Genomic DNA, 57,671 nt, shown 5'->3' with positions numbered 1-57,671 from the left:
ATCGCGGCGGCCTCCTTTGGCCGGCGGCGCATCACCGGCGCCCACAGCGTACCTGCGTCATAGCGACACGCCGTTGTCGGGACTCGGCCCCATCATCGCGGCGCGTGCTCGGCGCGTGTTCGACCGCGCGGGCCGGCGAATTACGCAGCGCACGCTGCGCATCGGCGTGTCCCGCGCGGAACTTCCGTCCGGAGCCCGGCGCGCCGGGGCAGCGCGCCAGGACGCTGCAATATCTGCAGGAATCGACACCCATTGGGTGATGTGGCGCGACGTGCTTGTGTTCATGATTCCGACCGTCGGGCATGAGGGTATGCTGCCTCTGAGCAACATCCGGCTGCTCGACTACGCAAAGCATCTCGATGGGCTGCTGCAGCAAGGCGGCGCGGACGTGTCACCGCAGACGTTCGTGGCATCGGACGCGTGCCCGGAATATCCGGGCGATCGCGTGTGTGACATGTTCGAGTTTCGAACCACATACAACGGCAGCTTGGGTGCAAGCATGACATTCGAGTCGCGCGAGATGACGTACCACGTCACGCTGTTCTAGGTTCTGTTCACATTCTCACCAGCGGTCCAAAGGCACAGGCAAGCGAAGCGAAGGCGAGATAGTTCCCTGCGAGCTTGTCATAGCGAGTGGCGACACGACGAAAATGTTTGATACGACTGAAAAAGCGTTCGACGATGTTCCGGGTCCGATACAGGACGCGGCTATAGCGACGCTTGGTCTTCCGGTTCGAACGCTGCGGGATTACGGCCTTCGCACGCGTAGTGCGGATACTCTTCACAAAGGCGTTCGAGTCGTAGCCCTTGTCAGCGATGACCGCCCCGGTGCGCAAATGCTCAACCAGTTCATTCGCGCACAAAATATCGGAAACTTGTCCCTCGGTGGCAATCAACAGCAGGGGGCGTCCGGCGCCATCGACGGCCAGGTGCAACTTGGTGGTCAGTCGACCTCGCGAGCGACCGAGTGCTTGCGGACCGCTTTTTTCGAGCTCCGGACGAATGCTGGTGTGCGCGCACGATGGTCGAATCGATCAACACATGCTTGATCTCGGTTTCGTCGGCCACGGCGTGAATCACGCGTTCCCACACACCCTTGCGACGCCACCTGGAGAAACGCATGTACACCGTATGCCATCGGCCGAACGCCTTCGGCAAATCGCGCCACGGGCAGCCGGTCCGGCCGATCCAGAGGACAGCTTCGACAAACCAACGATTGTCGGTCGCCGTTCGCCCTGGATCGCCTTCCTTGCCCGGCAAGACGGATTCGATTCGTGCCCATACTTCATCGCTCAATAACGTTCGAATCATCTTGGCCTGCTCGCGCAAAAGACAAGATGTATAGCGCCAGGATAAGTCTGGGAATGAGGGAAGTACCGCAGTATGGACAGAAACCATTCGCTGGATTCCAGAGGGTTCGACTCCCGCAAAGCCTAACCAGCAGCCGCGAAGCGAGCTTTGCATGCGAGTGCGGTAACGCACTACTTGAAGCGTAAGCAGCAGGTACTGAAGCCGTGTGATTGAGCCTCGATATGTCCAGCGCGAGGTGTCTTCATTCTTACATCGATGGGGACAGCACTGTCTGGTCGCCATGGTGAGACCAGACAGACCAGCCGGGGTCTGAGAGCAGGGCAAAGGTACGGGATGGAATCTCCAGAAACCTGGGAGATCCTGTAGTCGACCAATCCGGGAAGCCGATGGCACGAGGCTATAAACGGGCCGGGCCCTTGCAGGGGCTTGCACGGCAAGAGAGCGAACATGCAAGCGAGGATTGGGGCGGAGGAGCGAATAAATAAGTGACTCCGTATTCGCTACAGGAAGTCTTAGTGCCTTCGTAGTACCGTTGACGCCGGGGAACGCTGTTCGGGCGGACCCGGTCGAGGAAAGGGGGGCACCGTCGTCGTTGTTTACAGAACCGTTCACGGGAAACACGGGAGGTACATTGAAACCCGAAAGCGTGTCAACGAAACAGGAACGGATAGCCATGCTGGCAAGGAACAATCCGGCCATGGCACTCACGTCGGTAAATCAGTACCTCGACTACGAGTGGGTGAAATACGCCTACGACTGGACGCGCAAGGATGGTGCGGTTGGCGTGGATGGCCAGATTGGGGAAGAATATACTGCCAACCCGGAGCAAAATCTTCTCAGCCTGATCAACCGGCTCAAGTCGGGCAGTTACCGGGCACCACCAGTTCGTCGGCATTTCATAGAAAAAGCCGATGGAAGCCTGCGTGGACTTGGTATTCCTTTTTTTGAAGACAAGGTGGCCCAACGTGCCGTTGTGATGCTGATGGAGCCGATCTACGAGCAGGACTTCATGGACTGCTCGTTCGGGTTCCGATCGGGTCGTAGCGCGCATGGAGCACTGGTAGCGATAAGGGAGGCAATTGTGATGCGGGGTGGGCGATGGGTGCTCGACGTGGACGTACGAAAGTATTTCGACAGCATCGACCGGGTCAAACTGAGAGAATTTCTGGCCAGAAGAATCACGGATGGGGTGGTAAGGAAACTGATTGATAAGTGGCTAAAGGCGGGCGTGCTGGATCAGGAGCAACTGTCGTATCCCGAAGCCGGTACACCCCAGGGTGGTGTGATTTCACCAATGCTCAGTAACGTTTACCTGCACTACGTGCTGGACGAATGGTTTGTGGAGGTGGTGCGGCCAAGGCTGCGTGGTCCGGGCAATCTGGTGCGCTTTGCCGATGACTTTGTGATGCTGTTTGCACACAGGGACGATGCAGAGCGTGTTCTGGAGGTGCTTGGCAGGCGAATGGGGAAGTACGGATTGGAACTTCATCCGGACAAGACGCGAATGGTCGATTTCCGGTTCAAGCCAAAGTCAGTGGGCGATGATCGGGAAAAGGCATTAGCGACGACGTTCAAGTTCCTTGGGTTCGTTCATACATGGGTGAAGTCGCGGTTTGACAAACCTGTGGTGCGGCAACTGACCGCGAAAGACCGTGTCGCCCGCGCACACAAGGCATTCAATGAGCAGATACGAGCAATGCGGCATTGGCGGATACGCGAGCAGCACCAGCGGCTCTGCCGAATGCTAAATGGGCATTTCGCCTACTTTGGCATCAGTGGTAACTTTCAGCGACTCTCGACCCTGAAATTCAAGGTGGAGTTTCTCTGGCGCAAGTGGTTATCACGACGGTCGCGTGGCAACTACATCACCTGGAAAGCGTTCAGGGAAATCCTGAACAGGTTTCCACTGCCGAAGGCCCGAATCATTCACCCATATCGCCAGAAAGCAAGTCCGTGAGCGAACCTGGACGATGAAGAACCTAGTGCCTTAATTGGGCTCGCTGGGGTCTGTGAGGGATGCTGGCGGTAACGCCCGTGTCTACTCGGAAACACATTTCATCGAATGTAAACAGCCCCTAGGACAAGCACCTGTGGCGGGTGCTTGAGTCGCAGGACAAGTCGCGCGCGGAGATAATCTATACGGATTTCGTGCAGCAGACAGTGAAGCTTTCGGACGTCGAAATCCGTCGCACCGACCTCCATGTACGCAAAGCGTTTAACGAGCGCGTGATCGCGCTGTCGCAGGAGCATGCGCAGCGGCTGCATGCGGCCCTGAACATCGCCCCACGCGGCAGGAGGGAAGCGCGCAGCGGCACAAGGCTGCGCAGGACCAGACGCGAGCGCTGCAGATCGAGCCGCGTGCCGCGCTGGCGCAATTTCGCGCACACTGCAGCAGGTGCGACAGCTTCAGCGGTAAGCGGAGGCCGGACTGCCTGCGCGACAATGACGGTCTCGCGCCGCGCGCTGGCGCTTCGGCGGGCGTCACACGGGCGGCGCAGATGTCGTGAATATCGCGAAAGAGGAGAGTCCGACCGATCGGAAAGATCGGTCGGACTGGTTTTTAGTCCGCCGCGCGTTCCGCGGTGCCGCCGCAGTAGCGAATCGTGTGCTCGCCTGATCGTGGGTCATTCTGGTTTCTTGAGTGGGCACCAGCCCGCCATTCGCGTGATTGAAGAGGGTTAAGTCCAGCGTTCGTTCTGGTTCATTGGTGATCCGGCCAGTTGACGCTTGCTGAAGCCTAAGCACCTCCGCCGCGGCGCTGAGCGTGCGGAGCCATTGGGGCCGAAGGCTTCGCGTTGGCGGACGTTTTTAGCGGTTGGAGCTATTTGGTCTCGCTGTCGAGGGAGGACCGCCTCCATCCTTACGGGCAAAAGCGGCTCAGGGTAAAGTCTTCGGTGCCGACCTGCGGGCGATCGCCTGTCACCAGGTCGGCGAGCACGGCGCCTGCGGCCGGTCCAATGCCGAAGCCATGGCCTGAGAAGCCCGAACCGAGATAAAAACCCGGTATCCGCTCGACCTTCGAGATAACCGGCAGCGCATCGGGCGTGACGTCGATCATGCCGGCCCAATTGCGTACGATCGACGCATTGGCGAACGACGGAAAGGTCTGCTTCAGGCAATCCATTGCGTCGTTGAGCATTCCGTTGTTCGCCTCAGGATCCAGCACGCGGTACGTTTCGAATGGTGTCGGGCTGTCAAGGCTGAAGCGGCGTGGAATTTTAAGCTCATCGAAAAAGGGGCGTCCAAAACGCAGTCGCAGATACTTGCGCTCGTTGAGCCACGCGCGCAAGAATTTCGTGCTCAGGCGGATACTGTCGGGCGTGAGATCGGCGACCGAGGCGCCGAGTTTCGACACGGTGTACCCGCCGTCGGCGCGTTTGCGGCATGTGAAGTCGCCTCCGTTGATCGCGACGTCCAGTTTCGCGTCGATAGGAGCGGTTTGCAGCACGGACCCATGGACCTTGAGCTGCGGAAACTCAATTGCATGGTTGCCGCAGAAAAGCCGCGACCACGCACCGCCTGCCAGTACCACGTCGGCGCATTTCACGATGCCGTGCTCGGTCACGACACCCGACACGCGACCCGCGGACACGTCGATGCCGCGCACCGCGCAGTGCTCGAAGATGGATGCGCCGTTCGCGCGTGCAAGTTCTGCGATACCGCGTGTGGCCATTGCGGGCTCGGCGACGCCGTCGCTTGGGCTATACAATGCCCCGGCCCACGTGCGGCTCGACTGTGGGAGCATCTTCGCGAGTTCGGCCTTGGCGAGAAGGCCGACGCGGACGCCGCTAGCACCGGCCGCGTCGATCCATTTTTGATGCCCGGCCATCTCCGACTCGTCTTTCGCCAGATACGCGAGTCCCGTCGTCCGGTAGCCCACGTCGATTTGCGATTGGATTGACTGCCACAATTCGTTAGCGAGGATCGACAGTTGAAGTTCCTTAGTGTCACGTCCGATGGAGCGCACCCAGCCCCAGTTACGCGAAGACTGTTCGCAACCGATCGTGCCTTTTTCGAAAACCGCAACGTCGACACCTTTTCGCGCCAGACCGAGCGCGCAACTAATTCCAATGATTCCGCCGCCAATAATTGCGACGGAGACCTGCTTGGGCAATTCAGGTTGCAATGTGATTTCTTGAGTTGGCAGCATATTTGTTCCGGCATATGTCAGTTGACGCGCTTGCGGCTGGCGACTAGCGCCACGAGCGCGAGGGTCGAAATCACGATCAGGTAATACGCCGGCGACATGATGCTGCCTGTGAATTTCACGAGAAGGTTGGTCACGACCGGCGTGAATCCGCCGAACAGCGTCATCGCGATTACGTAGGCGAGCGACGAGCCGGTGGTACGGCAGGACGTCGGAAATAACTGCGAGAGCAACGAGCTGACCGGCGCATAGTAGAAGCTGTAGAACACCAGTGACAGGGTGCACTGGAATGCAATCAGCGTTGCCGGGCTCGGGGCACGCGTGAGCATGTAAAAGAGAGGCAGGATCAGCGCCATGCCACACAGGAGCGCGGCACGCATCACCCGGACGGTGCCGAGTCGGTCCGCTGCGATGCCGCCAATCATCGGGAATACGACGCATACGAGGCCGCTGAGGATCGACGATAGGAAGGCTGAATCCTTGCTGACTCCGAGATTATTGATTGCGAACGTCGGCATGTAGATGTTCATGAAGCTCGCGAGGCCGCCCGCGCCGGAAATGATCGCGCCCATGAGCACACCCGACATGTGCGATTGCGCCGTTTCGCGCAACGGCTTGTGCGGCACCACTTCGCTCGACTGCTCGAACGCGGCCGTCTCGTTCACTTTGCGGCGGATATAGAGGCCGATTGGGCCTATCAGGCAGCCAAAGGCGAATGGCAGACGCCAGCCCCAGGAATCGATCTGTTGCGGCGACAGATAACGATTCGCGCCGTAGGCGAATAGCGACGCCGCCAGTACGGCGAGACCTGACGTCGACCATTGCAAGCTACCAAAAAATCCCCTGCGGTTCGCATCCTGTTCGGTGAGGAAGGAATTGGCCGCTCCGAACTCGCCGCCCGCCGAAAAGCCTTGCAGCAGACGTCCCGCCACTAGAATCACCGGCGCGAGCACGCCGATCTTGTCGTATGTCGGAACGAGGGTAATCGACGCAGTGCCGCACAGCATCAGGAACGCCGTGAGGCTTAGTGTGAATCGCCGACCGTACTTATCTGCGACGACGCCGAGGATAATTGCACCGACCGGCCGGATGAGGAACGAGCTGGCGAAGGTGAGAAGGCTGAGCAACAGCGCCGATTGTTCGTCGCCGGTCGGAAAGAACAGCTTCGACACGGTGATTGCGAACATCGCGTATACGAGCAGGTCGAACCATTCGAAAAACGTGCCGAAGTTGGCGGCGATGACATCGCGGACCGAATTTTTTACGGGCGTCGCGCAGACACCGGCGTCAAGGGTGTTGGTTCTGTTCGGCATTTTATCTCCTGTGCAGTCGGCGCCGGTCGGATTGTTGCCGCCGGAGCCGTTATAGAGACGCGCCATGCGCGCGCCGCGATTTAAAACAACAAGCTTATGCAGGACAAGCGATATGGGGGATCGAATCGTTGCGCGCAGCAGGGCGAGCGGCCCGGTCTTTTAGTACACGGGGGACGTCGGCACAGTGCGGCGCAAGCTGCCGGCCTGCCCCGACGCGGCCGCCTGAACGATGTGTGCGCAATTCAGCGGGCCGCGCACCTGGATCGGCGCGGACCGACGAGTGCCGCCACGCGGCCATGATCGCCGAGATATCTCTTCGAGAGGCGGAGCCTCATTTTTCCGTCTTTCATCATTTCGGCACCTCATTGCGGATTACGCCACCCGACAATGCATGAGCGGCATGAGCAGGATGGTGTGCTGCCGGCGTGAACGACACAATGCCGTCAAAAGAGGTCCGGTATTCGAAATCCGTATAGGGGGTTTTCCCCCATGTGGCTCGGCTCTGCAATTCAGTGGCCTCGCTGAACGAACTTAATGCCAGCCGCGACTATGGCCCGAGCGGGCCTTGACTCGGCGAGCACGCGCCGGATGCCGGTGCGGTGCGGCGCACGGAGCAGGCCCACGGCCGTCGATAGGGCCGGCACCACCGTCGCGCTGCACCTGCCGAAGGCTGGCAATGATGTCGCCCCAACGGCGCGAAGTGCGGCAACGAGACAAGCGCCGCGCACACCGATGACGATGCAGGGTTTTTCGCATGGGCAGCACATCGGGCCAGTTTCAGCCTCGCCTGAACGAAGCAAGGGAATACCCTTATCCACTTTTCAAATAGACGGCCGCCTTTGGCGACATTGTTTATCGGACGGTGAAGCGCGAACATTCACCCATGCCGCCATGTTCCGGGCGGACCAGTCCAAGAATGGGAGCGCATGCAATGACTAAAGACGGAAAAATGAGGCTCGGCCTCTCGATGAGATATCTCGGCTATCACGTTGCCGCCTGGAGGCATCCGGATGTGCCGGCGGACGGAGCGCTGAGCTTTGCACATTTCCTGAACACGGCCCGCAAGGCGGAAGCGGCGCATCTCGACATGGTTTTCTTTGCTGACGGTCTTGGGATCCGCGCCAATGACAATCCGAAAGGATCTCTTGCGCGTGACATGCGGAATGCAGAGTTGGAACCGATCACGCTTCTCGCCGCACTGGGTGCGACGACGTCAAACATCGGGTTAGTGGCAACTGCCTCAACCACCTACAACGAACCGTTTCACGTCGCACGGAAATACGCTTCGATCGATCACATCAGCGGCGGCCGCGCCGGATGGAATGTCGTCACTTCGTGGTCAGATGAGGAAGCTCAAAACTTCAACAGGAACGAGAACCTTGCCTATGAAGAGCGGTACGAACGAGCCGACGAATTCGTCGACGTGGTCAGATCACTTTGGCGGAGTTGGGAGGAGGACGCATTCGTTCGAGACAAGGAAAGCGGACTTTTCTATCAGGAAGACAAGTTGCACGTGCCGAACCACAAGGGCAAGCATTTCCAGGTACGCGGCCCGTTGAATTCCGCGCGTACTCCGCAAGGAGAGCCGATCATCGTGCAGGCCGGAGCTTCCGAGGCCGGACGTGAGCTTGCCGCCAGATGCGCGGATGTGGTTTATAGCAATTCGCATGATCTGAAACATGCGCAAGATTACTACGGCGATCTGAAGGGGCGGCTCGCGAAGTATGGTCGCGAGCCAGGCGAGTTGTTGATCATGCCGGGCATTACACCGTTCGTCGGTAGAAGCAGGCAGGAGGCACAAGACAAGTTCGATCAGCTTCAGGAGCTTATCCACCCGCTGAGCGGCCTGGCCTCGCTCTATAACGCGCTCGGCGACCTATCCGGCCATCCGCTCGACGGGCCGGTGCCAGACATCGGTGGGCAGAAACTCAGGAGCATTGCATCAAACCTGTTGGAGATGGCTCGTGCCGAGAACCTCTCAATTAGACAACTCTATCAGCGCGTCGCATCGACTTTCTGGGTACGCCTGGTGATCGGAACCGCCAGCGACATCGTTGATGAAATGGAAGAGTGGTTCAAGAATGATGGCGCAGACGGCTTCAATTTTTGCCCGGCCATTCTTCCGGGCGGTATGGACGACGTTAGCGATTTCATCATCCCGGAACTGCGCCGCCGCGGGTTGTTCAGGGACCGATATGAAGGACGAACTCTGCGCGAGAACCTTGGCCTCAAACCTAGTATCTACAAGCGTGGGTGATCCGTCATAGTCTAGTCAGGTGACCGAAATGCAAACCATCGATTCCAAAGCTAACTTCCAGCAGGCGATGTCGTTGTTCGCTGCCGGTGTTACAGTTATTACCGCAATGCACGACGCAAAGCCGGTCGGCCTCATCGCGACATCGGTATGCAGTCTCTCCGACGACCCACCGTCGGTCATCGTCTGCGTGAACAAGTGCGCTTCGTCCCACGATGCAATCCTGGGCGCAGGTAGTTTTGCCGTGAATCTTCTTTCGACAGCGCACTGCGGGCTCGTTGATACATTTCGTAAGTTTAAAGGGAAAGACCGTTTTGCCGGCAACAAATGGTCATCTCTTGCGACCGGTGCACCGATCCTGCCTGATGCTACCGTCGCATTGGACTGCGAAATCAGCGATCGGCATGACGGATTCACTCACTCCATCATCGTTGGCGTAATCAGAGAGATTGCGTTCAATGAGACTGTCGATGCGGGATGCCTTCTGTGGCACGAACGTGGTTTTGCACGAAGCGCACCTCTAAGTATTTGACCGGCAGACGCTGGTGCGGTCATGTCACTGAGCATGCGTCCAGCATGATCGCAGATAAAACTGCAGATTTTTGGTCTAACGGACTGATATGGATGTCTTGATGCGAGGCGTCTTGATTGCCCGTTCAACTTGGCCGGTCGGTGTAATCGTTCGTCTTAAGCGCATCTTGATTGGGCGGCATCGACTTGGAAGGGCCAGCAATGCTCGATCATGCGAATACCATGGCCGACACGCTCTTGCGATGTCGGTCCGAACCATAGATGATGGTTGCTGAAAAGGGACAATTACTTGGGAAATCATGAACATCCGGCAACTTGACGCGTTCCGCACGACGATGATGGTGGGCACTGTAAATGGCGCAGCGGACTTACTGGGGCTGTCTCAGCCATCGGTGAGTCGCTTGATCACCGAGCTCGAAAAGGAGCTCGGCGTGACATTGTTTAACCGCGCTGCTGGCAGGCTCGTGCCGACGCCTGAAGGCAGGATGATCCACGAGCAAGTAGAGAACACATTCCGTGCGTATCAAAAGATCGGAGAACTTGCCGCTGATGTGAGGAAACTTCGCGTAGGTAGCATTTCGATCGCATGCATGCCTGCCCTCGGAATAACTTTTTTGCCGGCAGTCATAGCCCGGTTTTGCGAAGCTCACCCAGACGTTGATATCTCACTGGATGTTCAAAGCTCCACGAAGGTGGAAGACTGGATTGCCACGGAAAGAATCGATCTTGGTCTTGCAGAAGTACCTTACGACCGCGAGGATCTTTCGGTAGACGAATTCTGCAACGTTCCCTATTACGCGGTTATGAAGAAGGGGCACAATCTCGGTAAAAAGTCGGAGCTTTCACCTGAGGATTTCGAAGGTTGCACGTTTATCTCAACCACGGCGCACTATCAAGCCCGGCCGCATGTTGATCGTCTATTCGAATCGCGAGACGTAAGCCGTGTTATGCGTATCGATACGTCGTTCTCCCACTCGACATGCGAGTTGGCCGCACTAGGAATGGGTGTCGGTTTTATCGATCCTTTCAGTGTTCACGGATACCTTGACCGGGTCGATGTTCGACTCGTGGACCCGTGTATCACCTTCAGGGTTGGGCTGCTATATCCGAGGTGTCGCCCGTTGTCGAAAGTGGGGCGAACATTTGTTTCGTTTATGAAGGAGCATCGTGATCGATGGTTCGCTGAAGTCGCAGCAGCTTGCAAACTCCATGGATGACGCTGCCCAGACGCTTTTAATCCGGCAGTCGCGTAGACGGCCTAGATTGATCGCCTGAATTAGGTCCAGAATTGGCCGGAAATGGAGTAACTCTAGGAAAGTCCATCTCACATAATCCTCTGTTTTTGGTCTTGAATAGACTGTTATCAAATTCCGACTATGGCTATCCAAACAATTCGTACACCTCCTTATCCAATTGATGCGCAGTTCGTCGAGCGCTGGTCTCCTCGCGCTTTCACGTTAGATCCTATCGATGAGCGGACGCTTCTCACTATTCTCGAAGCTGCCCGTTGGGGTCCGTCGTCTCACAATGCGCAACCGTGGCGGTTCATGTACGCCCGCCGGGACACAGAATCCTGGGAAATGTTCCTGTCCTTTCTGAGCGACTTCAATCGCTCATGGGCCACCCGCGCAGCAGCAATCATTGTGGTCGCGTCAATGCGTACATTTCGGATGCCTGGTAAGGACGAAGAAGTACCTTTACTTACGCATTCGTTCGACGCAGGAGCGGCCTGGGCGTTCCTTGCGCTGCAAGCGAGCCTCTCGGGCTGGGGCGCTCATGCCCTTGCTGGGATCAACAGCGAAAAAATCCGCAGTGATCTGGATATTCCCGACAACTTCGCAGTGGAAGCGTGCGTAGCCTTGGGCCAAGCGGGGGATGCAACGTTGCTTCCGGATTCGCTCCGGGCAAGGGAAATGCCTAGTGACCGCAAACCACTGAGTGACATTGCGGCGGAAGGCCGCTTCATCGGCGGGTCTTAAGTGTTCTGGAGTGGCTATTTTAACTCTCCGCGCGGGTACGGCGCGAAATCGCGTCGGACGCGTGAGATCCCAACAGTGACCGGGGTGTTGACGAAGTAGAGCACAGCACATTGGAGTCCTGGCACCGGGTCGTCGCTGGTCGGCCGATACGAGCAGGGGATCGATGAGGCGCGCAATATGTTTTCTATCACGGAGTAATCATGGAACTATTCACGTTCAACAAGGTAGGCAAGGTCGACCCGACGCAGCTTCAGCAGAATTCAAGCCACCCAGCCGACGAGATGCTGGTAGCCGGCAAGCCGAAAAGGACCAGCAAGCCCTTGGTGGACTTTGAGCCGTGGCGTCCGGGCGTCGGCTTCTGGGAGGCGGAAGTTGGAGCTTGGAACTTCGTATATCCATCAAACCGAAACGAGATCTTTCACGTTCTGGAGGGCACCTTTTCGATCGAGAGCGAAACTACTCCACGAATCGAGTTCACGAAAGGCGATACCGGTATTATCCCTTCCGGCTTCTCGGGAACCCTCAGGGTGTATGAGGCCGTGCGAAAAATGTACGTTCTTCTAGCCTAAAGGGTGTTGAAAGCGCGAGAAAATATACATTGTTTGGACATTCCTCAAGAAGCGAGATTCATTGTCAGGCCATATGCGATGCTGGGCCGAGATCGCTGTTTCACTGATTGAAAGCATGATCCGGCTTCCTCATGAAAGAGTTCGATCACTCGTTATCTGCCGAAGAGATCTCGCCCATGTATACATTTGCGCAGAGTATCTCGGGATGGCAGCTTCTTGTTCGGACGCGGCGACGTATTTGAAGACTGAATCCAGCGAATCGGTAAGAGTGATGGTTGCCCTGTAACTCTGAAGAAGGGATAAGGCTGATTTGTCAGTCGGACCCGCCAGAAAGTCTTACCCGCCAATGGCCGGCTTAACGTCAATTTGATCTGAAAAGACAGAAGGTAGTTAAATGACCTATCCAAATACCAGGCTGTTTATCAACGGAACTTGGTGCGATGGACGCAATGGGACAACCATCAATGTAACTAGCCCTTCGACTGGTGAGAACATTGGGGTAGTCGCCCGCGCGACGAGGGAAGATCTTGCCCGGGCGGCTTGCGCTGCGGAGGCAGGCTTCGCCGAGTGGCGCAAAGTGCCAGCGATCGACAGGGCCAAAGTGATGAGGCGCGCGGCAACGCTTCTCCGGGAGCGTGCTGAAACGATTGCCCGTCTCCTAACACAAGAGCAGGGGAAACCTCTTGCTGAGGCGCGGTCGGAAGTCCTTTCGGCGTCGGAAATCATTGAGTGGTTTGCTGATGAAGGGCTGCGAATTTACGGAAGGGTCGTCCCGTCGCGCCACCATCAGGTGCAGCAAATTGTGCTAAAGGAACCGGTGGGCCCGGTGGCAGCATTCACGCCCTGGAATTTTCCGGTCAATCAAATTGTTCGCAAACTGTCGGCGGCGCTTACGACGGGTTGCTCTTTCATTGTGAAAGCGCCGGAAGAGACGCCCGCCTCTCCGGCGGCGCTGATCAGCGCGTTCGCAGACGCTGGAGTTCCCCCAGGCGTTTTGGGCCTCGTCTTCGGAGATCCCGCAGAGGTCTCCAGCATTCTTATTTCTCATGCAGCAGTCCGGAAAGTTACGTTTACCGGATCAACGGCTATCGGCAAGCAACTAGCAGGTCTAGCTGGTTGTCACATGAAACGGGCAACGATGGAACTCGGCGGTCATGCGCCAGTTATCGTTGCTGCGGACGCCAATGTTGAGGAAGTTGCGCGAATAATAAGCGCTGCGAAGTTTCGAAACGCTGGACAAGTCTGCGTTTCTCCAACTCGGTTTCTCGTGCATAATAGTTTGCGTAGAAAGTTTGAAGCGGCGATGGTGGAATATGCCGAGAATTTAAAAGTAGGCGATGGCCTTGATGAAAGCACGTCACTCGGTCCATTGGCCAATGAGCGGCGATTAGCGGCTATGAAGGATCTAGTGAGCAACGCACGCGACCTTGGAGCCAGGATAGCAACAGGAGGCCACCAGATCGGCGACCGGGGCAATTTTTTTGCCCCAACTGTGCTGACCGACGTGCCATTGGCCGCGACTATTTTTAATGACGAGCCTTTCGGCCCTGTTGCCGCCGTACGAGGATTTGACCATCTCGACGACGCAATCTCGGAAGCGAATAGGCTCCCGTATGGACTGGCTGGATATGCATTCACAAGCTGTGTGAAGAGCGTACATAAGCTGTCGCAGAGCTTGAACGTTGGAATGCTGTGGATTAACCAGGCGGCGACACCGTGGCCCGAAATGCCATTCGGCGGCGTAAGGGATTCTGGTTACGGATCAGAAGGGGGATCTGAGGCATTGGAACCGTATCTGGTTACTAAAGCCGTCTCGGTTAAATGCTGACCGCCGGTTTGCTTAGCTAGTCTCCGCCGCTTGGCGCGCTAGCGGCCGACCAATATTGGATGTCGTCAATTTTCGCAGTTTGTTCCTGACGCGCGTCAGGTAGCTAATCTACTTTGCGTAGGTATACGAAATTCTTGACACATATAAATGAGCAAAGCCCTGTGCGAAAAAACAGGCTGTCAGACGTCCACACCGCTCAGGGCGGTGACCAAAAGAGAGGTGATTTATGCGCAATCAGAACGTAGACCGGATGTTGACTAATACTCTTGGCGAAGAAAGGACTCGATTTATTTTTTCGACGCTCAATTTCCCGGCGATCCTCGATGACTTCGAAGAAGGCTCCGTCACACGCGCCGAGCTGGCTCAGGCGATGAACATGGCGCTCTTCGACGATCTGTTGCAACGCTCGCGAAACGGCCGGATCTACACGAACGATGCAATCGGGAACGGCGGCTCCGTATTCTTCGATCACGGCGCGTTACGCACCGTACGTTGGCCGCACAATGGCGCGCTACCGCCCGGCGAGGCGGCTTTTACCCGTATTCTTCGTCCACTCGGGTTCAAGCTCAATGGCCGTTATCCGCTCGACAAACTGGGCATGACGGGCCGTGCTTATGCGCACGAAGATGCACCCGACGAGATCGCCCAGTTCTTCGTGAGCGAACTGCATCCGGAGCGCTTCTCGACGGCGTTTCAGGAGGCGGTGACGAACGTTGTCGGGTCGTCGAAAGATCCGCTCACGCCCCTTGCTGTCTCGCTGCTTTCAGAACTGGAGCGCGACGGCTCGCTGGCCATCGAAGCCGCTGAGAACTTGCTGCCTGTAATCGTCGGTGCGTTCGCGCGTCAGCACGATATCCCGCACGAGACTGACTACGACGCGCTTCTGCTCGAATCGCCGGAAATGGCGTGGATCGCGACCGAGGGGAACGGGTTCAATCATGCGACGGATCGTGTCGAGGACGTGTTCGGGCTTTCCGACAACGAGAAGGCCAAAGGCCGCCCGATGAAATCCGAGGTCGAACGTTCGCGTTCCGGGCGCGTGTTTCAGACCGCTTATCGTGCTGATACGGTGCGCCGCTCGTTCCGTTCGTCCGATGGCAAGGAGGTGAGCCGGGATGTGCCAGGGTCGTTCTACGAGTTCATCACACGGAAGCGCACGTTCGATCAGGCAACCCGTCGCTGGCAGACCGATCTGCGTTTCGATGCGGGCAACGCGACCGGAATCTTCAAGATGACATCGAAAGCGGCGAAGTAACGTGAAATCAGCCACACCTTTCCAGGCGAGCGAGCGCCTTTTGCGAAACCTAGAAACCGACCTGCGTGCGAAGGTGCGTGGCGAAGTGCGTTTCGATGCAGGCTCCAAAGCGCTGTATTCATCCGATGCATCGAACTATCGTCAGATACCGCTCGGCGTTGTCGTGCCCGCCGATGTCGACGACCTTGTAGCAGCGCTCGACGTGTGTCGTCACAGCGATGTACCGTTCCTGACGCGCGGCGGCGGCACGTCGCAGAACGGGCAGTGTGTGAACGTGGCAGTGGTGGCGGACGCGAGCAAGTATGTGAACCGCGTGGTGTCGGTGGATGCGCAGACGCGCACGGCCATCGTCGAGCCGGGCGCGATCTGTGACATGCTGCGCGACGCCGCCGAAGCGCACGGCCTCACCTTCGCCCCCGACCCGGCCACGCACAGCCGTTGCACGCTCGGTGGCATGATCGCCAACAACTCATGCGGCGCGCATTCGGTGATGGCAGGCAAGACCGTCGAAAACGTTGAGGCGCTCGAGATCGCGACTTACGATGGCGCGCGCTTCTGGGTCGGCCCGACGAGCGACGCGGAACTCGACGCCATTATGGGCGAAGGCGGAAGGCGCGGTGAGATTTATCGGAGGCTACGTGATTTGCGCGACCGCTACGCACGTCACATCCGCGACGAGTTTCCACAAATCAAACGACGCGTCTCCGGTTTTAATCTCGACCAGTTGCTCCCGGAGAACGGCTTCAACGTGGCGCGCGCGCTCGTCGGCACGGAAGGCACGTGCGCGGTGACGCTTCGGGCCAAGGTTCGACTGGTGCATAGCCCGGCATGTCGCGTGCTGTTGGTGCTCGGCTTCAAGGACATTTACACAGCGGCGGATGCGGTACCGCATTTCAATCGCTTTTCACCCCTCGCAATCGAAGGGCTCGATCGCGGCATCATTCGTGGTCTGGAGGTGCGCGGACTGAAATCGGAAGAGATCGCGCTGCTGCCCGAAGGCGACGCTTGGGTCGTGCTCGAATTCGGCGCCGACACGGTTCACGACGCGCTTTCGCAAGCGCGGGAAGCGGATGGGTACTTCAAGACGGGCCTGGGTGGTGAGAACGTCACGAGTTTCGTCGTCGAGGAGAAGGTGAAGCAGCAGAAGATTTGGTCGATACGTGAGACGGGTGCATCCGCTGTTTCGCTGTCGATCGATCCGGCTACGCCAGACCCGATCGTCGGGTGGGAAGATGCTGCCGTCGACCCAATGCGTCTCGGCGATTATCTGCGTCAGTTCCAGACGCTGGTCGACCGCTACGGCTACGAGACGTGCCTTTACGGACACTTCGGCGACGGCTGCGTGCATGCGCGCATCACGTTCGATATTCGAACGCCGGAAGGCGTGCTCAGGTGGCGCGAATTCTTGCGCGATTCGGCGCAACTTGTTGTCGACTACGGCGGGTCACTGTCCGGCGAACATGGCGATGGACAAGCGAAGGCCGAGTTCCTTCCGATTATGTACGGGCCCGAAGTCATGCGGGCAATGGAGGAGTTCAAGGCCATCTGGGATCCTGCGAACCGGCTGAATCCAGGTAAGGTCGTGAACGCGTACCGCGCGGATGAGAATCTGCGCATGGGACCGTCGTACAAGCCCGTGAAGCTCACGACGAAACTGACGTTTGCCAGCCGCGAAGGCGATGGCTTGCAGCGCGCGGTGGAGCGTTGCATCGGCATGGGGAAGTGCCGTGCTCTTGATGGCGGCACCATGTGTCCGAGTTTTCGCGCGACGCGCGAAGAAAAGTATTCGACCCGTGGCCGCGCGCATCTGCTCTGGGAAATGCTGCAAGGAGAAGTTATCACCGACGGATGGAACAGCCGCGAGGTGAAGGAAGCGCTAGATGGCTGTCTCGCGTGCAAGGGCTGCAAGTCTGACTGTCCGACGCATACCGACATGGCGTCGTACAAGGCCGAGTTCTTGTCTCACTACTACCAGCGTCATCGCCGGCCCAGGCAGGCGATGTTCATGGGCAGGATCGGGCAATGGGCGCCGCTGGCGAGTCGTTTTCCGTGGCTCACGAATCTTATGACGTCGTCGCGTTTCATCGCGCCTATCAGCAAGTGGGTCGCGGGCGTCGCGCCGCAGCGCGATCTGCCGCTTTTCGCGTCGAAACCGTTCAGACAACTTGCGGATGGTCATCGCGTACGCGACAGGCATCCGAATGCGAGGCAGACGGGCAAGGTCATTCTGTGGGTTGATACCTTCAACGATCATTTCTCGCCTCAAATTGCAAGCGCCGCATTCGACGTCCTGACACTGCTCGGATACGACGTGGTGTTGCCTCACAAGCGTCTGTGTTGCGGGCGTCCGCTGTATGACTACGGGCTCATTGACCAGGCGAAGGCCTTGTTGCGACGCGCGGTCGACGACCTATCGGAAGACATCCTTCTCGGCGTTCCGGTCGTCGGGCTTGAGCCGGGTTGTCTGTCCGTGTTCAAGGACGAATTACTCAAGCAGTTGCCGCAGGATGACATTGCGCGAAAGCTCTCGGCGCAAACGCATCTCTTGTCGGACTTCCTCGCCGAAACGGATTTTCAGTGGCCAACGCTCGATGCCGATGTCATCGTGCACGGGCATTGTCATCAGAAATCGCTGTTCGGCATGCATGGCGAAACCGCGCTGCTCGACAAACTCGGTGTGCGCTGGAAGCTGCTCGATACAGGATGCTGCGGCATGGCTGGATCGTTCGGTTTCAACAACGAGCACTATGATCTGTCGATGAAAGTAGCGGAAGACAAGCTGCTGCCGCTCTTGCGCGCCGCGCCGCCGGATGCATTGATCATGACCAACGGCTTCAGTTGCCGTGAGCAGATCGAACAAGGTGTGAAGCGACCGGTCCTGCATATCGCCGAGCTCGCGCTTCGTGCGCTCAGGAGTGGGCATGGCGGCCGTCCGGTTTCTCGGGCCAGTATAGCGGGCAACCTGACTTCAGCTTCAGATAGTGCATCTTTTCGCCCAATGCAGAGAGATCAGGCCTGAGTTGCGCTCAGCACTCCTTGATTCGGTGGCCGTGTGGAAAAGATGTGAGCGCAACTGGCCTGGTGGACCGAATGCCTGTCTGCGAGGGATTTTGGAGCAGACGGGGGCGGAGCCCGCCTGCACATCGTCGTGGGCGGAGGTTTTGGTATGGCTGTTTTCGTGTGATCAGACACCGGTCTTGACGAGGCGGCGCGTGGGCGACCGCAGACATCAATGTCTTGCACACCCCCAGACTGCGGCCATTGGCGCCCCTTTCCACGTGGGGTAGCGAGTACTCGGAGGACCTGAGGTGCGATCTTCAAGGTCGCCGTACCGTAACCTTCATCAAGGATGAGAAAATTATGACGAGTGTGGGAATGTCGTTGAGGAGTATGGTCGAGGATTGGTTGGCGCCCGACCCGAACAGAGGGTTTCGGGTCAGCCACTACGGACGATCCAGCAGGGGGCGATATGTGTGCGTCGTCGCAGACAATGGAAGCGGGTCGAAGGCGATGTTCTTTTTTCGACACCGAAACGGAAAATGGTGCATCTTCCCACCCGATCCAGAGAGACCTGCCATGCGCATCGCTGAAGTTTCGTATGCCCGAGACTGACGGTGAAACTAAACGTTAGGCCGGACGCTCGGAGCATGCTGGGCGCCACCGACGATGCGCCAGGGACTTTCTTCGTGTGCTGTGGGTGAGCGTCGTTGATGGCGATCAGTTTTTCCACGTCTTGATTCGTGGTTGCGTGGCCGGTTCGCTCCGATCATCGAACACGTGCCGGCCGGGAACCGGTGAATGCGTGTTCCGCGCCACGCGTGGCTACGCGGCGTGCAGCGAAGGGTACTGTGGACGTTTAGCATACCGAGGTTGATTATGGCATCCAAAAATCCTGCTCACGAGCTGCTCAGAGCCGCACCGATCCGGCCTGCCGGGCAGGAGGGCGATGATAGTAAGTGCGACGCGGGGAACGAGAGTTTCGATGATCAGCGACAGACGGAAGATCGTCCACGTCCTTACCAGTGGTCGACGTCCACTCGAACCGACGCGCTGGCGGAGCCTGCCGGATCGGTCGGGGAGCTCTGCGTCGTCGCAACGATCGCAAATCTGCGCGAGATCGAGCAGGTGTATGGCGAGACGACTGCGCTTGCCGTGCGGCATGCCGTCTATGAGCGGGCCCGGGCGCTCTCACGATCAGGGAGGGCTACCGTTGCAACGACCGGTGCGCATATCGTTTTTATCTTCGACCTGTCCTGCCTGTCCTACAAGGGCAACGCATCGGAGGAGTTATGCGGGCCCATCGTCGAGCACCGGATAGTCAAGGTACTTGGCGCGCACGCCGTGCCACTGGGAGACGCGGCCATCATGCCTGTCGTACGCGCGTCAGCGATGCGCTCCGGGTATCAACCATTTCAGGATTTCATCGATGCGGCAAACCTGGCAACTGCGGGCCATCACTGGTGTGAGCGGTACAGGGCCGATATGGTGGTGGCTGCTGCCGTCTTCGCGGCACTGGAAGAGAAAAGGCTCGATTTCGATCGGGAACCCGTCTGCGCCGCCGGCGATTCGCAAGATGTAACATACTACGAGGTACTGCTTTGCGAGATAAGGAACGGCCAGCGCATCCGTATCGGTGGTCTCGTGGGGGCCGTTGAGCGCCTGGGAATGGTGAGGCGGCTCGACGAATGGGTCGTCGACTCGACGATTGCCGCATTGCGCCGCAATCCTGCGCTGCGACTCGGCTGTAATGTGTCCGCGCATAGCGCCACACTCGATGCGTGGTGGACACCCATCGCCTCCCAGTTGCATGCTGACAGACGCCTTGCTTCGAGGCTGACGATCGAGATTACGGAAACAGTCGCAATGACTTCGACGACAGAGGCACGGAACTTCGTCAGGACGTTCCAGGCGCTGGGCTGCCAGATCGCACTGGATGACCTGGGGAAAGGTTACAACAATCTGATCGCCCTGATCGGGCTTGGCGTCGATATCGTCAAGATCGATCTGCGTTGCCTCCGACAGGAAGGCGGCACCCGAAGTCCCCTGGGTCTGCGTCCGCTTATCCAGTTCGCGAAGGCTTACGCGGCGAGCGTCATCGTCGAAGGCATCGAGACTGAGGACGACGCGCAACAGGCGCGGGAGTGCGGGGCGACCTGCCTTCAGGGCTATCTCTATTCAGGTCCTTCGCCAAACGTTGGTGCGGAACGTGGATGAAAGGGTTTTCATGAAAGTGGGCGCGATGTTGAATATGGTTGAGCTGGAGACATTTGCCGCAGTGGTCGAACATCGCAGTTTCACACAGGCGGCGGTCGCGCTGAACATCTCCTCTGCTGCGGCGACGCGCCGCGTCAAGCGGCTCGAACAGGCGATCGGGGCGCTGCTCCTGGTCCGCGAGCCTACCGTGATGCCGACGAAAGCGGGCGAAGACGTGTTTCGTCATTTCATGACGGTCCGGCTTCAGGAGGATGATCTGCTCCGGCGTGTCACGCCGGGGAGGGCGTCGACAACAGCGCTGGCCCTTGCCGTCAACGCCGATTCGCTTGCCACCTGGTTTGAACCGGTCACGCGCGAACTGGCGCAACACCATGTGGCGCTCGAGATCGTCGTGGACGATCAGGACCATACGCTCGAGGCACTGGCGCGCGGCGACGTCAAAGGCTTTCTGTCCACGCAACCGGAACCGGTGGTCGATCGTTTCGTGGCGGAACCGGTCGGACAGATGCGCTACCAGTGTGTCGCCACACCGGAATTCGCCCGCGAACATTTCGCCGGTGGCCTGACCTTGCCGGGCGTGCTCGAGGCCACCGCCATCCTGTTTGACCGGAAGGATGCCCTGCACGATGTGTTTTTCGGGTTGCATTTCGGGGTGACGGTCGGCCGGTACCCCAGACACTATTTTCCTTCGCCGGCGGCATTGCTCAATGCGATCCTGGACGACCTCGGTTACGGGCTGGTCCCCGCCATGCAGGCCGGGCCGCTGATCAGTGGTGGCAGACTGGTTGCGCTCGCCCCCGGGCACGACTTGATGATCGATCTTTACTGGCATCACTGGGAGCAGGAGCCCGAGCCGCTCGCGACGATCAGTGAACTGGTCATGGAAGCGGCGCGGCGGAGCCTGGTTCAGCCGGTCCCGGGGCGAGAGTGCGCCACTTGACGGAGCGTTGCCACTCGCCGACGCGATGCTTTGCGTCGACCCTTCCGATCGCCGTTATGACGTCGCTCATCGTCGCCGGCGCTTTTTATGGACGAGCGTCATCGTCAAAGGCATCGAGACTAAAGGGCGGCGCGCAATAGGCGCGAGAAAGCGGCGCGACGCGCCTTCAAGGTTATCTCTATTCATCTACATCAAACGTTGTTGCGACTATAATGAAACGGGCTTCACCTTCCGGGGTTTCGGCACGCGTGTTGCCGCCGAGCGACTATTGATGGAATCGGCGGCTGAAGTATCCATACGCGCGTGGACTGGTACCAGGCTATAAAGATGGATTGCCGGAGGATTTGCGTCAGGCACGGCCGGAAGATCGCTGATTCGTTTTCGCCACAGACCCGGCGCGTCGAAGGTGATCAAGGGAAGTCCCGCCGATCGTGCGACATCCGGGCGGAATCTTCCTTCGTCGAGCCGAATCAATGAGGAAAGACTAAAAGACCATCGCCTCTACTTCGACCGATCTGTACATCATGAGCCTCACCCGCTCAGCCCAATTCATCGGTCACGAACCGCATGCATATCTGAAAGACATCCTGGCACGCTTGCCGATCCACACGGCGAGCGACATCGCCGCATTGCTGCGACATAACTGGCAGCCTCTCACAACTGTCGCCTAACTCGCCGCACTCGTCAAGGTGAGGTCGCCATGCGCTTGCTCGACCGCATACGGACGGCCAATGGCGCAAACGAGACCCATACTCAGCCGTCTGACGCTTGCTGCAAGCAGAGTCATGTCAGGAAAAACGACGCCGCGCTCGCGTTGAAGATGCCGCGCGCGACGGAAGAAAGCGAATGACATTGACCGGTGGACTTTCGCGGCGTGCGTTGTGATTATTGACCTTTCCATAAATCATGACATCACCACAAGGTTGCCTGAATCCAGCACGCGGCAATGATCGAAGGTCGGTGCTGCGCGCTTTTCAGCTTGTTGCGGGCGACGGTATGCAACTCGTCGACGTTGTCGGGGCAGAAGTTCGCAATCGCGTGACGTTTGAGCCATGCCCACAGATATTCGACGGGATTGAGTTCTGGACAGTACGGCGGCAGGAAGGTGATCTGAATGTGGCCCTCGAGAGAGTCCAGGTATTGCCGGACAATCGCCGCGTGGTGGGGCCTGGCACCGTCCCAGATGATCAGCAGCGGCTGCTTCAGATGCGCTTTGAGCGCCTTGAGAAACTCGACCACCTGTTCCTTCTGTAACCGTCCGACCGCGACCGTTCTCGACAGCATGTTGATATCGAACAGTTGAAGGCGGCGTGTTGAGTCAGGCGATGCCGTGCTGAAGCTGATCGGCAACGACCCATGGCAACAATTCGTCGACGCGATTGACGGGATGCTCGGCGATGCGAGCGATGACGTGGCGCAGGTAGACCTCGGGATCAAGGCCATTCAGTTTGGCGGTACCGACCAGGGTGTAGATTGCGGCCCCGCGTTCGCCGCCGCTGTCGGAACCGAAGTGCAGGAAGTTTTTCCGGCCGAGAGCGACGGCACGTAAAGCGCGTTCGGCTGCGTTGTTGTCGATTTCCACGGCGCCGTCATCGACGTACAGCGTGAGCGCCGCCCACTGATTCAGCGCGTAGTTGATGGCTTTGGCGGTATCGCCTTTCTGCGACACCGTACCCAATGTCGAGCGCAGCCAGATCTCGAACGCATCGAGTAGCGGACGCGCCTGCTCTTGCCTGACACGTCTTCGTTCGTCTGGTGGCTTGCCGCGAATCGCGGCCTCAATTGCGTACAGTTCACCGATCCGGCGCAACGCTTCAGTATTGACCTCGTTCCTGCGTGCGACGAACAGATCGTGGAATTTGCGGCGCGCGTGGGCCATGCATGCAGCCTCCCGCACATCACCACCTTCGTAGATCGCGTTGTACCCCGCGAACGCATCGGCCTGCAACGTACCCCTGAAGTCCTTAAGATGGGCCTGTGGATATTCACCAGCCCGCGTGGGACTGTATGCGAACCAGACCGCCGGCGCCTCCGTCGAACCAGCTGGCCGGTCATCACGAACATACGTCCAGAGCCGGGCGGTACGGGTCTTGCCGTTCCCCGGTTCTAGCACAGGTACTGGAGTGTCATCCGCGTGGATCTTGGAGGCGGGCATCACGTACCGGCGAACGACCTCTACGAGTGGCCGGAGCAACGCACTGCACTGGCCGACCCAGTCCGCGAGTGTCGAACGGCTGAGCTGCACGCCGTCGCGCGCATAAATCACTGACTGTCGATACAGGGGAAGGTGGTCACAGAATTTGGCGACCAGGACATGCGCGAGCAACCCCGGACCCGGCATGCCGCGATCGATTGGCCGGCTGGGCGCGGCGCCCTGCACGATGCAGTCACAACAGGTACAAGCCTTCTTGAGTCGCCGGTGACGAATCACTCGCCAATGCCCCGGTACATAGTCGAGTTGCTCGGAAACGTCCTCGCCGAGGTCGCCAAGCGCGCCGCCGCATTGCGGACAGCACGCGTCGTCGGGCTGATGAACAATGTCTTCGCGCGGCAGATGTTCCGGAAGTGGTTTGCGTCCCGTCGGCTTGCCGGCTTCTGGGCGGGGCCTTGTCGGTGCGTCGACCGTCGCCGCGCCATCGTCGGCCTGCAGATCTTCGAGACGCAATTCCAGTTGCTCGATCTGGCGATCAATCTTCTCCGACTTGCGCCCGAACTGCATGCGCTGGAGCTTCGCGATCCACAGCTTCAGGTGCTCGATCTCGAGCGCCCGGTCGGAGAGTGTCTTCTGGAGCGTCGTTACAGTGTCGCGCAGATCCGCGAGCTCGCCTTCGCGCTCACGTAACGCCGCCTCACGCGCGAGCAAACGAGCCTTCAAGGCCTCGATATCGTCCGGAAGCGTAGCGTCGCTGGATGCCATGAAGGCAGTTTACGCGCGTGCATTGCGCTACGCCCGCGTTGTCACATACGTTTACAAAGCACTGCAGGGGCGGGCTGCATCGACGGGTTGTCGCCAGTCAAATCCTTCGAGCAGAAGGCCGAGTTGAGCGCTGGTCAACGAAACAACACCGCCGTCAGCACGAGGCCACGCAAAGCGCCCACGCTCCAGGCGTTTGGCGAACAGGCATAGGCCGCCGTCGCGCCAGTACAGGCACTTGATGAGGTCGCCACGTTTGCCCCTGAACACGAAGATGTGGCCAGAGAATGGATCCTTCGCCAGCACGGTCTGCACCTTCGCGGCCAGGCCGTCGAAGCCGCAGCGCATATCCGTAAATCCGGCGGCAACCCAGATGCGCGTGTTTGCCAGCGGACCAATCATCGGATCAGGCACTGGATCACCACGCGCAGCGTGTCGGGATCGACGCTCCCTTCAACGTGTACCTCGCCCCGTGGCAACTGGATTCGGATCGTGCCGGGCGCCTGTGCCGCAGGCGTCGATGCATCCGGTTCGGCCGCGCCGCTGTCGCTGGCCTCATTCACGGTGACCGGCAGCAAGGCGCATTCGCGACCGTTCACGCCAAGGCGTCCATCCAGATACTGCTTGCGCCAGTCGAACAGCTGATTCGCGTTCACTTCGTGACTGCGTGCAATCTCCGCCACCGAACGTCCACTGGATAACGTCTCTTCGACGATCTGGCGTTTCTCGTCCACGGTACGCCGGCGATACTTCCGGGCGCCTTTGACTTCGGTGAATTCAGTCACTGTGTCCATGATTCCTTTGTGGACACAGTCACATTTGTGCCCCCGGAAAGCATGGCGTCGCCTTCATCAGGCGTCTATACGGTCAGGGTCGGACGGTTACTTCCTTCTTCACGCTGCCTTCGTACAACCGAAACAGGTAGTTCGTGCGACTGAGGCCCGCAATCGCGGACACATGGTTCCAGTTGAAATGAAACTGGATAACTGGCGTTTGCCCCTTCGGCGCCCAGGTGCGCACCCGCGTGGGGCGCTCGCTGATCCCAGTCTCGTCGATAAAGACAATCAATCGGCCTTCGCGCTGGGCTTTTTTTAAAGCGCGGGCCAGGTGTGTCGCTTCCAGTGGCGCACAGCTTCTTCGTCACGCTCGATTGCGCGCCGCTCAGGCTTTTGTGCGCTGAAACCGAGCGTCCCAAGAATACGCCAGATTTGCGTTAGTCCGAACTCGACGCCATACATGCGCTTGATGAGCATACCGACGCGCTTGAGCGTCCATAGCTCGGTGCCAAAGCCGTGTTCGGTCGGCTTCTGCAGCAATGCCTGACATAGCTCCGCCACTTGCTGCGCATCGAGCCGCGCCGGACGACCTCGACCCGGCACCGCACGCAGCGCATCGATTCCGCCTTCATCGAGCAATCCCTTCCATGTGTACACCGTTTGTCGGGCTACCACCACGGCCAGTGCCACCTCTGCCGGACCTTTGCCCGCCAAAAGCATGCGGGCGGCCCGCAAGCGCTTCTTGGTTGCCTCGTCCATCGGTTTCTTTGCCACAGCATGCATCTGCAATCAATCCGTTAGAGATACAACGCACCCGCATCGAATCGGTTGTCATCTTTTATGGCTCTTTTAAAAGTGGAGTGGGTAATGCGGCTCACGAGGCATGCTGATTGATGGCCGAGAAGTCGAGCTTGCCGGCGATTAGGAACAACACGGTTCGCATGGTTTTGAAGCTGGCATATCCCCGCGCCTTGCACTTGGCCGCTTGAAACAGGCCGTTGATCGCTTCAATGAAGCCATTGGTCTGGCGCGTCTGGGCCCAGGCGACGATGCCGTCGAAATGCCAGAGGATCATGCGTGCGACGTCCTTCATGGGTTCGACCTTGGAACGCATGACGCCGGTGCACCAGCGACGCAACATCTTGAAGACGACGTGGATCTGCTTGCGATCGAGAATCTCGCGCGACTGCTCGCGGTACATCCAGGCACGGGCGGTGCGGTTGGTGGTGTACTGGCTGATCAGCGCCTCGAGATCGGTTAGTTGCACGAGGTTCAGCTTGTCAGCATCCTTGAGCAACGACCAGCGCATGCCCTTGAGTGCGGGATCGGTCTTCTGCTGCTCGCGGCGCACTCCGTCGAGGGCTTTGGACGCGTGCGCAACCACATGAAACTTGTCGAACGTCACGCGTGCGTCGGGCAGATGCTCGTCCACGCCCTTGATGAAGGCGGGCGACATGTCGATGCTGACCGACTGGATCTGTGCAGGCGTTGCGTTGTGTTCCTCCAGGTGCCTGGCAAAGCGTTCGACGACGCCGGCATCCTTGCCTGGCGTGACGAAGACCACGCGCCGCTGATCCATGTCGGCGACCAGCGAGACATAGTCGTGGCCCCGTCGGCACGAGGTTTCGTCAATGGCCACTGCGCTCACGTCGGACAGGTCAGTCGCGGCCACGGCCAGATCGACATAACGGTCGCAAATGGCCTTCACGCGATGCCACGACAGGTTCACCAGGCGGGCCACCGCCGCAAATGTCATCTCCCGGCACAGCGTCAGCACAAGCGCTTCAAACAGCAGCGTAAAGCCATCCAGCTTGCCCATCCAGTCAGGCTGTGCGAGCCGCACCGAGCCGTCCGGCAAGCGCACACGCGGCACGCGGCACGCGCACCTCCAGATAACAGTCGAACTGGAAGAAATTCAGATGGCGCAACCGTTTGATAACCGTGTCGTGCACCGGGTGTTCGCCAGGCACCCCGGGGTAGGCAAACCGACTGCCCGCGACAAAGTCCACGGCAATAGTCAGTTCCGTGCCGAAATCGACACCTTACCACGGCGCCTTGATTCCAAGGGCGGCTTCAAACAGCTGAGTTTGGTTCATCATAGTTCGCTTGGTCTTGCAGGGCTGGTTGCCACATTCTGCCGCAACCAGCCGTGCACCAGCTTATTTGCACCACGCGCGTCAAGCGGTCGCTTCGCCGGGCTTGCGCCCGCGCTTGAACCGGCAGTCCACCCACTCGAGATTCGAAAGAAGCTCTTTTATCGAAATCTCAATAACCCCTTTATTTTCACACAGTTTGAGCGGATCTCGTGCGGAGCCTCAATCCCCGAACCACCACCGCTGATAGGCTCGCCCACCGTCAAGCTCCCAGGCGCTGGAAACTGCTTGGGCATGCTTCACGTTGCTTCTGCGTGCGCTCACTTTGTTCGCGAAGAAGGGGATCAGATAACCTCCGTCGTCGCTACAGATGGCTTGCATCTCTGCATACATCGCGGAACGCTTTTTCTGATCAAGCATTGACTTCGCCGCCAGAAGAAGCGACTGGAACCTGTCGTTGTGCCAGTTTGTGTCATTCCACGCCGCGCCGTCTTGGAAAAACTGCGAGAATACAATGTCCGGTGTTGGCCTCTGCCCGGCGTTAACGACGACGAAGGGCTTTTTTAGCCACACATTCGACCAATAACCATCAGCAGATTCCCGGACTACCCCCACGTCGATTCCCGACTTCGATGCACCCTGCTTGAATAAAACTGCCATATCTACGGCGTTAGCGCCTGCAGCTTCACTCGTGGAAAGTTGAACTTGGAGCGAATCGAGTCCTGCTTTTCTGAGGTAAAATCGAGCCTTGTCAGGATCGTAGTGGCGCTGTGAAATTTTCGCGGCATAGGGCATGATCGGACTTACTGGTTGATCATTTCCTACGGTCGCGTGTCCGTTCATAATCTTTGCGACGATTTCTTCGCGATTTAACGCGTATTTCATCGCGATTCGGACATTCGGATCATTGAACGGTGGAACCAGGCAATTCATCGGCATCCCGTTGTAGCTACCGCCAGGCACCTCGTCTATTTCGATAGAACGATTGCGACGCAGAAGCGGCAAAGTCCTAAGATCAAGATTTACGATGGCATCAACCTCGTTGTTGAGTAGCGCAGTCTGCCTCGCGTTGACGTCGTTCAGTACGAGTAGATGCAGGCCATCGAAATACGCCTGATTAGACCTATGATACATCGTATTACGTATCAATTCCGCACCTATACCCGGCTGGAAGCGAGTAATCTTGTACGGCCCAGCGCCCACGCCCGATCGCCAATCAACGCCACCACTGCCATCTGCGGGCATGATCGGAAGGTGGTAGTCGGCCAGGACGCAGGGTAGGTCTGCTACGCCAGAGCTCAAGGTGATGACGACAACATCAGGATCGTCGGCACGAATCTCAGCAACATCTTTTAAGAGTGTTTTGGCGCCGGAAGTAGAGTCCGGACGTCGATGGTAGTTAAGTGACGCAACGACGTCGCTGGCCCTTAATGCCTTGCCGTTATGGAACTCTTGGCCACGGAAGAGCTTAAACTTCCACACCTTCGCGTCCGGCGACGACTCCCATGTTTGGGCCGAGTCCGGACCCACCTGGTTGGACGGAGTAATCTCAGTAAGGTAAGTTCTGAAGGCATACCCCAACTGGATCATGTAAAGGCTGGCCGTCGTTGCGGGATCAAACGAATCTGTCGAACTTCCGTCGCTCAGCCCAGCTCGGAAGATTCCACCTTTTCTAGGTGCAATGCCCGCAGGTTGTGCCCACAAAGAAGAGGCACTCGCATCTAACCCGAGGGCCAGTGCAGTCTGCAGGAACTGTCTGCGGGAAATCAGGGATCTCGATGCATCGTGCGGGAGAAGTTTCAGATTATAGCCTCTTTCATTGCTCATCTTTCTCACCTTGCGTTGAAATGGAATGCAGCTTTTAATTGATGTTCCTACTAAATCGGCAACAAGCGGTAATGGGGCTTTGTCAAGGCGTCGGGTGTATTTCTGCTTCACTGTCGTGCGATCAAGCCTGTCCGCTTCAAAACTGATCACAGACCGTAGTCACGCTCCAGGATTCATCATGGGCACTTTGCAAGTTGCGTGGCGCCATCGATCGAACAAAGGCCGTTGCGTGGATGATCCGCAGCGGTCTATTTGATGAACTTCAATTGACCGTTTGCGTCGACCGTCTCTGCCGGATCGCCGTGTCGAGCCATCCGGGATCAGTTTGAGGGACGGATGAAAGTAGCGATTCGGTGTAGGCCGTATGGGGTGGTGACATAACGGCCTCCCTAGTTCCTTGATCAACTATTCGACCGTTTTGCATAACTACGACTTCGTCGCTGATGGCTTTTACGACTGCGAGATCATGGGTGATAAAGATATACGTGACGCCGAGTTCTCTTTGCAGCTTCATCAGCAACCTAAGTACACCCTCTTGGACGACCTGGTCGAGGGCGGATGTCACCTCGTCGCAGATGATGAGGTCAGGATTGGCCGCAAGAGCTCGGGCGATGCTCACACGCTGCCTCTGGCCACCAGAGAGCTCACGTGGACGACGAGCGGCAAAGCTATCATCGAGTTCAATCTTCTTGAGGAGATCAGAGACTCTGGCGGAAATCTCGTGTTTGCTTAGTTTTGAATAGAACTCGAGTGGACGAGCGACGATATCGCGCACCGTGTGACACGGATTAAGTGCGGTATCGGCCATTTGATAAATCATCTGCACCCGGCGTAGTTGTTCACGGGTTCGATCTACATAGGAATTGGGAAGAACCCGGTTTTCGAAAACGACCCGGCCACTACTTGGACTATGCAAGCCCGCGATCACACGAGCCATTGTACTTTTACCAGAACCGCTTTCCCCAACGACTGCAACAGTTCTACCCTTGTGGACGGTCATGGTTATTCGGTCAAGCACCTTGACGCTTCCATAGTGCGCTGAAATGCCTTCCAGTTTAAGACAGGCCTCGCTACCCTTGTTTGACACTGGCGGCTTTTGTAGCGAGCGCACAGCCCACAATGAGCGGGTGTACTCGTGTCTGGGCTCATCTATCATCTTCCTCGTCGGGCCTTCCTCTACGCATTTTCCCCTGCGCATGACCATAATGCGCGAAGCCAGTTGAGAGACTACAGCTAGGTCATGCGTGACGAAAAGAGCGGCCACGCTATTGCGTTCCACGACATGCTTAATTGCGGCTAAAACCTCGATCTGCGTCGTTACATCGAGAGCGGTCGTAGGCTCGTCAAAGATGATCAGATTTGGCCGTGATGACATCGCCATCGCCGTCATCACTCGCTGCAACTGTCCGCCGGATACCTGATGAGGATAGCGTCGACCAATCCGATCAGGTTCGGGAAGCAGTAGTGCGCGGAAGAGTCCCTTCGCATCGCGCTCAGCATCGCGGCGCGTTTTGATGCCGTGGATCACCGCGCCTTCTACGGTCTGTCGTATAAGTTTCTGGGATGGATTGAAAGAAGCTGCGGCGCTTTGCGCAACATAGGCGATCTGTGATCCACGGATGCTGCGTCGCTCAGACTCCGAGACGGTAAGAAGGTTTTTGTCGATGAACTCGATTTTTCCGCTCACGATTCGGCATCCCGGGCGTACGTATCCCATGGCGGCGAGAGCCAGCGTCGACTTTCCCGATCCGGATTCGCCTATCAGACCCACGACTTCGCCACGACGTACACGAAGGTCAATGTTGTCGATAATCGTATGCCATCGTCCGTCGCTGAAACCTTCAAGCACAAGGCCTTTAACGTCAAGAATCACATCGCTTTCATCCAGGCTTCTCATGATCATCGCGCTTCCTTCATGCCGCCGACAATTTGAAGTGTCCAGTCTATTATCAGATTCATGGAAATCGTTACGATGCCGATCGCGAACGCTGGAATCAGAGGCATTATCGCCAGCCTGGGATCGCTGTCAAGAAATCCGATCAGCGGAGCATTTTCTCGGACCATTGATCCCCAGTCTGCAGCTGGCGGCTGAATACCAACACCTAGAAACGAGAGCGCTGCGACAGTGAGAAAAACGTAGCAAAATCGAATACCGAATTCGGACAGCAACGTTGGCATGATGTTGGGGAGAACCTCTCGTCGCATTACCCCAAGCCAGCCCTCTCCGCGAAGTCGGGCTGCCTCAACAAATTCCATTGCTACAATGTTCGCTGAAACGGCTCGAGAAAGACGAAATACCCTCGTGGCATCGATAAATGCGATGATCAATACAAGATTGAGCACATTTGTACCAAACACAGACAGGAGCATCAGGGCAAAAATCAGACTTGGGATCGCCATCAGGGTATCGATGACGCGACTCATAACCTGGTCTAACCAGCCGCCCCTAATCGCAGAAAGGCCGCCGGCCGTAGCTCCCACAGAAAACGATACTGTTGTAGTTGCCACAGCGATCAGGATGCTGTTTCGTCCGCCGAAAAGAACGCGGCTGAAGACGTCTCTCCCCAACTGATCTGTGCCCAACCAGAACTGTCCGTTCCAAGGTGCCAGGACGGCGTCAAATGTTTCGGTTGGACTGTAGGGGGCGATTATCGGCGCGAGGGCGACTACAGAGAAAACGAGTAGCAGTATCGCAAGGGCGATTTTTACGTTAAACGGAGAGGAATTGATTATAAAAATAATCCAGCCACTACGAGATTCTTTCTCGCGGTAGCCCGTTGAATTCGTCTCGGTTGACGCGTGGGGGACAGTATTCATGACTTATCTCGAGTGCAGGAGTCTAGGATTGCTCAGGATAGAGGCGACGTCAGCGCACAGGTTTAGAACAATATAGATACCACCGAAAAGAAGCGCGCAAGCTTGGACCACCGGAACATCGCGGCTGGTCACGGAGTCCACCATTAACTGGCCCATGCCGGGGTACGCAAAGACTACTTCAATGATTACAACACCAACCACGAGGTAAGCAAGATTGAAGGCGATGACGTTCGCGATGGCGGCAGTCGAATTGGGAAGGATATGCAAAATAATGATTCGCGCCCGCCGCAGGCCCTTCAGATGAGCCATCTCGACGTACGGTTGCGTCAGAAGGGAAACAATTGCAGTGTGCGTCATCCTCATCATGTGAGCGGTCACAACGAGAGTCAACGTAAGCGCGGGAAGGAGGGTGGCATGAACCTTGTCTATGAAGGACGAATCGGGGCTAATGGATGCTATTGACGGAAAGATGCCAAGCTTTGAACTCAAGACAAGGATCATAAGATACGCGATGAAAAATTCAGGAAATGAGATGGCCCCCAGTGTTACCAAATTTGCAAATCTGTCGTACCACGAACCGCGATGGATTGCAGTTGTGATCCCAAGAACCAACGAAATTGGAACGGCTATGACGGCGGTGAGGGATGCCAGGAATAGTGTGTTCGTAAGCCGGGGAAGCACGATCTCGGAAACCGGTCGAGCGCCCGTTGGCGACCATCCGGAGAAGGAAAATCCGAGATCTCCGCGGCAGAGTTTCTCAATCCAATGCAGGTACCTCAATGGCGAGGGCTGATCGAGGCCAAGTTGCGCTCGCAGCGCTGACACTGTGGCATGAGTGGCTGATTGTCCGAGTATGGCAGTAGCGAAATCCCCCGGTAGCAATTGCACAGAAAAAAATATGACTATAGAAACTGCAAGTGCTGTCACTACACCTAGCACGATGCGTTGCAACAGCAAGATCGAGAGTTTTCTCACGTCATTGTCCTTTCATCCTGTTTCGACTTGTCCTCATGCCGACGCGCAATAGTCGGCAACCCGGTGTCAAGTGTCGTCGTTGCTTCTTGAGCGACATGCAGATCAACTATCTAGCATCCGAGGCGTTTCTGTCGGCCCACACTGGGGCGCTTGCTGCCTGGCGTGTCTTCGCGGTCCAAAGCGTTGTGGCGTTTTCTAGCCGGACACGTCCGCGGCCGCCATGCAGGCGGCAAGCAGAATCGGCGTCGCCCGAATCTGCGCACAATGAGCCGCGCGCGCTGGCTTCGACGGGGTGCGGCGACGACGGCATCATCCAGAATGATTTGTAGACGGCGGCTTGATGTTCGTTAGCGACGCAGGGCGAATGCTGCGAAAGTTTGTGGCCTTCTCAAATGCCGCCCCTAACCGGAAAAGTTTGTCTTCCATAAACGGCTTTGTGGCTATCTGCACCGACACCGGCATGTTCCCTAGTCCGAAGCCGGAGCAGAGTACGATACTGGGCCAACCCGTAACGTTGAAAGCATCGTAGAACCCCGGTTTTGCCAGATCACCCCACCGGTTCACATCCGCCATGAATGGAGCTTCGCTGGCTGCGCCGGCAGTGACAATCACATCAACATCGGCACATGCAGCAACCGTTGCCGCACACAACCGTCGGCGTTCTCTGACAGCGTTGATGTAATCAGCTGCAGTGAGTGTCGCCCCAAGCAATAGGCGAACCCTTAACTGTTCCCCAAAGTCTGTTGCATTGGATTGCAACGCTTTCTCGTGAATCGAGTAAGCCTCCGCAGTCATGATCACTAAGCAGGCCGACTGATATTCTTTGAGTCGCGGCATCGTCACCCGGTCCACATGTGCGCCCAGTGCTGTCCATACGGAGATTGCACGATCCAAGCCCTCTTTGACAGCGGGCGTCACAGGGTTTTCTGTTTCGTGCCAATCCGAGACAACGCCGATACGGAGTCCGCGCACGTTATCTTCCGCCCGCAAAACGAGATTTGCGGGCGCTCGCTCTACGCTGGCCGGATCATCGCGGTCATGGCCAACCATCTCCTGAAGAAGCAACGCACAGTCTTCGGTGGTCCAGCCCAAGGGACCAACATGATCCAAAGAAGGCGCTAGCGGCAGAATGCCCCGTTTGCTACAAAGACCGTATGTCGGCTTCAGCCCAACCACACCGCATAGCGCCGCTGGCGCCCTGATGGACCCCGCCGTATCGGTGCCTGTACCACCCAGAATGAACCCGGCCGCAACTGCAGCCGCGGTTCCACTCGATGAGCCAGACGTGAAACGCCGCGCATCCCACGGATTTCTGGCTGGCGGCCACGGCAGATCGAATGACGGTCCGCCTAGCGCGAATTCGTGCGTTGCGAGTTTGCCCAACGAGATCGCCCCTGCGTCCGCCAACGAGCGTACGACTCGAGCGTCAACTTTGGGCAACCAGCCCTTTAGGCGTTTCGAGTGTGCACTTGTTTGCACCCCCTTCGTGAAGACGATATCTTTGTGAGCGATCGGGATGCCGTCCAATCTTCCACGTAGCTCGCCTTTCATCATCCGATTTTCGGCCTCCATCGCTTCTCGGCGCGCTTTTTCCGCCGTTACCGTGATGAACGTATTCAAGCTAACGTCGACAGACTTGATTCTCGCTAGGCACATGTCAACAAGTTCGACTGGTGATAGCTTGCGCTTGCGTATCAGGTCGGACGCTTCAGCAATCGTTGGTATTTGTAGAGAAGGATCCATTGGCTGTCAGATTGTCGATGATCAATGAAAAAGGATCGGAATGCTCGCTTACTTCGTTCCGTCCCATTGCGCCGAGCTGTTCACAGATGCGCCGAACTTGAGGCAAACTTTCCCACAACGCCTCTAGGTCATGGTCTGCGAATTCGAGGCCTTGTTTCTCTAAGACGTCTCTCAAGTCGTTTAACGTTTCGCATCGCATCATGCTCTCGCCACTTCCCTTTTGTTATCGCTGCCAGCCCCCGGCTGAGTAGATCTCTCGGCGGTCGCTATTCGCCGTGATGTCTGGGCAGCCGCAAGGATCCTGTCGCTTCGTCGTCGCGTTCCGGCATGCGGTCCAGAACCGGATTCCGGAACTTCACTTCCGTTTTCACCCATGTCGTCAGATGCTTAAAGCCATCGACTGACAGCCCGACTTCACGCGCACACATGACTTTGCACTTTTTCGCTTTCGCGAAGGCCTTGCTGGTGCTACTCGTCACCGCAAGTTGGCCTTAAGGAGTTACGGATCGGATGGTAGATCGCGGGCACGTTAAAAACAATGTCGCCAATCATCGTTGGGTATTCGAACAGCGGATAAGAGTATTCCCTATCCGTATTCATCCCATGTGGATCCCTGAGATGGATTAACTCCGAACTTTCAACGGGACCCCGCGGTCGAGCTAGCGCCTATCGTGGGTGATCACGATGCGGCCCGGACGCCAAACTGAAGGTGATCGTGGCGGAAGAGATTTCCGTATGATGTAACGTCTTCAGTTGAGAGGCGCAACATCGAAGCTGCCCGCGAGCCGGGGCACTCCCTCATGAATTTGATCCACAGCTGTCGTAACAAATGAGAGATGCATTGGTGCCTGCGGACCGTCGCGGGGGAAAGCCGGATCCCGGTGCCAAGAGAACGCTTTCTTTGGCCGCCGCATTGAGCAGCCTCTGAACCGCCCCGGATTCCCGGGGCGGTTCACATCGTCGCCGGCGCTTTTTATGGAGGCAGTAGACGCGAACATGATGGTCCCGGCGCCGCCTGCGATCGCCTGATCCAGGCTGTGATCGCGTCGCTGCGACAACCGGATCACTAGCTACGTTGTGGGCCTCGGCGTGGCCGGCGTGTCAACCGTTTCAGTGCACGAACGGTCTTTCGAACGACTATCGGCATTGGTCGCAGTGTCACTGACGCGTGCAGCACAATCATGGCTGCACGCGTTCACGCCTGCCCGTTTCGTGCAAGGCAACGGCGGCGCGATGATGGTGCCAGTCGGTCGCGACATGGCTAACACGCGGGAGCACGATCGGGCGCGTTCGGGAGAGCGGCGATTCTATAACCGGACCCGGCCGAGAAACGGGGCAAACTGCCATGCGACCGGCACGCAGGCGGAGGCGAACAGCCCTGCCGGAAGCGGGAGCCAACCGGGCAGATTGCCGATACCGGTCCAGTTCATTGCCGAAACGAGCAGGGAAACGATGGCGCCAGACAGCAACATCGCTGATGCACAGCGCGGTGGGATCTGCCGATCACTCTCGTGGAAGAGGAACAGCAACCCGACGGCCGCAACATAGACGATGTTCAGTGAAACGATGGTCGACACAATCGCCTGACCATCAGTCGCGATTGCGCAACCGATGGCGACGATCAGCAGGCGCGACGCGTAGCCGTAGCGACCATCGCCGGCATGCAGGCCCTCAAGTGCCGATGACATCGCGCGCGTGATCGCGGTTCCTGATCCAAGAGCAGAAAGCAGGGTGACGCCGATGCAAACGGATCCCATCGCCCCACTCGTTTGCAGCATGATCCACGGGATCGCGCTCGCGGTGTCCGTCAGGCCGGACAGCTTGCCGGCATGAACCGCTGCGACGACTGTTGCGGCCGGGAGAAACCCGGTCACCATGAGGAAGAGGCTCGCAAGTACGCAGCCGAGCCACGCATCTCGTGGTCGGCGCGCTGCGACGACAAACTGTTGATAGTCCGATCCCGTGAACACCAGAAACCCGACTGCAGCGATGGTCACCAGTGTTTGAGCGCGTGGCGCGGCGCGTGTCTCATGGATGAAGGACGGCCACGCATGGAGGTACACAGTCAGGCCGTGCGATGCGACAAGCGCATGCAGAAGCGCGATGTTCATAGCCAGCAGGCAGCACGCGAAGAGCGTTGCGGCCATGCCGAGGTCGATGGAGGACATGACCAGCAGCGCCGCGGCGATCACCGCCAGTGCATGGGTTGCCGGCAGTCCCGTCGCGACAAGCACGGCGATACCGCCATGGATCTGGGCGGCCAGCACGCCGGACATCCAGACGAGCGAGAGGAGCGCAACGAGCTTGCGCACGACGGGACCGTAACGCTCACCCAACACGTCCCAGATGAGTTCGCGTCCCCGCCAGAGCGTTGGTGCGGCCAGCGCGAGCGCGAGCATGCCCAGTGCGGTGACGATCGCATACAGACTCCCCGCCATACCGGCATGGAGTGCCATTTCGCCGGAGCCGAGCAGGAATGCGACACCGTAGCTTGCCGAGACGAGCAGTGCGGCCACGTGAACCGCCCCGAGATTACGCTGCAACATTTTCGCCTCCATGGACTTCCCATTCACGCACGACTGCATCAGGGCCGCGAAAATACGCGTGGCAGACGCTGGCCGCGCCGGCGAAGGCAGGCAATGTCAGCAGCTCGCGCTGCGCGTGTGCGAGGCGGTGATAGGGAATCGACGGCATCAGGTGATGCGTGAGGTGGTAGCCGTTGTTGTGCGGATGAATGATCCGCCGCCATAGGCTGCGGGAAGAAACGTCGCGCGTGTAGCTGAAGATCCCGCCTCGCTCCAGACCAAAGTGGTCGCACAGCTCGCGAAACGCGGTGATCGCGTGAAAGATGCTGGCTCTCGCCAGCATCCATGTGCCGAAGAAAAGCGCTGCCGCGTGAATGCCCCATACAAGCGTCATGGCACCCAATACGGCGGCCCACCATGCGACCATGCCAAAGCGCTGCATCCAGCTAAGCCTCGACAGATGCAGGTGTCCGAACGTCGAGCTCAACCAGGTCGCTGGTGCGAGCAGAACCTTGAAAAACGGCTGCCACCAGCGGTCGCCGGGATTCGGACGAACGGCGATGTAGTCAGGATCGCGCGCCGGGTCGCCCAGCCACGCATGATGGCGGGCGTGGAGCTCACGATAGAGCGCAAGACTGTTGAAGAGCGCCGGTGCGATGAAGAGGTGCGCGAGAACATCATTGAGACGACATGAGCGGGCAAGATTGCGGTGAGCTGCATCGTGCAGCAGGTTGCCGAGCGCACGCTGCCGGTTACCCACCCATGCAACGATCGCGGGCGCCGACCACCATCCAAGGCGATGCAGGATCAGCATGGCGGCGGCGATGCTCGTCCAGTCGAATACGATATCGACGACGACATGGATTACGTCGGGCGATGTCATGGCATGGTGAATCGTGTCCCAATCTGGAAACGCGGAGCGGATCAGATCCTGGTCCTGGATCACGGCGCTACTATTCATGGATGCCTCGCATGGGTCAGTTCGCAAGGAAGACAATCGCGTCGCCCGCAGCGGATGCGAATTGCGCGGCAGGCGAACGGGCGATGACACAACTGAGTTTTGATCTTACGAAAGGAGGGGGCGGTCGATCACGCGTTGCGCAAATATTCATGCAGTTGCGTTCTGGGCAGCGGCACGCGCGATGAGTCTCCTTCCTTGCCGGCAGTTTCCGGTGGCAAGGAAATGAACGGCGCGGGTGTGATTGGGCCGACACAGTGCGTTACGCCTCCGGGGTATTGGGCGCGTGGGTTAATGCCTGGTAGAACTGGGTAACGTCACACGCGATATGACGCAGTGAGCCTTGAAGAAGCACTGAACAGACAGGCGGTCGGGTGGCGTTGTAGCGTCAATTTGCGTGCTGTGTCGTCACGTTCCCCGTATGAAATCCGCGGGTGACGCGGTGCTTCCCGGTGACGATGGTCGTAGGCAGTGTTACTGGCAACCGCTGTAATGATGTCAACGGGATTCCGTGATTGACTTCGCGAATCAAGGCCCCATGACGGGGGTGATGCCAGATCCCGCACGGAGAATTGATCAAGGGGCCGCAGGACTTTCACGAATCGGCGTGCTGACCGGGGCCAGGAACGGAACGTACGCCGCTATGATGGTCCGCCGTCATCGACCGGTCCCGTCGAGAGACGGATCTGAAACCCGATGGGCACCTGCTGTGCAATGACGAGTTCGAGACGGATATGTATGTCGGGTGCCGACGGGATTTTTGCGGCATGCTCGCCACGCGCAAGCAGGGCATCCTTCTCGATCTCGCTTGCCAGTTGATCGAGTTCCTTGCTGATTTCTTCCCGGCGTCCCATTCCATTCTCCTGACCGATGGCGATATCGCAGGCGTTTTCACGCATGCGCTAAAAGGCGTTACGTCGGAAGATTAATGTTCGCCCGACGTTGACGGGCGCCATTGCAGAATTGTTCCCGCTGCTGACCTGGGCGCAATCATCGCGTCAGGCGACCGATGCGTGAATCCTTCAGGATCTGCTCGGCGCTCTCACGCAGCAACTGGCATTGCTCGTAGAGCAGACCAATGAGTCTCGCCTTTTTCTTCGCATCGAGTGGCGCCTCAAGACGCTGTTCGATCCGTTCGACGGAGACGAGCACGCCGTCGAGCGTCTTCTGGTCGAGCCGGTACCGCACATCCCGGTCGAGAATCATGTTGCCGTCGCCTGACAGCAGCCAGACGGGATCGACTGAAAACTGCTCGTATAGCCCGCGCAGCAGTTCGATCGGGATCGCACGCTCTCCGCGCTCGTAATTGGCATAGGCGCGCAGAGACAGCCCGAGCTGCCGGGCCATCTTGTCCTGCGACAGGCCGAAATGCTCGCGCACCTGCGCAACCCGCTGATGAGAGTCTTCGTGGTCAGTGGTGCTTGACATGTCTGTCTCACATTCCTAGAGTGATCCTGTGCCTTGATTATAGGTACATTCGAGTAATAGACAATCCTGGACGTACCCGAACGAAATGAGCTCTCGCTGGACGGGTAGTGCGTCGAGGTGCCGTGGAGGGAAAGTGACGAGCAGGCGCTTCTACACGCTGGAAGAGATCGCGCGCGAGCTGCATATCGCGCCGGCGACAGCACGCAACCGCCTGACGCTCGGGCTGCCGATGCCGCCGTCAATCCGCGTGGGGCGTCGTCGTCTGTTCCCCGTCGACGAGTACGAAAGATGGATCGCGTCGCAACTGACGCACTCCGGTGGGAGTGGGTCCGCTGGGGACGCCACTGAAAACTCCGTCCGCGATCCTCATGGGCCGTCTCGCGACCCGACGTAGTTACGCAACCTCTGTTTCATTTATTGATTATCCGTTCAAGCAATGACGCTGTACTGGATCTCCCACCGTGCCGGTAGTTATCTCCTTCGTCTCCACCAAAGGCGGCGTCGGTAAGACGACCGTCGCCGCCAATCTTGGCGGCCTGCTCGCAGCCTTCGGCTTGAAGGTTCTCGCGATCGATGCAGATGTCCAGCCGAGTCTAAGCAAGTTCTTTCCCGTCCATTACCGTTCATCGCAAGGTCTGACAGCAGTCGTGACTTCGGGAGGCAATCCGTCGGCCGACTGTATCAGCCGCACGATTTTCTCGAATCTCGATCTGGTTTATTCCGATACGCCGGACGCTGCGCTGCAGGCGTGGCTCAATCGCCGTGAGGATCGCCTGATGATCCTGCGCCGGGCGATGCGCAGTCCGCTTGTCGCCCCTTATGACGTCGTGCTGATCGACACGCAAGGCGCGGTCGGCGAACTGCAGAAGTCAGCGGCGATGGCGGCAGACGTGATGGTGTCGCCCGTCAGGCCGGATGCGCTGAGCGCCAGCGAGTTCGCCACGGGCACGATCGGGATGCTCGACGAGCTGAACCGGCTGGCCGACTTCGGCGAATCCTTCCGTTCGGGCGACCTGCTTGCGCTGATCAACGCGCACGAGCGCACCACCAATGCGCGCGCGCTCGCGGCCGTGCTGCGTCAGCGGTTCGTCGGACATGCGAAGGTTAGGGTGCTCCACACCGTGATCCCGTCGGCGGCCGCCTATGCGGCCGCAGCGACGGCGCGCATTCCCGTGCATGACTTCGATCGTCGCCGACGGTTCGGGAATTCCGCGTGGAACGTCATGCACGGTCTCGCATGGGAATTGTTTCCGTCGCTCGCGAACGTTTATGCCGGTGCGCCGCAATGTTCGACGGGCGACACCGGGACCGGCGGCGTCCAGCAGGGGGCGGTCGCATGAACGTGTCGGACAAGCCGCTCAGTGAGGCGCGCGAAGCGCTCGCTGCCCAGCGCCTGGATGTGCCCCCGCCGGGCGCTCAGACGCCCGAACCGCAACTCACATCGGTGGTCCGGCTGAAGATCACCGATGTGATGGTCTATGAGCGCAATCCGCGGCGTGCGTCGCACGAGCGCATTGTCGAACTCAAGGAGTCGATCCGGGTGAACGGCATCGAGCAGATCGTGACGGTGACCCGCCGTCCAGGCGAGAAGCGCTACGTGGTGGCGAAGGGCGGCAATTCGCGCGTGACAGCAGCGACGGCCCTTCACGATGAAACCCGCGACGAACGCTTCCTTTACTACGACTTTATCTACGTGCCGTATCCCGGTGAGGCGAAGCTGCTGGCGGCGCACCTGCGCGAGAATGACCAGCGCGCCGACCTCTGCTTCTGGGACAAGGCGAATGGCTATCTAGCGCTTAAGACCGATCTCGAAGCCGAACGTAGCGAGACGCTGTCGTTACGTGAATTCTCCCGGCTGCTTGAACAGGAAGGGGCACCGGTGAGCCATGTGCTGCTCTCGCTCTTCGAGTTCGCGGTCGACCGTCTCTCCGCCCTCGGACCCGCCACCGGGTATCTGAGCCGGCGCGCGCTAGTCGATGTGATCCAGCCGGGTATTGGCATGCTGCTGCGCCTCACGAGGCGTCTCGGCTTCGACGATCAGTGGTTGCAGGTGCGGGTGATCGATCCGCAACTGACCGGCATCGCCGCCCGCTGCAATCCGGACAACCCGAACGCGGCCGGCACGCTGGCGCAGCCTGCGCCATTTGATGCTGCGCAATTGGTCGACGGATTGAAACAACGGTTGGCAGGCGAGCTCGGCGTGCCGCGCGACGCCATGGACCGGATGTGTCATCTGCTGGAGCACACACCGAACGCTGCCGGTGATGACCTGCGTGAAGTCGGTGGCATGCCGGGTGAGCGACGTGAATCTTCATCGATCGCATCCGATGTCGACGCGAATCGTGCAGCGGCCATACCAGATCCTTCGGCCTCGTCGGGACCCGTGAGGTTGACCCGGTTCGACGAACCGCCTCGCGCTATGCCGGGTACGGATGGAACCGTGCCGCGCCTGACCGGTGTCGGGCAACGGCGTGACGAGTCAGTGGTGTCGACGGATGATCCGCAACGCGCACCGGATGACCCATCCACGGTGGTGGCTGACGACGTTCACCGGGACAGCGCGCCGCACGCTGCGTCTTCTTCAAGCCAGGGTGAGCTTCTCCGGGAAGCGGTGCTGACTTTCGCGCGAACCTGCGGTCTCGATGGCTGCGTGCGCGATGCGCCCGCATTGCCCTACGGATTCATGGTCGAGCCACCATCGCTGGACAGACCGCGCTTCTCGCCCGGTGTCGACGCGCAGCGTGACGAAGAGATGCTCAACCGGTATCTCGGCTGGTGGTGGCTCGTGAGCCTGTCACGGCAAAACACCGCAACGGGCATCGCACGCGTTCCGTCCGGGAGTCTCTTCGCACAGATGGCCCGCGATGATGAGACTTGGAACCGCACCTGTGACGCGAGCGTCGGCGAGCCGTTGCTCGCCGACCGCATGGACGTGATGTTCGACGTGATGCTCAATCCGGATCACCCGATCGGTCAATGGTGGGACGAGGTCATTCGCGCGGCGCGCGCATTCCGGGCGGCGTACCCCGAGCGCTTTGCACCGGCGCGCTGGCCCGAACCGGGTGCAGACGAGCGGCTTCAGCGGGGAGGGGCGTGATGGACAATGCCTTCCTGCGGCTGGAGAGTGAAGCGCTCGAGCATTTCGTGCTTCTCGAGCTGATTGCGTGTGCTTGCATGACAGATCGGTACGTCATCACAGGACATGAGGATAACGAAGTTTCATGTGGAACAGCGTGGCCACGTCGGACATCGTTGACAGACCGGCTACCGGGCGCAATCAGGCGTGTGCTCAGTGACGCCCGTTCGCCGGCGCTCGTGCGCGATCTGCTGACCGCGGGTGCATTGCGTGTCTTTGTGGATGCCGGCGCGTTGGAGCGTCGCTGCGAGCTGATTGAGCGGCAGTGGCGCGATCAGGACCTGTTGCGCGCCTTTGTGGAGCGGCAGGCCAGTATTCCGATGATCCGAACGTTTTTCCGCACCACCACGCGCGCAACAATTGCACGGCTGCGCGCCGAACTCAATGTCGCCGCGCCGACGAAACCGCGTGCGCTGTCGCGCTCCGGAATGGATCTGCTGTTCAATGCGTGGGCCAGTCTGGAAGACATCGGCGACCTGCGCGAACGCTATCTGGCGCTGCATGAGCAATGCGATGCGCAATGGTCGCTCGCGACGCTTTTCGCGGCACTCGATGCGGACACCAGAGAGCTTGCCCCACCTTCTTCACACCAGGAGTCTGACCATGTATGACATGCGACTTGATCCGCAGGGCAACCTGCTGCCCGGCAAGACCTGGGACGATTCACCGGGACTGCCGCCTGCCGAAGCCGAAATGGTGCTCTCGATGCTCGACGTGCCGATCACGATAGACCGCTGTTTCGTGCAGATCTGTGGCGACCTCGCCGCGGCCGCCATGCTCACGGAATTGTCGACGGTTGAGAGTGAGACGGGACGTCACCACGACTGGCTTCAGGTTGCGCCCGACGAGTTCGCGCGCAGACTGGCGCTCACCCAGTCGCAGCAGCGCGCCGCGCGGCGACTGCTCCGGTCGAAAGGCCTGATCGCGCATCGTCGGCGCAAGACGCTGCTGGCGGATGAGTTCCGTATCCTCTGGCCGGCTGTGCTCGCGCTGCTTCAGCGCAAGGCGGAGGAGCGCACCGCGCATATTGTCTGGCCCCCCGTACGTCCCGGTCAGCCGCAACAGCTGAATCAGCTGCAGGAGGTCCAGTCATGATGCCCGGTTGCCATCCCTATATCACCGAGTTCGAAACGATGTGGGCTCTCCTCAGGCCGTATCGTCCCATCGCTTTCGGGACGCGCATGGCCCGCATCACCGGACATCCGAAGCAGGCGCTGCTGCTCTCGCAGTTGGTGTACTGGACGCGACGCGGACGCGATGTGGAGGTCAATGGCGGCTGGATCCACAAGACCCGCGAACACTGGCTGATCGAGACAGGCCTGTCGCGTGAAGAGCAGGAAAATGCGCGGCGGCGCATGCGGGACCTGAACCTGCTGGCCGAATGGCGTGGTGGTCAGCCTGCGTGCATGCATTACCGGCTGGAGGTGGAAGCCATATCGGCCGCCGTTCGCGCGACCTGTCCAATGGCCGTGCAGCTCCCAGCATCGATCGAAGCGATGCGGGCGGATCCGTTCGCGGGTGACGCGTTGCTGGGGCCGACTGTCGCGTACCGACGCGTTTTTGTTGATCTCGTCGGCAACGTGAATGCCGCGCTGCTGCTCTCGCGGATGGTGCAGTTGCAGCGCCGCGAGGCCGACCGGCAATGTACCTGGTTCACGCACACGGCCGGAGAGTGGCAACGCACGCTGGGACTTAACCGGCGTCAGCTCGATAACGCGAGAGCGCGGCTTGTGCGCCAGGGGCTGATTCGCGAGTTCATGCGCCAGTGCACCGGCCGCCGTGTTTTCACCCAGGTCAATGCGGGCGAACTGAAGCGCCAGCTCGAACGCCTGGTGTCGCGCGGCGATGTGCGCGAGCGGCTCGCGACGCGCAAGCGCCTGCTCGCGCAGAGTCTGCGCGAAGGAGACGCGCGTGCAGCCGTAGCGACGCTACCGGCTGTTACCCCGGGTAACACCCGGCCGTCCGCCATTGAAGTTCATGCGCCACACGTGCGTGCCTGGGCGGCGGAGCACCCGAAGTCGCCAACCGGAAGTCTCCGGCTGTATGTGGATCCGCCTGCGGTGCCACTGCAGTTGGCGGGTTTGATCCATTACCGATGGCGGGAAACGGGCGTTCCAGACGCGCGCGTATACGGAAGGATTACATACAGGACTACAACGACCGCCGGCCCAGCGATCTCGACCGGCAAGAGATCAAACGCGGTTGTGGTGGGAATCGACCTTGGCGCCGATTCTGGTTCGCCGATCTTGCCATTGCCTGCGGCAGACGACCCCAGCGTGCTCGTTTGGCCCACCATGCTGCCGGTCAACGATCGCGCACTCATCGCCTCGCACCTCGCACGGGTTCCTGCGACCGACCGCCAGATGTTGCTCGACGAGATGGCGGCAGGCCACCGGCGCCAGCCGGTGCAGTTGCCCGTCGCGTACATCGCAGGGCTCGTGCGCCGCTACATCGGCGGCGAGTTCCTCCCCGCCAGGGCGCACCTCGAGCGCGCGGCACGCAGGCGGGGGATCGGCGGGGCGGGCGGGAGCGCTGGATCAGTGCTTCCAGGTGATGCGATGGAGCCGGGCGCGTCGACGCCTGAGACGGCCCGCCGGAATCTCGCAGCCATTCGCGATGCACTGCGCGAACGGATCGCACATCGCCCTGCGCGTCATTCGGCACGCGGGGCGGCCAGTCAGGCGGGCACCCATGCGTGACCGGATCCATCGCCTTTGCAGAGCACATGCGTATACACCGGCCCGTGTTTTCCCTTCGCGCGCGCTGTCACCCGGTTAACACGCAGCTGTGCGGGGCTGCCTGCTGTTACCCGGGGTAACAGTGCTGGCGTTTCCCTCACTGTCCAACGAATACCTGTTTCAGGGAGTCTCTTATGGACACAACGTCCGCCCCTTCGCCTCACACCATTGATCCGTCTGTCGACGCCTTCGCGCACTCCACGTCGTCCCCGTTTGCCGACGGTTATGACGTTGATACTGAACGCGCCGTCCTTGCACACCTGATTGCCGACGGTGATCCCGACCCTGCCGATCCGCTGTTCGGCCGCTACCAGTTGCTTCTCGAACGCGAGGAAGCGCTGAATCGCATGCGCGAAACTCACACGCTGCGACAAGGCAGCGATCCACTGGTGCGCCCGCACGAGGCGCAGGAGATCAGCCGCATGGGTCAGCTCGGTAGCGACGGTGCGGACCGCATGCGGCTGCACACGCGCGACGCGATGCGGCTGTTTCTTGGCCGGGCTGTTGCGCCAGGGGAGTCGGGACATGCGATGGCGGGCGGCCGCCGCGTGGCTGCGTCGCTGCGCGCGTTGTGGTCGCTGTCGGGCAACGACAACCCTTATGCGGACTGGAAGCTCATCGAGATCGCGGATCGCATCTCCGGCATCCGGCGCGCGAACGAGCTCGAGCAGCAGCATGCCCGCGAGTTGCTCGATGCCGCGCAGGAAAAAGGCCTCGAGTATTCGGTGCTGCAATCACGCGAACCTGCGCACGTCTCGCTCGAGTTTGGCTCACCGTACGGTTACATGATCGTCATGCTGCTTGTCGAGCTCGACTATCTTGTGCGCCTCGTTCGTTCCGCGGTGTTGCGCGACCTGATGTCGTCGACAGAGGGCTTTCGGCGCATCGGCTCGGCCAGGCACCGGTGCCTGTCCGTGTTCCATTTCGCGGTGCGCTGCCAGCGCGTGCTGACGCGCGCCGAACTGCTGCCGCTTTCGCGCATCGACTTCCTACCGAATGCGGATGCTGCCGCACGCGAACGCATTGAAGCGGCGCGCGCGCTGCTCGGTGTATTGCCGCGGGACGTCTTCACCGGCGCGCGTGAGCCACGTCACAGCCGGCGGCGCGTGAGTCGCCTGTCGGATGTGGAACTGCGTCTGCTCGACAGTGTGCCGCTGTCCGGGGACGACGCGGTCGCGCAAGCCGCAGCAGACGCCTTGGTGCAGTGATGCGAGGACTGCGGCAATGACTGGCCGACCTTCGGATCTGGATCGACGTTCAAAGGCCTTTAAGGGTAAGGGAGCCGGCAGCCCTGAGCCAGCGATGGCGCTACCTGTATCACGGATCGCGGGCGACGCCGGGATACGCGTGCTGCTGCGCTCGTACGAGCACTGGCTCGAGGACACTGTGACGGAAATGCAGACGCTGGCCCTGGAGAGCACGACCACCGGGCTCGACGTGTCGCTGCGCTGCGTGCGCATTGCATTGGCGAGCGGCGCGACGCGCCATCGTCTCGACTGGTTCGTCCGCGGTGAGCCGCATGCTATCGCCTGGCCGCGCGCGAAGCAATGTTTCAATCGCATTCCGGCGCCGCTGCGCGCGTACCTGCAACAGTGCGACGCGCGCGCGAAGGAGCTCAACGCACTGGAGTCGGTTTTCCGGTATGCGGCGAGCCAGCTCACGATGTATCTGGAACACGGCACAGTCAAGGTTCGAAGGATCGACGGCACCTGAGACAGGTGCGTGGTCCCGTCGCGTTGCGACCGGCGGGGGCATCAGGCTAACGCAGAGCAGCCATCCAAAAAAGCAGGCAATGGACAGCGCGTTCGTATCACAGGGGGCAATCCTTGATGAACGGAGTCCGCAATGGGCATCTACGCAGAACTGGTCGGCAACGTGCTGGCGTCGCCGACGATGAAGCAGGTCAACACCGCCAGCGGCACGCGGCGCATCGTCGAACTGCGCGTCATGTCTGCCAGCTACCGGCGTCTTGACGACGGGACACTGGAGCAGCGCGAAGGTCGGACCTTTCCTGTCGACGTGACGGTGTGGAACGAGCGCCTGACCGAGCGCGTGATGCAGCATATCCGCACGGGCGCGAGCGTCGTCGTGCGCGGCGACTTCTACGTGAGTCCATGGATCAACCGCGAGAACGAGGCCGACGCGGGCGCCCATATTGACGCCGAATCCATTGCCCTGAACCTCGTGCGGATCGATCAGGTGGTGTACCGCCCGCGCCAGACGCGCGAGTCCGATGCCCCGGCACGGGACGAAGGCGCCGGCGAGCCAGCCGGTCCGGCCGATGGCGAAGCGGAAGAGTCCACGGGCGAGGAACCAGGAACGCCGCCGGATCACGCAGACTCCGATGCGGCTACCCCCGTCCAGCCTGCAGGCCGGCGTTCGCGTCGGGCGGCGCGAGCCACGGCCGAATAGCTTGCACCTTCGTCGATGTCATGCGCGAGCGCGCCGTTCGCCGTGCATGACTTCTACGCTGGAGTATGGCAGAGGACACGGAAATGATGGACGTCAGCTCGCCGGCCACGCCGGACGTTGAGGAACTGCGGATGTTACGGGCGCTGGTGTATGAGGGCGTAGCGCTAGCGCGCCACGGGCCGTATGTTGCGCGGTTTCACAGATGGACCGTCCAGGTCTCGCGCGAGGGCCGCTGCAGCGCGGGTTGCTTTGCGCCGGTCACTGTCGAGATCCGCCACCCCCATGGCGAATTACTCGAGCGCGCCTGTCTGGTAGTTGATGGACGCGCCGACCGCGAGACAGGAAGCTGAGGGTGCTTGTGTCATCGCTGGATCGATGTCTTTCACTCTGGATATTGCCGCGTTGAGGCACACGGCCGTGACCGTTCATATGCGACGCTGCGGCTATTGGCTTGCCATGGCGAGCCAGTCGAATCGGCAAGAGAGGGCTTGTGCGGTCAGCTGTCTTCGCGGTACGGTACGCGGATTCGTTTGCTGTAGTGGCCGTCCGCGTAGCCGACCATGCCATATTTTGCCGTCTTATTTTTGTATTGACAGAAGGAGAATTCATGAACAAGCAGGAACTGATTGATGCCGTCGCGTCAGCAACGGGCTCGAGCAAGGCCATCGCGGGCGAGTCCATCGATGCTTTTATCGGCGCGATTACGGAGGCGGTGGTCAAGGGTGAGACCGTGCAACTAATCGGATTTGGCTCGTTCAGTCAGGGCGAGCGTGCGGCGCGCACGGGCCGCAATCCGGCGACCGGTGAGGAGATCAGCATCGCTGCCGCGAAAACGGTGAAGTTCACCGCAGGCAAGGGGTTCAAGGACGCGGTCAACGGAGGCGCGCGGTAGGAGCGTTATCCCATACCGGGACGTGGACGGCGGTTGCTTCGGCGGGTGCTGCTACCTGATATGCGGCGCGAGCAGGTTGCCGACGAATGCGGAGGTGGCACCCGGCTCGAACTGTTCCCGAAGCCGCGCGTTGAGAGCATCGCGGGAAGCGCCACTCACGCAGGCTGCGTCGGTGAGCGCCGCATAGGCATCGAGCACGTCTGCCGCCGTGATCTCGTATCCGGCGCCGGCGTCGACCCAGCGCAGTGCGGCCATGCCGCAGGTCATCGCGAACGCGGGTTGTCGCTGCACGAACTCCCGTGCTGCCCGAATCAGGGTGCGTGGATCGGTCGGGCTGGTCTGAATGAGCGACGTCGCGAGATCCAAGAGTCCCGCGTCCTTCGCGGACGCAAACCATTTGCCTTCCGAGCCCGGCTCGCTCTCGATCAGGTCTTGCAGGATTGCTGCCTGCGATCGCCCAGGATACTTCCTCGCGATAGCACGGAAGGTCGCGAGGTACGTCCCTGAGCGGTTAGCCGCGATCGCATACCGCCGGTAGGCCTCGTCCGTCATGCCGCGGGCGAGCAGGATCGTCTCGCAGGCGAGGGCGATCGCACTTTCCGGCGCATGGGCGCCATGAGACTGCTCGGCGTAACGTAGCGCCTCTTCGGGCCGGCCGAGTGCCACGAGCGCCTTTACACCCCATTGCCGGTACCCCCACCATGTCATGCGCGCCGAGTTGACCAGCGCAAACAGTTCGTCGAACCGGTGCGCGACGTAAAGCGCACTCATGCACGCGGTAGTCCCGACAAAAAATCCACCCTGGCCGTCGGGGCCGATCACATGGGCCGTGATGGGCAGCAGCCTGTCCGCCCATGCGGATGCCATACCCGGTGTTACAGCAAGTTCTCCCCACACATCGGCGAGGCGTTCGATATACGGCATCTGGTCTTCCTGCAACGCCTCAAAGAGACGTTCCAGCCACGCCTGTCTGATTTTGGCATCAACTTTGGCTCCAGCAATCAGGGGAGCCAGTGCATCGATGGCCCGATTGACTGCGGTGCCCATCGCGCCGGACGAACTGTCGACCTGTTCCAGTGCCGGAGACAGTTTTTCGAGCAGGAGCACTGCGCCTTCGGCGGCAAGGATGCCATCGGAGCGCGCCACCTGCCGGATCTCGACGACCGCTTCTTTCAGCCGCTGGATCGGCAGCGCTGATTTCCAGCCGAAGGCGTTACGCCGGAAACGGGCGGCGAAGGTCCATCGATGTGAGCTCGTGTGTGACATCCCGGTTTTCAGCATTCAGCGCGGTTTCATGTAGTGCCGGTAGAGGGGATCGTGGAGGTCACGCAGATCGCGACGGCTCTCCATCAATTCGTGGTGACGGCCTTCGCGCTCGAGCGTGAGCAGCCGAAGCACGAGTCTTGCTGCCCGTTCGGGCTTGGTGTCACGGCAGGGTTGCGCCTGCTTCAGCAGTGGTGCGAGTCCGGTTTTCTGAATTAGCGCCCAAGCGGGAAACCACGTGAGGTCGGCGACATCGCCGCCTCCTTCAAAGGACGCATCGAATGTCCTGCGAAGCGTGTCCAGCGAACTGTCCTCGAGATGCCGGAGCAGGCCATCGAAACGGGTGGGAGCAAGCCATGCGAGTTCGGCCAGAAGCGGCCAGGCGGCCTCGAGACCATCGAGCCGGTATCGGCATTCGGCCATCCACATCAGCGGTGCGGGAATGCGTCGCCAGGATTCGATGCGCATGACGGCGGCTTCAGCGGCTTTCCAGTCGCCCGTATGCAGGTAGAGCGCGGCGCTGTGTGCATCGGGCTGGGCCGCACGGAACGCCAGACTCGCAGCGCGTTGCGCGAGTTCGTTCCAGAACGGCGCAAGCCAGGCGATGGCAGCCCGTTCGCCCATCAGTTGGTTCGCCGAGCGTCGGACGCGGGTCAGTAGCGTCTCCCGCGCGCCAAGCGCGGCGTCATGGTTCGCGAAGAGTAGGCTGCAACGTGCTTCGAGGGCGGTCACGAGCGTGTCAAGCGCCACGAGTGCCGCGTCGTCTCGATATTCATGTCCGAGGATCCGCAGCGCACGGAGGGCGCCGGAGGCATCGTGGTGTTGCAATGCCGACAGGACATCGTTGCGCAGCATCACATCACGGCTGTCGTCAAAAATATCGAGTTGCATGGGTCGGACTCAGAAGAGCTGGTCGCCAGGACTCACAAGGTTATGCCACTTCACTACGCTCCCCAACGGGCGTCCGTCTTCAAAGATGGACTCGATAACGGCGCGCTGGCCGCTCGCCTCGGCAACCACGCGCACCATCCTGTCCCGGTAGCGCATCAGCGCACCGATCGGCGGGCAAACGAGGCGCTTTCGTCTTCGGTCGGCTTTCAGCATCAGGACAGCAGGAGCGGGAACCTGGCGGATTATCCCACGCCTGCCCTCGCCAACGGCGGCTACCGGTTCACCGCACGCAGCAATGGCACACCGGACAGTAGGGCGATCGCGGCCACACCCTGGCGCTGGATGTGTGGGAGCGCGAGGTCCGAATCGAACCAGCTGTTGGACAGGCTGACGAGCACATCGGGCGAATGCAGCAGGATGCGCCAGTGCGGCCACCACAATAGGTCTTCATAGCAGATCGAGAAGGCCACGCTCTTGCCTGCAACCATGACGTATGGCTGGCTGAGACTCCCGCGGGTCGCGCTGACGGCCGCACCGGGGCGCCACAGCGCCGCCGGCACCGGCTGGCGACTATCCAGGCGGCCGTGGTCCACGCCGACGATGACCGCGCTGTCGGTGTACCGGAACGGCGTGCCGGACGCGGTCAGGTCCATACCGACGATCAATGTTTGCTTCGCTGCGGCGAATGCCTGGATATCGTCATGCCACCAGTAGCCCATCGCCGGGCGCCACAGCCCCACGATTTCCTCCGGAAGGACAACAACGGTGGCGCCTTCGCTGAACGCACGCTGCGTGATGACCTGGACCTGTTGCGTCCGGGCATAGAGCGACGTATAGCTGGACTGATCGAACCGGCCGAGGAGTGTGTCGAGTGCTGTCCACCGGGACGGTACAACTGGCGCGCTCGCCGCACTTCGCGCGAGAAGGGATAGGATCACCAGCAGCGTTGCAACCTGTCGGGCGAAGCGACCGCGTAAGACGGAGGCCGCGCACGCGATGGCGGTTATGCCGAGCGCCAGGCCTGGCGCCTTCCAACCGGGAAAAAGGGTGCTGGCGACATATGCAGGCGATAACCACCCAACGATCCCAAGCGGTGGTACGGTCACGAGCACCGTCGCGACGGCGGCGCACAAGGCGCGGCGTGCGGCGCTCGCGTTCGCCCCAGGTTTGAGCACGGCCCACGGTGTCGCCAGCACGCACGCCTGCGCGATCCAGAACGAGAAGCCGAGCATCAACGCTTCGGGGCGCGTCAGATCTCCATAGCCGGAAAAGAAGCGCATGCTTACGACGGGAATATCCCGTGCGCCAGCAAGGTAATAGCCGATCCAGATCGCGAGTGCCGAGGTACGTCCGCGCACGCGCGACCATACGGCCGGCAGGAGCAGTAGGAGTACCTGCCAGTGCCCCGGGTACCATGTGGCCAGCGCCACCAGCGCGCCGGTGGCGATCAACGCCACGCATGCGAGGCTTCGTGGGAGAGACTGGACAGGAGGCCGCGTCGATGGAAGAAATGGAGGCAGCGCAAACATGGGTCCAGACGGAGGCAGAAGTTAGCTGCACGGTCGATGCCGGCCGGGCTTTCCCAGTGATGCGCGCGCTGCATTGTCGAGCATAGGACAGCTTTTTCGTTCGCGCTACGTCGAGAGATCAGCATCGAGAGAAAAGACACCAACACAAACAGCTCTTCGTGGAATAGCGGGGAACGCAGAGAGAACTGTCGGCCAGAAGGCGACCTTCGCCCGACGCGTCGCGAGGACGTTCAGACGGCAGCTCCACCGGTTGAATCCGCACGAACGAGCGGTTATTCGATCGCGGGATGCCGGCGTTGCATAATCGGCCATTCCCGACATTCAGGTATCGCATCTGTCAGGCAGCTACGAGTCGCTTTGCCGACATTCGCACTTCGGCGGCGGCGAGCGTCTGCTGCCACTGCAACCGAATGCGTACTTGCGACCCTGAGCCGACGGTGGACCCAGCAGCACATATTCGGCAGCTTCCAACTACAGCGGCCATTCACTCCTGCCAGTCGTTCGGCGGGTCATCGGCCATAGCCGACATCGGGCGGCCCGGGTTGCCGACGCATTGGATGCACTTGCGAAGCGATGAGTCACTGCGGGCCCCGGTTACGTCGTGTATGTGGCCGAGCAGTTGGAATAGACCCGGTGTATAGTCCAGCTTCTCGCTGATGTCCGCGCCGATCCGCCTGCGTTCTCAGCCGCAGTGGCAAACCGCGCTGTCAGGCTCGTGATGGATGTCGGTGCGAGGTAGTTGCGGCGCACATGTCCACGCACCCAATGTGGATCTCAGTATCGCGAGGCTTGCGCGGCTAAACATCTGCTTGTGGCGGTACAAGGGAAGGTGGTCAACGTATTGGCTGACCAGCACCGAAGCAAGCAGTCCGGCGGTCCGAATGCCCTTGTCGATCACGTGTGCGGGCACTGGTGCTTGGATTAGCGTCTGACAGTTGCGGCCGCCCCGGTGGCTACCATTGAGCTACGGGGGCCTGTCTGAGCGATAGTGTGGCCCATTTTTCGATGGGGAACTATGTCATACGCATATCGCAAACGTTTCACACGAACAAGCTGGACGGCATCTCTAAACTTTGCCTAAGTGCGACCGTTATGATGTGAGGGGGACAGCTTCGAGACATTGAGGAAGATGAATCTCACGAGCAAAGGCCTATATGGAGACCTAGACGGATTGGCTCGGGGTATTCGTATCAACCTGCAATTCCATTCGACGCTAACCAAGGCTGTTTCGGATTCGTCGCCGATTTAGCGCCCGATGTAGGTTGATAAACGTGTGTCCAAATGGCGGCTCCTGACACTGAGCCAGTGCGGACGCTAAGCAGAAAATACAATGAACCAACGCCTTTCAAGCTTCCAGGTGGGGCCGCTTCCCACGTTTTTCTATCGTGATGACGGCGATCTCGATGTTGACCTCTTCGGCGAGCTATGGGCATCGGCCGGCCTCCAGAACAAGCAGTTGAAATCACTCATTCGGCCCGAGATTTTTTCTAGCACTGACGATGCAGGGCGAATCCGTGCGCTCGCTCAGCTATGTGAGAAGGGGGATTGGAGAAAGGGCTGGTATCAGAATGCCGACGCCCGCAAAAAGGGCGTCCCTCCGTCAATCCAAGAGCTTGCGCACAGGTATGCTAAGCAGACACTTCCTGCACTTGACATGTATGGGGATGGTCTCGGTAAATTTTTTAAGAGAGCAGCTAACGGGAAGATCTATCCTCGACTTGAGAAAGCTGGCGATTTAGCGGACTTTCTCGGGCAGTGCTTCCAAACTCACGCTCGCGCTACGGCTCTCTTCACTTGGGCAGTTCTGGAAAAGTCGCTACTTACCAAGAAAGGCGCGACGGCGTTGGACGCAGATTTGCGCAAGCTGCCTGACGTTTTGATGGAGGCGCTTCACGAGCGAGGCGAAGTAGGGCTTTTGGACCTCTTGGCTCCGCTAGAAACAAGCGCTAGCAGGCCTGAGGATGGCGTCGTCACGGCAGAGGCTACTCGCGATAAGTCCGACTCGTTGGATGAGGTGAAAGTCAAGAAGAAGGCGCCGGAGCTCCAGAGAACGATTGATCCCCTTCTTGTACGCGTACGGGACAATCTTACCGCTACGTACGACCGCGCGACGACGGAGTTCGAAGTTAGGCATCGAGCACTCGTCGCGATGTGTTCTGACCTCGCCGGGGCGGAGAATCCGGTAGCCATCACCCAGCGGATTCGCACGAAGCTTGATGAGTTTGACCGCGGCGTTTTGACCGCAGCGGATGAAATACGTCATGAGGCCTCGCAGATTCAATCGCGCCTGAGACGGCTTTCGATTCTCCAGCCAACGCCTGCTGAATGGTGCGATTTGCCGCCGGCTATTGGCGTCGCCAACGCAGCCGTGATCGCAGCGCGTACCTGCAACGAACTGGAGACGCTGACTGGCCTAGACCAACGTCTGGTTGCGATTGCACCGGAAGTCCTATCGCGTTTCAAGGGGAGGATCGACGCGGCCTTGTTGGGTAACCGAGCGTCCGCAGTCGTGCAACTTCAAAACGTTGCCGAAGATCTAGAGCGATTTGTGGAGACTCAGGAGGCGCGCGAAGCGGCTCTCAAATATGTTGGTGCGGTCAGTCAAGACGCTGACTGGATGGCCACAGACGACCCGCAGATGGACGCATATTGGCCGACGCTCGCGACGACAAGCCTTGCTGATGCTCCACTTCTTGATTCGACGTGGCTGATATGCAGGCGTGCGTTCGACCTGTGCTACGACGAGATTCTTCAAGCCGTGCGTCACATACTCGTGCCGCTCTGGCATGAGGACATGGTGACGGTTGATAGGTGCCTGTCCTTGCTTGATCCGAATCAGCTCGAGCGACTAGCGCGAGATACGCCCGAACTTGAAAGGGTGATCGTACTGACGCAGGCATACGGCTTTCTCGCCGCCGCAAGAGTTGGCGATGACCGAAAGTTCGACTATTGGTCTACGTGGCCTCTCAGTCAATACGCGAAGGCTCCAGGGGAGGTTGACAATCCCTTGCTCGAACGGCTGCTCGGGGCCGTTTTCTCAGAAAGCTCGCTTGACGACGGCGCAGGAACACTTGCTGAACTCGCGCTAATAGCGAACGAGCAGCTTCCAACCGGTGATGATGGCCAGGACCAAGAGGTCACGGCCGCGTGGGCTGAGCTCGACCTTCTGCTGCAATACCGTCAGCACGGGATGGGCCACTACGCCTCGCTTTGGAAAGCCGCCCATAAGGACTGCATTGAGCCATTGCAGAGTATGAGGGTGTCGTCAGCGTTGGCCCAGACCGCGCGGGAGATCCAAGCATTCGTCGAAGATATTGACGTGGACTCACGTTACGTCCAATGGTTGAAAATCTCCCAAGCGCCGGTTTTGTCTCAGTCGCAATACGAAGCGACCACCAAGGTATACGTCGAAGGGCGCTTAGAGAAGGTTCGCGCATGGTGTGAGCGGTATGCTCACGTCAGCGCGGATCAATCCAGCTCAAGGCATTCTATCCGGGATATGATTTCGATGTCGGACGCCAGTCCGGATCGCGACGTTTTAGTTCCCTGGGTGCGGCGAGTCGCTGCCCAACTTTCGGGCGAGACTTCGAATGCCCCAATGCTTCGCTCCGATTTGCAGGACCGCAGGTTTGGTATCGGCTTGTCCGCATCTGTCGAGATGCCCCGCTCCTATCTCGCGCGACTCGCTGGGAGTCCGGTCCGATGGGGAGCGCTCGTGACGGACAGTCTTGCGAAATCAGCCGGCGCTTGCGCTCCGTCTGCGCTTTGGAATTTCTATCGCGCTGCAGGCTCCCTTGAAGCGCAGGAAAAGCTCCGGGAGGCCTCCCCCGAGGCTGTTTCGGAGATTGACGCACGGTTGCTTGAGCAAGAGCTTGATCTGCACTCGCTCAAACAGGCAGTCAAGATTTCGGACTTAAAGACACGCTTCGCGAGCTTTCGCGCGTCGGCAGAGGTTTTGCATCTTCAACGCAAGATGGGCCTCTTCTTCGGGGAGCGACAGTGGACGCTATGCGAAGCCACAATAGCTCAAGCTACTATTTTGGCGGACTCACTCGAGCAGAAGGCAAGGGAAGATGAAACACGGCAGAGTTTAGGGCGCGACATTCAGGCTCTAGGCGGCATATTTGATGGCTCGGAGGGCATTGATGTCCTCTCCAAGCGACTTGCTGAAATGGTCGAGAATTCGTCGTCTCGACGAGTACATATACGGGTCCTCGAGCAGTTCGCCAGAACAAAGAATCTTGCTACTTCTCTATTCGATGCGGCTACGACAGCGGTAGCAGATTTGTCCGTTCCGCAGCGACTGCCTGACGCCGATGGCGCAGCGTTTCTTGCTGAGGCTTGGGGCGCGGTCCTTTCGCCGATTTCAGAGCAGCTAAAACGGCCGCAGGCTCTCTTGCCGGGATACAAGCACCTGTTGGAGATATTTACCGCAAGTGTTGTCCGCGCCATGGGAAGTGAGCGCGGTTCCGATGGGATCGATAGTAAGTTTCTCGAAGCTTGTATTGACTTCGCACCGTTGCTCGATGACGCGGCCAGTCCGGCGGGATTGCGCACCTTGATTGAGAAATTTGCAGCGCAGGCCAGCATGGCATCGCTCGCTGCGGAACTCGAGCGTACGGAGTACCCAACGGAGGATGAAGCACCGCTGATCAACAATGCAGAGGAACCGGACTACCGTGGTATCGGTCAGGCGTTGACAGAGCCAGAGGCCAGTGGTTCGGACAAGACCCGAATAGTCCAAGCTGCGGCTTGGGTGCGCAGGCACGTTCCGAAGACGCCGTCTGGTGAGACAGACTTTCGTACCGCGATGAAGAATCGGCTCTGGGCGGAAGCTTTGAAGGCTAGCGTCCATGCCATCGGAGACGAATTCGAAATTAGGCTTGAGGAATCGTCCCGACCTCGCGATGCCCTACTTACAGCGATTGCGTGTGCCGCACACGTCCCCGATGCTATCTCTGAGGCCGAGGCAGCGGCGGCGCTCGGTTTGCTGGCGATGTGCGAGGAATCCCAGCCAGTGCAGTGGCTGCGTTCGCAGAAGGGGCGATTGGGTGGGTCACTTGTCGCAGACTTCGTAGGCGCGATTCTATTGCGATGGGCTGGGAAGGACGCGGCGGAGCTTGGTAGCACACGTAGCGATGCGCGTGGCGTGGTCGGCTCCGCGATACGCGAATTGGGCGATCTGCGGCTAGGGCCGAACGTTCCGGCGCGTGAGGCGTTTGCTTTGTTCGGATCCGCCTCGGCCGCTGGTTTCCCCGCCGAGTTGCTGGTGAAAGCGCTGTGGGAATCATTCACTGGCGACAAGCAGCAGGCCGAGGTGCGAGCTGCTTTCATGCAAATGCTGTTCAAGGCCGGGCTGTACCGGCACGTCGGGCTTTGCTTCACTTTTGCCCCCATCGAGATGGAAAAACGT

At 59.4% G+C, this 57,671-nt stretch carries 44 protein-coding genes and 4 pseudogenes (2 of these 48 only partly in view); 25 read left to right on the top strand and 23 right to left on the bottom strand.

Going from position 1 to position 57,671, the window contains the following annotated elements; all coding sequences use genetic code 11:
* On the top strand, positions 1–547 hold the 3' portion of the coding sequence (locus BJG93_RS23155; RefSeq protein ID WP_179950646.1) for a DUF2968 domain-containing protein. The gene continues 251 nt to the left of window position 1, outside the view; the window shows 547 of its 798 coding nt (coding positions 252–798); its start codon lies beyond the left edge, outside the window; the stop codon is at positions 545–547.
* A gap of 7 nt (positions 548–554) precedes the next feature.
* Here the strand turns inward: BJG93_RS23155 and BJG93_RS23145 are convergent.
* Positions 555–1,311 (bottom strand): IS5 family transposase gene (locus BJG93_RS23145; RefSeq protein WP_154671775.1). Its coding sequence is split into 2 segments (ribosomal slippage): positions 555–981 and positions 980–1,311, totalling 759 coding nucleotides; the frame shifts between segments, so codons are not numbered across the junction.
* Between the two features lie 673 nt (positions 1,312–1,984).
* Between BJG93_RS23145 and ltrA the strand changes: the two genes are divergently transcribed.
* Positions 1,985–3,268, top strand: coding sequence for a group II intron reverse transcriptase/maturase (gene ltrA / locus BJG93_RS23140; protein WP_202904065.1), 1,284 nt, complete (start codon positions 1,985–1,987; stop codon positions 3,266–3,268).
* A 140-nt stretch (positions 3,269–3,408) separates the two neighbouring features.
* Positions 3,409–3,993 carry a DUF2968 domain-containing protein gene (locus BJG93_RS23135; RefSeq protein WP_231337484.1) on the top strand — a complete coding sequence of 195 codons (585 nt, stop codon included), beginning with the start codon at positions 3,409–3,411 and terminating at the stop codon, positions 3,991–3,993.
* Positions 3,994–4,171: 178 nt separating this feature from the next.
* On the opposite strand, the gene BJG93_RS23130 is transcribed toward BJG93_RS23135, so the two are convergent.
* Together BJG93_RS23130 and BJG93_RS23125 are read right to left on the bottom strand one after the other, a co-directional pair.
* Positions 4,172–5,461 carry an NAD(P)/FAD-dependent oxidoreductase gene (locus tag BJG93_RS23130; RefSeq protein WP_034478427.1) on the bottom strand — a complete coding sequence of 430 codons (1,290 nt, stop codon included), beginning with the start codon at positions 5,459–5,461 and terminating at the stop codon, positions 4,172–4,174.
* Between the two features lie 17 nt (positions 5,462–5,478).
* Positions 5,479–6,771 carry an MFS transporter gene (locus tag BJG93_RS23125; RefSeq protein WP_027196550.1) on the bottom strand — a complete coding sequence of 431 codons (1,293 nt, stop codon included), beginning with the start codon at positions 6,769–6,771 and terminating at the stop codon, positions 5,479–5,481.
* A 931-nt stretch (positions 6,772–7,702) separates the two neighbouring features.
* Here BJG93_RS23125 and BJG93_RS23120 point away from each other — a divergent pair.
* From BJG93_RS23120 to BJG93_RS23070, 11 genes are all read left to right on the top strand, one after another.
* On the top strand, positions 7,703–9,028 hold the full coding sequence (locus BJG93_RS23120; protein ID WP_027196549.1) for an LLM class flavin-dependent oxidoreductase: 1,326 nt from the start codon (positions 7,703–7,705) through the stop codon (positions 9,026–9,028).
* 28 nt (positions 9,029–9,056) lie between these two features.
* Positions 9,057–9,557, top strand: coding sequence for a flavin reductase family protein (locus BJG93_RS23115; RefSeq protein WP_034478424.1), 501 nt, complete (start codon positions 9,057–9,059; stop codon positions 9,555–9,557).
* Between the two features lie 298 nt (positions 9,558–9,855).
* Positions 9,856–10,773, top strand: coding sequence for a LysR family transcriptional regulator (locus BJG93_RS23110; protein WP_027196548.1), 918 nt, complete (start codon positions 9,856–9,858; stop codon positions 10,771–10,773).
* A gap of 159 nt (positions 10,774–10,932) precedes the next feature.
* On the top strand, positions 10,933–11,535 hold the full coding sequence (locus tag BJG93_RS23105; RefSeq protein WP_027196547.1) for a nitroreductase family protein: 603 nt from the start codon (positions 10,933–10,935) through the stop codon (positions 11,533–11,535).
* 200 nt (positions 11,536–11,735) lie between these two features.
* Complete coding sequence (locus BJG93_RS23100) at positions 11,736–12,104, top strand: cupin domain-containing protein (RefSeq protein ID WP_027196546.1); 369 nt, start codon at positions 11,736–11,738, stop codon at positions 12,102–12,104.
* A gap of 394 nt (positions 12,105–12,498) precedes the next feature.
* Positions 12,499–13,932: an NAD-dependent succinate-semialdehyde dehydrogenase gene (locus BJG93_RS23095; RefSeq protein ID WP_027196545.1), complete on the top strand. Its 1,434-nt coding sequence runs from the start codon at positions 12,499–12,501 to the stop codon at positions 13,930–13,932.
* Positions 13,933–14,158: 226 nt separating this feature from the next.
* A complete protein-coding gene (locus BJG93_RS23090; RefSeq protein ID WP_027196544.1) occupies positions 14,159–15,187 on the top strand; it encodes a DUF1338 domain-containing protein in 1,029 nt (342 codons plus the stop codon).
* A gap of 1 nt (position 15,188) precedes the next feature.
* Entirely contained in the window at positions 15,189–18,206 is a 3,018-nt protein-coding gene (locus BJG93_RS23085; protein ID WP_051374324.1) for an FAD-binding and (Fe-S)-binding domain-containing protein, read from the top strand.
* Between the two features lie 857 nt (positions 18,207–19,063).
* Positions 19,064–20,401 carry an EAL domain-containing protein gene (locus tag BJG93_RS23080; protein ID WP_051374323.1) on the top strand — a complete coding sequence of 446 codons (1,338 nt, stop codon included), beginning with the start codon at positions 19,064–19,066 and terminating at the stop codon, positions 20,399–20,401.
* A gap of 10 nt (positions 20,402–20,411) precedes the next feature.
* Positions 20,412–21,341 (top strand): HTH-type transcriptional regulator ArgP, encoded by a 930-nt coding sequence (locus BJG93_RS23075; protein ID WP_034478420.1) that lies wholly within the window; start codon positions 20,412–20,414, stop codon positions 21,339–21,341.
* A gap of 524 nt (positions 21,342–21,865) precedes the next feature.
* Positions 21,866–22,012, top strand: coding sequence for a transposase domain-containing protein (locus BJG93_RS23070; protein WP_083421017.1), 147 nt, complete (start codon positions 21,866–21,868; stop codon positions 22,010–22,012).
* A 241-nt stretch (positions 22,013–22,253) separates the two neighbouring features.
* Here BJG93_RS23070 and BJG93_RS23065 read toward each other — a convergent pair.
* The 15 genes and pseudogenes from BJG93_RS23065 to BJG93_RS22995 form a co-directional block, all read right to left on the bottom strand.
* A pseudogene (locus tag BJG93_RS23065) lies at positions 22,254–22,601 on the bottom strand (transposase); the annotation flags it as partial.
* 58 nt (positions 22,602–22,659) lie between these two features.
* Positions 22,660–24,258: an IS66 family transposase gene (tnpC, locus tag BJG93_RS23060; protein ID WP_027196541.1), complete on the bottom strand. Its 1,599-nt coding sequence runs from the start codon at positions 24,256–24,258 to the stop codon at positions 22,660–22,662.
* 51 nt (positions 24,259–24,309) lie between these two features.
* Entirely contained in the window at positions 24,310–24,669 is a 360-nt protein-coding gene (gene tnpB / locus BJG93_RS23055; RefSeq protein WP_349768779.1) for an IS66 family insertion sequence element accessory protein TnpB, read from the bottom strand.
* On the bottom strand, positions 24,654–25,040 hold the full coding sequence (gene tnpA, locus BJG93_RS36470; protein ID WP_162162785.1) for an IS66-like element accessory protein TnpA: 387 nt from the start codon (positions 25,038–25,040) through the stop codon (positions 24,654–24,656). Before tnpA ends, tnpB begins: the two co-directional genes overlap by 16 nt.
* Before the next feature lie 100 nt (positions 25,041–25,140).
* A pseudogene (locus BJG93_RS23045) lies at positions 25,141–25,805 on the bottom strand (IS630 family transposase); the annotation flags it as partial.
* 100 nt (positions 25,806–25,905) lie between these two features.
* A pseudogene (locus BJG93_RS23040) lies at positions 25,906–27,127 on the bottom strand (ISL3 family transposase).
* A gap of 219 nt (positions 27,128–27,346) precedes the next feature.
* Positions 27,347–29,101: an ABC transporter substrate-binding protein gene (locus tag BJG93_RS23035; protein ID WP_162162784.1), complete on the bottom strand. Its 1,755-nt coding sequence runs from the start codon at positions 29,099–29,101 to the stop codon at positions 27,347–27,349.
* A gap of 112 nt (positions 29,102–29,213) precedes the next feature.
* A complete protein-coding gene (locus BJG93_RS23030) occupies positions 29,214–30,854 on the bottom strand; it encodes an ABC transporter ATP-binding protein (protein ID WP_027196536.1) in 1,641 nt (546 codons plus the stop codon).
* Entirely contained in the window at positions 30,851–31,768 is a 918-nt protein-coding gene (locus tag BJG93_RS23025; protein WP_082194571.1) for an ABC transporter permease, read from the bottom strand. The genes BJG93_RS23030 and BJG93_RS23025 overlap by 4 nt, the downstream gene beginning before the upstream one ends.
* Before the next feature lie 3 nt (positions 31,769–31,771).
* Positions 31,772–32,743, bottom strand: coding sequence for an ABC transporter permease (locus BJG93_RS23020; protein WP_034478416.1), 972 nt, complete (start codon positions 32,741–32,743; stop codon positions 31,772–31,774).
* Positions 32,744–33,052: 309 nt separating this feature from the next.
* A complete protein-coding gene (locus BJG93_RS23015) occupies positions 33,053–34,486 on the bottom strand; it encodes an amidase (RefSeq protein ID WP_063828910.1) in 1,434 nt (477 codons plus the stop codon).
* Positions 34,487–35,793: 1,307 nt separating this feature from the next.
* A complete protein-coding gene (locus BJG93_RS23010; RefSeq protein ID WP_071336684.1) occupies positions 35,794–37,032 on the bottom strand; it encodes an SLC5/6 family protein in 1,239 nt (412 codons plus the stop codon).
* Positions 37,019–37,972: a fatty acid desaturase family protein gene (locus BJG93_RS23005; RefSeq protein ID WP_027196531.1), complete on the bottom strand. Its 954-nt coding sequence runs from the start codon at positions 37,970–37,972 to the stop codon at positions 37,019–37,021. The genes BJG93_RS23010 and BJG93_RS23005 overlap by 14 nt, the downstream gene beginning before the upstream one ends.
* A 638-nt stretch (positions 37,973–38,610) precedes the next feature.
* A complete protein-coding gene (locus tag BJG93_RS23000; RefSeq protein WP_231337483.1) occupies positions 38,611–38,868 on the bottom strand; it encodes a hypothetical protein in 258 nt (85 codons plus the stop codon).
* Between the two features lie 91 nt (positions 38,869–38,959).
* The gene (locus BJG93_RS22995) at positions 38,960–39,397 is read right to left on the bottom strand and encodes a helix-turn-helix domain-containing protein (RefSeq protein WP_027196529.1); all 438 of its coding nucleotides are present in this window, start codon (positions 39,395–39,397) and stop codon (positions 38,960–38,962) included.
* Between the two features lie 133 nt (positions 39,398–39,530).
* Here BJG93_RS22995 and BJG93_RS22990 point away from each other — a divergent pair, with 133 nt between their 5' ends.
* From BJG93_RS22990 to BJG93_RS22945, 10 genes are all read left to right on the top strand, one after another.
* Entirely contained in the window at positions 39,531–39,791 is a 261-nt protein-coding gene (locus BJG93_RS22990) for a helix-turn-helix domain-containing protein (protein ID WP_082194570.1), read from the top strand.
* 67 nt (positions 39,792–39,858) lie between these two features.
* Entirely contained in the window at positions 39,859–40,737 is an 879-nt protein-coding gene (locus BJG93_RS22985) for a ParA family protein (RefSeq protein WP_027196528.1), read from the top strand.
* On the top strand, positions 40,734–42,494 hold the full coding sequence (locus BJG93_RS22980) for a ParB N-terminal domain-containing protein (RefSeq protein ID WP_027196527.1): 1,761 nt from the start codon (positions 40,734–40,736) through the stop codon (positions 42,492–42,494). The genes BJG93_RS22985 and BJG93_RS22980 overlap by 4 nt, the downstream gene beginning before the upstream one ends.
* Complete coding sequence (locus BJG93_RS22975) at positions 42,494–43,144, top strand: hypothetical protein (RefSeq protein ID WP_027196526.1); 651 nt, start codon at positions 42,494–42,496, stop codon at positions 43,142–43,144. Before BJG93_RS22980 ends, BJG93_RS22975 begins: the two co-directional genes overlap by 1 nt.
* Entirely contained in the window at positions 43,137–43,628 is a 492-nt protein-coding gene (locus BJG93_RS22970) for a hypothetical protein (protein ID WP_027196525.1), read from the top strand. The genes BJG93_RS22975 and BJG93_RS22970 overlap by 8 nt, the downstream gene beginning before the upstream one ends.
* Positions 43,625–45,232 carry a hypothetical protein gene (locus BJG93_RS22965; protein ID WP_027196524.1) on the top strand — a complete coding sequence of 536 codons (1,608 nt, stop codon included), beginning with the start codon at positions 43,625–43,627 and terminating at the stop codon, positions 45,230–45,232. Before BJG93_RS22970 ends, BJG93_RS22965 begins: the two co-directional genes overlap by 4 nt.
* A 173-nt stretch (positions 45,233–45,405) precedes the next feature.
* Positions 45,406–46,479, top strand: coding sequence for a PFL_4669 family integrating conjugative element protein (locus BJG93_RS22960; protein ID WP_027196523.1), 1,074 nt, complete (start codon positions 45,406–45,408; stop codon positions 46,477–46,479).
* 94 nt (positions 46,480–46,573) lie between these two features.
* Complete coding sequence (locus BJG93_RS22955) at positions 46,574–46,984, top strand: hypothetical protein (protein WP_018423074.1); 411 nt, start codon at positions 46,574–46,576, stop codon at positions 46,982–46,984.
* 132 nt (positions 46,985–47,116) lie between these two features.
* Entirely contained in the window at positions 47,117–47,683 is a 567-nt protein-coding gene (locus BJG93_RS22950; RefSeq protein WP_027196522.1) for a single-stranded DNA-binding protein, read from the top strand.
* Positions 47,684–48,290: 607 nt separating this feature from the next.
* A complete protein-coding gene (locus BJG93_RS22945) occupies positions 48,291–48,575 on the top strand; it encodes an HU family DNA-binding protein (protein WP_027196520.1) in 285 nt (94 codons plus the stop codon).
* Between the two features lie 51 nt (positions 48,576–48,626).
* Here BJG93_RS22945 and BJG93_RS22940 read toward each other — a convergent pair whose 3' ends face one another.
* The 5 genes and pseudogenes from BJG93_RS22940 to BJG93_RS22920 all read right to left on the bottom strand — a co-directional run.
* Positions 48,627–49,856, bottom strand: coding sequence for a hypothetical protein (locus BJG93_RS22940; protein WP_027196519.1), 1,230 nt, complete (start codon positions 49,854–49,856; stop codon positions 48,627–48,629).
* Positions 49,857–50,729: a hypothetical protein gene (locus BJG93_RS22935; protein WP_027196518.1), complete on the bottom strand. Its 873-nt coding sequence runs from the start codon at positions 50,727–50,729 to the stop codon at positions 49,857–49,859.
* 9 nt (positions 50,730–50,738) lie between these two features.
* On the bottom strand, positions 50,739–50,942 hold the full coding sequence (locus BJG93_RS22930; RefSeq protein ID WP_154671774.1) for a hypothetical protein: 204 nt from the start codon (positions 50,940–50,942) through the stop codon (positions 50,739–50,741).
* Positions 50,943–51,001: 59 nt separating this feature from the next.
* On the bottom strand, positions 51,002–52,186 hold the full coding sequence (locus BJG93_RS22925) for a carbon-nitrogen hydrolase family protein (protein WP_231337482.1): 1,185 nt from the start codon (positions 52,184–52,186) through the stop codon (positions 51,002–51,004).
* An 808-nt stretch (positions 52,187–52,994) separates the two neighbouring features.
* Positions 52,995–53,198: pseudogene (locus tag BJG93_RS22920) on the bottom strand (IS66 family transposase); the annotation flags it as partial.
* Positions 53,199–53,588: 390 nt separating this feature from the next.
* Here BJG93_RS22920 and BJG93_RS22915 point away from each other — a divergent pair.
* Positions 53,589–57,671 carry the 5' portion of an ATP-binding protein gene (locus BJG93_RS22915; protein ID WP_027196516.1) on the top strand. Its footprint extends 1,785 nt past the window's final position, so only the first 4,083 of its 5,868 coding nucleotides appear in the window; it begins with the start codon at positions 53,589–53,591; its stop codon lies beyond the right edge, outside the window.

The organism is Paraburkholderia sprentiae WSM5005, from assembly GCF_001865575.2.
Taxonomy (GTDB): Bacteria; Pseudomonadota; Gammaproteobacteria; order Burkholderiales; family Burkholderiaceae; genus Paraburkholderia; species Paraburkholderia sprentiae.
Note: the sequence above shows the minus strand (reverse complement) of the source record. Positions and strands in the feature narration are given on the sequence as shown.

What these genes read in the sequence shown, in the direction of transcription:
- BJG93_RS22955 (WP_018423074.1), top strand. Translation starts at nt 46,574, where the DNA reads ATGGCGCTACCTGTATCACGGATCGCGGGCGACGCCGGGATACGCGTG.
- BJG93_RS22995 (WP_027196529.1), bottom strand. Translation starts at nt 39,397, where the DNA reads ATGTCAAGCACCACTGACCACGAAGACTCTCATCAGCGGGTTGCGCAG.
- BJG93_RS23100 (WP_027196546.1), top strand. Translation starts at nt 11,736, where the DNA reads ATGGAACTATTCACGTTCAACAAGGTAGGCAAGGTCGACCCGACGCAG.
- BJG93_RS22945 (WP_027196520.1), top strand. Translation starts at nt 48,291, where the DNA reads ATGAACAAGCAGGAACTGATTGATGCCGTCGCGTCAGCAACGGGCTCG.
- BJG93_RS22935 (WP_027196518.1), bottom strand. Translation starts at nt 50,729, where the DNA reads ATGCAACTCGATATTTTTGACGACAGCCGTGATGTGATGCTGCGCAAC.
- BJG93_RS23125 (WP_027196550.1), bottom strand. Translation starts at nt 6,771, where the DNA reads ATGCCGAACAGAACCAACACCCTTGACGCCGGTGTCTGCGCGACGCCC.
- BJG93_RS23070 (WP_083421017.1), top strand. Translation starts at nt 21,866, where the DNA reads ATGAGCCTCACCCGCTCAGCCCAATTCATCGGTCACGAACCGCATGCA.
- BJG93_RS23005 (WP_027196531.1), bottom strand. Translation starts at nt 37,972, where the DNA reads ATGAATAGTAGCGCCGTGATCCAGGACCAGGATCTGATCCGCTCCGCG.
- BJG93_RS23110 (WP_027196548.1), top strand. Translation starts at nt 9,856, where the DNA reads ATGAACATCCGGCAACTTGACGCGTTCCGCACGACGATGATGGTGGGC.
- BJG93_RS23095 (WP_027196545.1), top strand. Translation starts at nt 12,499, where the DNA reads ATGACCTATCCAAATACCAGGCTGTTTATCAACGGAACTTGGTGCGAT.
- BJG93_RS23000 (WP_231337483.1), bottom strand. Translation starts at nt 38,868, where the DNA reads ATGCGTGAAAACGCCTGCGATATCGCCATCGGTCAGGAGAATGGAATG.
- BJG93_RS23115 (WP_034478424.1), top strand. Translation starts at nt 9,057, where the DNA reads ATGCAAACCATCGATTCCAAAGCTAACTTCCAGCAGGCGATGTCGTTG.
- tnpC (WP_027196541.1), bottom strand. Translation starts at nt 24,258, where the DNA reads ATGGCATCCAGCGACGCTACGCTTCCGGACGATATCGAGGCCTTGAAG.
- BJG93_RS22965 (WP_027196524.1), top strand. Translation starts at nt 43,625, where the DNA reads ATGATGCCCGGTTGCCATCCCTATATCACCGAGTTCGAAACGATGTGG.
- BJG93_RS22970 (WP_027196525.1), top strand. Translation starts at nt 43,137, where the DNA reads ATGTATGACATGCGACTTGATCCGCAGGGCAACCTGCTGCCCGGCAAG.
- BJG93_RS23130 (WP_034478427.1), bottom strand. Translation starts at nt 5,461, where the DNA reads ATGCTGCCAACTCAAGAAATCACATTGCAACCTGAATTGCCCAAGCAG.
- BJG93_RS22975 (WP_027196526.1), top strand. Translation starts at nt 42,494, where the DNA reads ATGGACAATGCCTTCCTGCGGCTGGAGAGTGAAGCGCTCGAGCATTTC.
- BJG93_RS22930 (WP_154671774.1), bottom strand. Translation starts at nt 50,942, where the DNA reads ATGCTGAAAGCCGACCGAAGACGAAAGCGCCTCGTTTGCCCGCCGATC.
- BJG93_RS23120 (WP_027196549.1), top strand. Translation starts at nt 7,703, where the DNA reads ATGACTAAAGACGGAAAAATGAGGCTCGGCCTCTCGATGAGATATCTC.
- BJG93_RS23080 (WP_051374323.1), top strand. Translation starts at nt 19,064, where the DNA reads ATGGCATCCAAAAATCCTGCTCACGAGCTGCTCAGAGCCGCACCGATC.
- BJG93_RS22980 (WP_027196527.1), top strand. Translation starts at nt 40,734, where the DNA reads ATGAACGTGTCGGACAAGCCGCTCAGTGAGGCGCGCGAAGCGCTCGCT.
- BJG93_RS23090 (WP_027196544.1), top strand. Translation starts at nt 14,159, where the DNA reads ATGCGCAATCAGAACGTAGACCGGATGTTGACTAATACTCTTGGCGAA.
- BJG93_RS22960 (WP_027196523.1), top strand. Translation starts at nt 45,406, where the DNA reads ATGGACACAACGTCCGCCCCTTCGCCTCACACCATTGATCCGTCTGTC.
- BJG93_RS22950 (WP_027196522.1), top strand. Translation starts at nt 47,117, where the DNA reads ATGGGCATCTACGCAGAACTGGTCGGCAACGTGCTGGCGTCGCCGACG.
- BJG93_RS23025 (WP_082194571.1), bottom strand. Translation starts at nt 31,768, where the DNA reads ATGAATACTGTCCCCCACGCGTCAACCGAGACGAATTCAACGGGCTAC.
- BJG93_RS23030 (WP_027196536.1), bottom strand. Translation starts at nt 30,854, where the DNA reads ATGATCATGAGAAGCCTGGATGAAAGCGATGTGATTCTTGACGTTAAA.
- ltrA (WP_202904065.1), top strand. Translation starts at nt 1,985, where the DNA reads ATGCTGGCAAGGAACAATCCGGCCATGGCACTCACGTCGGTAAATCAG.
- BJG93_RS23015 (WP_063828910.1), bottom strand. Translation starts at nt 34,486, where the DNA reads ATGGATCCTTCTCTACAAATACCAACGATTGCTGAAGCGTCCGACCTG.
- BJG93_RS23075 (WP_034478420.1), top strand. Translation starts at nt 20,412, where the DNA reads ATGAAAGTGGGCGCGATGTTGAATATGGTTGAGCTGGAGACATTTGCC.
- BJG93_RS22940 (WP_027196519.1), bottom strand. Translation starts at nt 49,856, where the DNA reads ATGCTGAAAACCGGGATGTCACACACGAGCTCACATCGATGGACCTTC.
- BJG93_RS23105 (WP_027196547.1), top strand. Translation starts at nt 10,933, where the DNA reads ATGGCTATCCAAACAATTCGTACACCTCCTTATCCAATTGATGCGCAG.
- BJG93_RS23010 (WP_071336684.1), bottom strand. Translation starts at nt 37,032, where the DNA reads ATGTTGCAGCGTAATCTCGGGGCGGTTCACGTGGCCGCACTGCTCGTC.